Raw genomic sequence first — 57671 nt, 5'->3', positions numbered from 1 at the left:
ACTTTGCATATCCGGCATACCCTGACCCGTTACAGGCTTTTTAAATACCGGCAGAGAGGGAAAATCCCCTGTCGACGATGCAGGAGACGTCCGGAAACAAAAATTAAATTGATCGCCCGGTTGACTATCGAGAATGACATAAAACTGATTGTTCTCCAATTCAGAAACTGTTTTACCGTTCTCACCAACCGCTTTGCGATCATAAGTTAGAAGAAGAGGCGGATTGTTCCCTCTAAACGACAGTTTACTAATTTCTCCCGTTGTCTCACCCCATGTCTCAGTAACTTTGGAGGAACTCCCCCAACCTGCCCAGCTCAACAGGCTGGTATAAGCATTGCAGTGACCAGCGAGCGGCAAAGTAACAGACAAAATAAATAAAAAAAACAGGTGATCCATAGTCAGGAACCTCGTTGCTTTCATTTCTGAATTTATTTTTTAAGGTTTTATCGACAAAAAATAACAATAGACATTATATTTGAAAGTGCTTTATTTATTTCAGGTATTCGAAAACGGTTGCAGTGCCTTTCCCTCCTGACCCTGTGATAAGCAGAAATCAATCACTTGAATTTGCATCATCAAACAATAGTGTCCAGTGTTGCCTTCTGTGATTTGACAAGACTTGATGCTCTTCTGCTACGGCAGACTCCAATGTCACAGGCTGTAATCTGCTTGCTTCTGATAGGGGATGTGCGGCCGCGTGTTTGATGGCTTGCGTTGACGGAGCAGGTTCGGGATCTGATAGCTCATCATTACAGAGAGGCACATAGTCTCGTTGGAATGTTACTCAAGTACCATTATCAGAATGATTTTACTTGGTAAGCGTTCAGGCGGGACAGACTGCTATGACCTGCCGAGCTTAGATTTAAAAGGATTAAAACCTGCTTTTAAGAATTGGGGGATCAAATTTATGGATGCCCTGAAATCCATATGATGAAAAACCAGCGCAAAGCGCTGGCTTTTCCATCACAACACTGTTCCAACTGACAGATATGAAAGCTTTTAGAAATTTGCCTGCACTATGAACTGTGGCAGGTTTTGATCCTGCCCATCACGACCAAGCTTGTTTTTCCAGTAGTTGTATTCAATGCCGGCGTAATATTTGCCTTCTTTACCGAAGAAATCACCCACATCCAGTTTTAACTGAGGCTGTGCAATAATTTGCATTTCGACATCTTTACCCGAGTTATTTTCCGTAGCATTAGTAATATCCACAAAACCGTCAAATAACCATTTAGTTGAACCTAGAGAAAAAGGCACGGCCCAGGCTGTAGTAAATTGAAAATTGTCATCCAACTCAACGTCAAAAGAGTCTTTGCCATTAGCACGATAATAAACGGCAGTATCCAGGAAGATAAAGCCAGGTACATTCCAACCGATTGCACCACCCAATAAAATATTATCCAGATTTACCGTCGCAGCATGTTCCCACTGTGTCGCAAAATAAACGTCCTTGATCACAGAGTCTTTAAAGCCTTCACCTCCAGTAAGCGAAAAATCAATATGTACCTCACCGTAGGTATCATCATTATCAACGTCATCTTCTACAAAAGAACGATCAACAAAAGAAAAGCTCTTACCCCAGGTGTATGCAGCAGCATGCTCGAGAGTTACCACCTGGGATTTACCCTCTTCACCGGAAAAAGCATTCAAATAGCCGTCACCGGTCAAATAAGTTGCCGAGACATTACTCCACAGGATATCCGCTTGAGCGCCTGCAGAGGCAGCAGCAATGGTTGCAGCAATAGCGGCTTGTTTCATTAACTTCATGATTATTCCCTTCAGGATTTATTGTAATAATTCTGTTCTGAATAAATGCACGCAATTATTTTGAGCGTAACCCGTGCTTTTATAGCTATATATCCAATAGCCGCTGTATCAGCGTCTGGTATAGACAATGCAAATACCTGACCAACTCGTCAACTTTATATAAAAACTAACTATTTAGTCAATTTTCTTCAATTTCTCTACCGCAATGCGTTTCGCAACGACCCAGCATGGTGCATAGCGCACCATACTGGGACCCCGGAACAGTTATGTGAAATGATTGCCAGATTAAGTAATACTGTTGTACAGGCTAGGTACCGGCCTTGCGAATCAGGTAGATATACTGTTTTTCCAGCTGCTCACGAGACAGCAGCTCATGATTCAGAAAGTTACAGAACTTGGGAATATCACGCTCGGTCGAAGGATCAGTCGCTATAACCCTGACCGTTTCTCCCGTCTTCATGTCCCTCACTTTGTTATGCAACATCATGACCGGCTCCGGGCAGAGCAGACCTGAAGTATCCAGTTCATGATTGATTTCTATAGTCTCCGACACATTCACTCCTGTTATCTGACCCAAGACCCGGACCGACTCAGGGATCGATAAACAATAGCCAGCCCTGCACTGCGGGCCAGCATAAAGGCACTGTAGGCTAACCACAAGCCGTGATTTCCCATATCCCGGGTGACATACCAGACCGGCAGGAAAACAATTAACGTTGCCACCAGCATGGTGTTTTGCATCGTATCCGTTCGCACGGCACCAATAAACACACCATCTAGCCAATAGCACCAGACAGCAAATAATGGCATGGCGGCCAGCCAGGGCAGATAGATGTTGGCAGTTTCTGCGACAGCAGGAATATCCGTCAACAAGCCAATGATGCCCTGCCCCACCAGCGAGAAGGTGAGGAAAAACAGAACGGCACACATGAGCGAGCAATAGCCTGTTACCCTGACAATCTGCTTAAAGCGATCTTCTTTTCGCTGCCCCAGAGCTTCGCCGCTCAGTGCCTCGGCAGCGTGGGCAAAGCCATCCAATCCATTGGAAATCAGCAGCAACATATTCAGTAACAGAGCGTTGGCAGCCAGTATATGACTACCGCTCTGGGCCCCCTGTGCCATAAAGAAAGCCTGAGTTGCAAGCAGACAAAGCGTGCGAACAAACAGATGTCGATTTAATAACAACAGGCGGCGCATAGAGCCCGGATTCAGAATCCTTGCGCGAACAAAGCTTCCGGACATACCTCTCAAGGTTTGACTGACTATCCATACCCCCAGCAAAAGGCTGGTATAATCAGCGATCACTGTTGCCACTGCTGCGCCTCGGGTAGCCATTCCGAGACCCATAACAAACAGCAGATCCAGAATAATATTGACCACATTGGCCAGTACCAGAATAAACATGGGCCCCTTGGGACGATGCATTCCGATCAACCAGCCGACGATCGCGTAGTTAATCAAGACCGCAGGAGCTGAAAGTATTCGGGTGGTGAAATAGATTCTGGCCTGCTCGGTCACCTGAGGAGCCGCGTTAAATAAAGGCAGGGCAATATCCAGAAGCGGACGGTATAAAAGGATCAGGAAAACACCGATTACAACAGCCAGCAGGATCGACTGGGCCAGCCACTGCCGGGTTTCCTGATGATCATCCTGACCCAGGGCCTGAGCCACCAGTCCGGTAGTACCCATTCTAAGGAAGCCAAAAGCCCAGAACAGCAGTGTAAATAATGTACTGCCAATGGCGACACCTGCCAGGTAAATATCACTGGAGAGATGCCCCAGGACCCCAGAATCAACCAGACCCAGCAGGGGAACCGAAATATTGGAAAGAATAGCAGGCCAGGCAAACTTCCAGACCCGCCGATACAACGCTGCTGTTGAGGTCAACACCAATCCTCACTATTGCCCGACAGAATTGAGACTATTCTATGAGACTTTAGTTCAGACCAGTATACGTAAACTTTGTCTTTATGAAGTCAGAGATCTTTTGTGCGGCTTTAACCAAATGCTGCTGATGAGTAAAACCCGATTTTATCCGGGGTTTCAGATCATGATTACCGTCCGCCAGCCAGTGAAGCTCAATATTCTCTGACAGTTCATAGCCCTGAACGGTTGCATAATCACCCATGGCATCCCGACTGCCCTGCACCACCAGCATGGGTAATGGGAAATCGGCAAGATGCTCTGTTCTGGGCCTGTCCTGTTTACCCGGTGCATGGAACGGGTAACCCAGACATACGACGCCACTCAACGAAAGATCAGTCATCTCAGACACCAGCAAGCTGGCCATTCGTCCACCCATTGACTTACCGCCAACATGCAGAGAGCCGCTGTATTCATTTTTGATTTGCCCGATCACATCCTGCCAGCATTGTAATAATTTTGGCTGCCTGTCCGGTGGTCTTTTTTTTCCGGTTTCTCTTCGCTCTCGCATATAAGGGAATTCAAAGCGCACGACACTGATACCTTCTGTCACCAATAAGTCAGCCATTTGATTCATGAAATCACTGTCCATGGCCGCGCCGGCACCATGGGCCAGTATCAGTAATGGGGACCCGGTTTCAGCCCGGTTCCAGATAAGATCCATAGAAAAACAGTCCGCAATTGCTAAAGCGTTTTATTGTAACGCCATTTAACCGACCCGTCGCCGGGATCTGAACTAAGCTGGTCGAAACACAATATCCTGTTCACTGAGCAAAATACGGCTCTTTACTATCCAGAATTCTAACGACTTTTGTCGTTTTATGCCCAACTCACCTAAACAGTGTCGAAAGGTTAGCCTACGATGACCCATGCCCGCTTTACCCAGGGCTCAACAATGAAGCACGTCATTGTTATGAGTCTCAGCAATGCAGCGAGCATCACTACGCTCTTTTTTGTCGACCTGCTCGACCTGTTCTTTCTCAGTTTGCTCGGTGAAAAATATCTGGCTGCAGCTATTGGTTATGCGGGCACTATCCTGTTTATCACTTCCGCTTTGGGTATTGGTTTATCCATTGCCGCAGGGGCTCTGGTCTCCAAATCCATTGGCAGCCACAACCGGAAAAAAGCCTGCCAATATCAGGTAAACATCTGTTTCCTGGTGCTATTAGTCAGTGTCACGCTGGCCATCCTCTTCTGGCTTCTTATTCCGCAAATGGTTGCTCTGTTGGGAGCCACCGGACGAGTTCATGAACTGGCCGACAGTTACCTGCATATTGTGATTCCCTCGATGCCTCTGGTCAGCCTGTCCATGACCCTTGGAGCCGGACTCAGAGCTGTTGGAGATGCCAGGCTCTCAATGACATCGTCACTCTCAGCCGGTGCTGTGAATGCCATCCTGGACCCCATTCTGATCTTTCTTCTGGAACTCAGTATAGAGGGGGCAGCCATTGCCTCAGTGATGGCCCGTGTCACAATGTTTGGTATTTCCTTTTACGGTATTTTTTATAAACATAAACTCTACTCCCCCTTTGATTGGTCGCTTTTTTGCAAGGATCTCAAAAACATTCTTGCCATCACCCTCCCTGCCATTGCCACCAATCTGGCCATGCCTTTCAGTGGTGCCTGGATGGTTCGCTATATGTCACATTACGGCAACAGTTACGTAGCAGGCTATTCCATCATTAACCGGCTGATACCTGTTGCATTTGGTGTCATTTTTGCCCTGTCTGGCGCGGTTGGACCCATAATAGGCCAGAATTTTGGGGCAAGACGCATGAGCCGGGTCAGGGAGTCGCTTCGAAATGCTATCCTCTTTAACGTGTATTATGTCCTTGTGATTTCAGTCATACTGTTTTTACTGCAGGACATTCTCATTCAGGTGTTCAGAGCCCGGGGTGAAACTGCCAGTCTGGTGTCGTTTTTCTGCAACTGGATTGCCATCAGCTTTTTGTTTACAGGAACTATGTACGTTGCCAATGCGGCCTTTAACAATCTGGGCAAGCCCGGATACTCAACCCTGTTAAACTGGGGCCGGGCGACACTGGGTACAGTCCCTTTCATCTGGGTCGCCTCTGAATATATGGGGGCTTATGGGGTAATGGTGGGTCAGGCAGCCGGAGGCGTCCTGTTTTCATTGATAGCAGTCTGGCTGAGCTTTCGAACCATTGACTCCATTGAGAGCAAGATTATCAGGCAAGACACTATTGCCAGCCTCATGACCCGTCGGGAAGAGACCACAGCCTGTCCTTTCCAGCCGATGTCATCGGAATGTTCGCAACTGGCACAAATGGCTGAAGAGGGTGAGTGCGAAGAGGCCCGCAATCTATCCGATAAAGCCAGATAAGCGTATTGATCCAAACTATAAACCCCTTCATGCTATGCAAGGTAACCTGACAGAAAACAGACAGGTTCCCATTGTTACGAAAACTGACGTTAGATTTGGAAATGAGCACACCACAATCAGGAATTACTCCAGAAGCCAATACCGATGCCTGCTTTCTGGTTTTAACTATCAGACAAGATGCAGACAGCCTTGAACAGATTAGAAAGACCTGTGCACTGATTCCCCGACTGACTGAGGAGCTCAGCCAACAGTATCCCGATGCAAGGCTGTCCTCCACGATCAGTATTGGCAGCGAGGCCTGGGATGTTCTGTACAAAGACGGTAAGCCGGCCCTTCTTGCTCCTTTCAAAGCACTGACAGAAGGTGACCGGACTGCACCTGCCACTCAGGGTGACCTGCTGCTTCATATCCGTTCCAACCGCCGGGATATCAACTTTATCCTGTTGCACAGAGCCATGGATCATTTTGGACAGGCGGTTGACATTCAGGAAGACGAGACAGGTTTTCGTTACCTGGACAGCCGTGACCTGAGCGGGTTTGTAGACGGCACCGAAAACCCACAGGGCGATGACAGAGCCAGCGTCACTCTGGTGGGTGACGAAGATCAGTCGTTTGCCGGTGGCTGCTATATCCACACCCAGAAGTGGGTTCACTTGTTCAAAAAGTGGGACAAACTGGCAGTACCCGAGCAGGAAAAAGTGATCGGGCGCACCAAGGAAGACAACATTGAATTCAGTGGCGAAGAAAAAGCACCAACCGCTCACGTAAAACGTTCCAACGTCAAGAACAGCGAAGGCAAAAGTATGGAAATACTCCGTCACAGTATGCCCTATGGTAATGCCAGTGAGGGAGGACTCTACTTTGTCTCCTACTGTCGCACTCCAGTCCATTTTGACAAGATGATGGAGTCCATGATCAAGGCCGATAACCATGGTCACTACGATCACTTGATGGATTATTCACAGGCCGTCACCGGATGCGCATTCTTTGCACCCTCGGTTGAGTTCCTGACATCAGCTGGGTGATCGACCTTAAACGTCTATTTGAGTACCGATCTTCCCCGATTCCTGAGTGATTCGGTACTCACTGCTTTCCTTCTCACAGACTTCGGGTTCATCACGTATTAGACATTGGCGAGACAGTTATAAGACGTCTCTTCGTTTTGTGTCTACATTTGTTGGATGTTAATCGTCACGAAACACACCTTCACTCTATGAACCGATTGCTAAAAAGTCATCTTGCGTTAACTACAGCTGCCGCTCTGACACTCCTGCTTTCCGGCTGCTTCTCTTCCGATCACCATCAGGCGCTAGGGACACTTGAACGAGACAGAGTCACTCTGACAGCCACCGCTTCGGAGCTGATTACAGACATTCTTATCCCTGAGGGAAACCCTGTTAAAACCGGTCAATTGATCCTGAAGCTGGATGATCGCAAACAACAGGCCGCTGTTGCTGCCACCCTGGCCGAAACGGAGCGGGCACGAGCCTACCTCAATGAAATGGTCAACGGAGCAAGAATGGAAGATATAGCAGCAGCGAGAGCCAGTGTCGGGCAAATAGAAGCCCGGCTGGTGGATGCCAACAAAACGTTTCAGAGAAACGAAGTACTGCTAAAGCGCAAACTGATCAGTCAATCGAGACTGGATCGGGCGAGAGCAGAACGTGATGTGCTTATTGCAGAAAAAGTGAATGCCAACGAAAAACTCCTGAGTCTGCTCAATGGCAACCGCCCTGAAGCCATAGAACAGGCAGAGGCTTCTGTGAAAAAGGCATTAGCCAATCAGTTTCTGGAACAGAGAAAGCTGGAGGATCTATCCATTTATGCGACAAGAGACAGCTGGCTGGATAGTCTGCCCAGAGGCCAGGGCGAGAGAGTTTCAGCAGGCAGCACACTGGCCATCCTGCTGTTGAATGAAGCCCCCTATGCCCGCATTTACGTTCCAGAACCCCATAAGGCGGCTGTACACGTAGGCGACCATTTAACGGTACATGTTGATGGCGTAAAGACAGCCTTTACTGGTCAGGTACGCTGGGTATCTCTGGACCCGGCTTTCACTCCCCACTATGCCCTCAATGAAAGGGAACGCTCCCGACTGGTTTACATGGCCGAAGTACAACTTCCAGAAACCGCTGCCGATCTGCCATCAGGCCTGCCTGTACAAGTGGACCTTCCCCTGTGAGTCGCCAAGCTATCTCAGCCACAGGGCTGACCCGCTGTTTTGGTGATTTCATGGCCGTGGATCATCTGGATTTGAACATTGAAGAAAAAACAATTTTTGGCTTTTTGGGGCCTAATGGCAGTGGCAAGTCGACTACGCTCAGAATGTTAACCGGTTTACTGACGCCCAGTCAGGGTGACATCCGTGTTCTGGGGCTGGACATACCTGAACAATCAGAAGCCCTTCGACGACGTCTGGGGTATATGACCCAGAAATTCTCTCTGTATGGCGATCTTTCCATAGAAGAAAACCTGAAGTTCATGGCACAAGTTTTCAACCTGCCGGGCAGAGAGATCAATAAACGCATTGATAGCCAACTCACGACCTACGGTCTGGATCGGCGCCGCAAGCGTATGACGGGCAGTCTCAGTGGTGGTCAGCGGCAGAGGCTTGCGCTTGCAGCAGCGACATTGCACAAGCCCGAATTATTGTTATTGGACGAACCAACCTCAGCGGTAGACCCTGAGAACCGCCGCGATTTCTGGGAAACACTTTTTGATCTCTGTGATCAGGGAGTCACTATTCTGGTGTCCACTCATTACATGGATGAAGCTGAGCGCTGCCATAACCTGGCCATTCTGGAGGGTGGCATCAAACAGGCCGAAGGTTCACCCAAACAACTCATGGCCGATATACAGGCCACGGTTTTGGAGGTGAACGGCAATCATCTTCGTCAGATCAGGGAGATTCTGGCAGCCCGATCAGAAATTTTATCCTCAGCCCAGCAGGGAACTCGCCTCAGGGTTCTGATCAGCAACAGGATCACTGAGCCTGAAGCCTGGTTACGAAGCCAATGGCCGCAAGAAATGAAAGACAGAACCATTGAGAGGGTGCGTCCCAGTCTTGAGGACGTATTTGTTCATTGCACTCGACAGCGGCGACAGTAGTGGAAAAAGCTTCAACCCTGTCAGGCGTGAGCAACAGCCTGCAAAGAACCTTCTCAGTCCTGATGAAGGAATTTCGACAACTGTCACGCGATCACGCCACCTTTGCCATGATCGTTATTATTCCTCTGGTTGAATTGCTGCTGTTTGGCTTCGCTATCAATACCGATGTCAGAGAAATACCGGTCAGTATTGTGGATACTAGCCAAACTTACTTCAGCCGGGCTCTTGTAGAGGCGCTGAAGGCGACTCAGGTGATCAGAGTTGTTCGACAGGATAGGCTCCCACAGGAAGCGGAAGAGGCACTCCTGAACGGAAAAGTCAGGGCTACCCTGATCATTCCAACTGACTTCAACCAGCGCCTGGACGATGGCAGAATCCCCGCGCAATGGCTGGTTGACGGCTCAGACCCCATGATCAGCTCAGCTATTATAAAGCTCCGGGAGATGCCATTGTCTGCCATTGCAGGCATTGCGCCAGAGCCTTCGAGAGAGCTTTTCAGAGTTGCTCTTTATTACAACCCGGAGCAAAGATCCGTCGTTAACACTGTTCCTGGTCTGGTGGGCGTTATTCTGACCATGACGATGATTATGTTCACTTCTGCCGCACTGGTTCGTGAACGGGAAAGGGGTAACCTGGAACTGTTGATAGCAACACCCGTTCACCCGATAGAGCTGATGATTGGCAAAATCATTCCCTATATTTTTGCAGGTTTTATTCAGACCGGCATTATTATGTTACTGGGTAATCTGATTTTTAATGTGCCCTTTGTCGGCAGTATTTTCCAGATGTTACTGGCTACCCTGCTGTTTATTTCTGCCAGTCTGACACTGGGGCTGATTATCTCCACCTGCGCGGAAACGCAATTGCAGGCTTCACAAATGACCATTTTCATTCTGCTGCCTTCTATTTTGTTGTCAGGGTTTATGTTTCCTTTTGAAGGCATGCCAATCGCTGCGCAATGGTTTTCCGAACTCTTGCCTGCAACCCACTATATGCGGTTGATGAGGGGTATTATTTTAAGAGGCGCAGAATTAGAGGGCATGACAACAGATGTTGCTTACCTGGGCGTTTTTACGATCGTTGGATTAGTGGCTGCAGCAAAACGATTTAAGAAGAGTTTGGATTAAAAGCACTTATCAACATGCACAGGGCTGATCAACTTTGAAGATGCCAAGATGGCAAGAAACAAAAAAACTGCAAGGAAGAGCCTGTCAAAGTGGCCTGATATGTCGTAAATATAACTCGAATTAATCAGACCTTATTCTACGGTTCCCTTGTCGTCTGGTTATTGTCTGCTTACAAAATCAAATAACCATTTCAGATCTTCTGGCAACACAGGTAATATCTCTTCCAAATCAAGATTATTTTCCATAAAAACAACAAAAGAGTTAATTATCAGGAAAGGTAAAGACCCTATAATGACATTGAGTTCAGAAAGGCTATTGGGGGCTGTAAAATTACCGTACTTTAACGTTTTCCACCAATAATAATAAATAATTAAATGCAGCCACCTTTTATCAACTAATGCATGGTTACACTCCCATAGAGAGTCAGCAAAAGGGTCTGCACCAAAACTGAGCAATGCAACAATTTCAGATATCGTTGAGGCATCATTTAAAATATGTGCGACCCTCAAACTATTATAGGTATGTGTATAGGTAAATGAATTCGGGTTTGCACCATGCTTAAGCACAAAAAGCAGCATTTCCAATGAACCGGAATTAAGTGCGTCGGACACGGCGTCATTCTCTCTTTCGAGCATATAACCTTTCTTGATGAGCTCTTCTATTGCTGTAAAATTGTTACCTAAAATAGCATCAGAAAATCTCCCTGCCACAGAAAATTGCGTAAAAAAAAAGATAAGAATGAAAAAAAATGCTTTCACTGCGTCACTTCCTCTTGGATCACTGTTTGTGAACTCTAGTAGTACTATGACTCTTGACAAATGAAACTAATCAAAACCCTTCATCGGTTATGCTCACACACAATTCCAACAGCTGCACTCTGTGGTAGATGGCCTCTGATCCGGAGAATCCCCTCAGACAGCCATCGACCTTATTGTTTATCAAATTTTTTTGAACATTCAGGAAAAATATGGACCAATAGTGAAGTTGTATGACAATACCCGATATTTCAGTGACAATAACTGCCTCAAGAGCAAAAACGGGCATTATAATGCTCTGAACTACTTATTCAGAAAGAGACTGTGGAACAACGACTTTACTCCAGTCAATTTCAAGCCACCCTCCGGGTAAATCCTGTGAAGTTGTATTTCCTTGATTAGCTTGAGTTCTGGCCACTTGATCAGCAGGCACTATCAACAACCAATGATTAGAAGCATGAAGCAACATCATACAATGACGATTTTCATGTAACGCTTCAACAATTTCGTTTTGATTCTGAAAGTTAATATCAACACCATCTGGTGTTATCAAGCTAACCTGAAAAGGACATCCTGAAGTGGGAGCATTAGAAGCTATATCAAACATTAAAATATTTTGGTTGATAAACGGGGCAATCAGGTAACGAATATGATTATCTTCAAGCCACATTCTATCCGAATGAGACCCATTCATTTCATTGGCCATTGATACGAAAAAGTCAGGTTCATCACCTTCATCAACCCGTTCTTGCGCTCTGGCAGAAAAATATTCAAATACGTCACTTGCCGTTAATTCATCTGGATTTTCAGTCATTTCAGATAAAAGCTCATATCTATTGTTTCTGATCCAACTGAGGATAGCATGCCAGCCACAGTAGCCATCAGTTGGCATATTATGAACCTCAAAGCCGAGCTCATTTAAATATTTACTCGTATTTTCCAGACTGTTAGAACCGTCTGACTTTACTCTTTTGAAACTATTGACAATTCCCGTCAGAGCAACGAATAAGGCTTTAGTGATGCTAAAGACATCTGCCGAGGTTTTAGTGTACTCTCTGCAGGCTTCATAGATATTTTTAGCTTTAGCAGTAACATTAGTGCCAGTGCTGGGGCTTTCTTCAACAAAGGTTTCCAGTTGGTTGTAGCTTCTGGGAAATGTCCATACACAAGCATTGTTTGAACCAATCATTCCGAAAGCGCAATAGTCTTCCTGATTCTGTACGCTGCTGAGGGCCAGCGTTTCGCAGGATTTCTTCTGACATACTAATGATGGAAAAAAAATCATAGAACCTTTATTTCTCTCTCCTTTCCTTCTTACACCGGACTTTTCAATATCCAAACGAACATTGGAATCTAGCTGAAAAGTCTGGGAATTATTATGGTTTTCATTTCCAAGAGGAATAATAATTCTAATGTATATAAAACCATCTTTTCTTCTGTCTTTAGTTTCAATATTCCACCCAAACCACTCAAGGCTCTCTAATAAATAGTCTTTACAGTCATTTCTCGACTCTTCATCACCAAAGCACTTAAATAAAAGCACTACTTCCAAATCAGAGATTTTACTAACAAATGATTCAGCAAACTTTGACTCTCTATTTTTTTGCTCGATAAATGACGTATAAAAAAGATGATACCAAAAAGACTTGGTAATAAAATATTGAGTAAAACCTGGCTCGTCATCTCCAAAATCAAAATAATGCAAATAAAATTTATAATCATCAGAACCCTCAGCAAAAACCCCAAACTCACGAGAAGGAACCAAAAAACAAGAGAATGGGTTTTTTAAATGTTTCATAAAGACGACTACTGCTTTACGACTCCCTTTATTTTCATCTTTAACATCTTCTATAGAGTAACTGAACTCTGTATTAAACTGATAACACCCATCCATCAAGAATTTCAAATTAGATGGTTCGACAACGAAAAAAACTCTTAAATCTTCAACTGCTCTTGCATCTTGTAGATAAATTACTAATAGCCAAAAAAAGAAGTGTCTATACATTCCAAGACTCCTGTATTGTTATAGCCGTCAGAAATTAGGGCGAAGCCTACATGGTAGACTACAGGATGCCATTTCAATCAAGTTTTCCATACTTGCGCCCCTACTGCCTGTAAATCTGTAGCAGATGACCCTGGAATGAAAGATCATACACAAAGCGCGTTTTCGTCAGACTGGCAAAAGCGTCGTGGCATTGCCGACTTGCACCCACTCACTTACTGGGCTGATCTCTCGTCGTTTATAGTACTTTCGTACATTTTTTACTCAGATTAATTTGCTACCAAAGGCTGGGATCTTTCAGTACCAGCAGGCGTGCTTCTGCAATGGTGTCTGAACAGCTGCAATCACCGGCCACTCCCGAAGACTCATAAGTACTCAACCGGCTTTGGCAAGCTTTTCAATTTTTTTTAAAACCTTTTGAACTTTTTCGGCAAAATATCATCGTATAGAGTAATGAGTTGGAATTATAAAGGACTATATCCATGCATTTACCACCAATCTCCTCACAGCCAAAGCACATCTCGGCAGATACGACTTGCCAGGCGGGCCCGTGCCCGAAAATTACCAAGCGGTTGCCTGTAGATGACACTCTTTCAGATGAGCAACAGAGCCTTCATCCCATAAAAACAAGAAAAATAACAACCCTGGAAAAACCAGCAGGCTATTTCACCGTTGGCGAAAAATACAAAATATCATTAATGGAAGATTACCTGCACGGAAACACTCAGCACTTCAGTGACGATGACTGGCTCTATCTGATAATAAAAATGGGTAAGAGGATTATCAACAGAAAAAAACAGGAAGCATTTCAAAAAGAATCCAGTAGAACAAAAAAAGAGTGTTTTTTAATAAAAATGACCAAATTACAAATATTGAGATACAAAATTGAAGATGTAGTTCATCATTCGCACTTAAAAGAGAATAAAGAGAATAAGACACCCATAAAGAATAAAGAGAATAAGACACCCATAAAAAATAAGACATTCAAAAACTGTAACCCCAAAAAGGATCAGAAAATCTATCTTCGAATAGCTTATCACCGAGCCACACAACAGGATTCGACGAACAGAGGCTGCTCAAGCCATGATTCAGACAATACAAACCTATTTCGACTTAAAGTCGAGGAAGGATAAAGAGAAAGTGTTTAGTTCCTTAACTGACTTCTACGCTAACCTGTCAGGTACAAACAACTGCAGGCGTTTAAACCTCGAAGCCACTTCTGTCCGGCTTCAAGTGCAAAGGCCTTCATCGCTTCCAGACGGCCAACTGCCCGATAAAAACGATTATTCCATTGCATGGTTTTCAGCCACTCATCCGGATCAATGTCCAATCTTTGAAGAATAGGAGGGGTACACGACGGGATCGAACCTTTCTTATCTGTCCTGACAATGCGGCCACTCCAGTCAACCAGTTCCAGATAGTCGTGAAGAAGGTAGGGAAGGGCAACGTCCGTATTCTGGCCCTGCGAACAAAAAGGTTTCAGGGTCAGCGGCTGTTTTTTAGTCTCAGAATGTGTAACCTGCTCCACGCGTTCCTGAATCGACGTGTAGTCGGACTCTTCGGGTGTTTCTACCTTTCCAGCCCGAATCGGATTCAAGTCAACATAGGTCATGCAGGTCAGTAACGCTGCTTCGTCCAGCAATGCCTGGCTTTTAAAGCGACCTTCCCAGAAGCGTCCTTTACACTCGTCTTCTTTGTTGGCCTCACGAGCAAGATGTTCATTCAGGCAGCGCATAAACCAGCTGATATCCGTTAAACGACGCCGGTATTCCTCAGCATATTCATCAATACGGGCCAATTCAGCGCTGCCCAGTTTGTCAGCGGCCAGATGCCTTTGCACCAGAAGTGGGCCTGTAAACAAGGTCGTCCAACGGTGAAGCACTTCATTCCGTGACCAGCCTCTGGCAGATGACTGATTGATGTGCAAAACCACGTGATAATGATTCGACATGACAGCGTAAGCGCAGACTTCGATAGCAAAGACTGAAACCAGTTCCCGGAGTTTATCCACCACCCACTGGCGGCGATGCTCGTAGTTCTTGCCAGTCAGGTGGTTCTCTCCACAGAGGTAAGCCTGACGAACACATCTTGCCATGCAGTGGTAATAAGGCGTTGAACTGGGGTCAATCAGAGTATTGCGGGCCTGAGCCATGGACTCACCTGTCCTGGTAAAAAATCAGTGATGGATGAAAAAGTAGACCAGGTGGATGATAAAGCAAATTTATGGATGTCCTTTTTATTTCTATGGGTTAGCGTAACTCTTGAAATACTTCAGGACACTGCTCTGCTATTCTGAGCAAGGCTTTTGCCGGACCTTGTGGCGTTCTACGGCCTTGCTCCCAGTCTTGAATGGTTCTGATACTCACTCCCATGAAACCAGCAAATGCTGATTGTGAAAGTTGTAATTTTTGTCGAATTTCTTTGGCTGGAGATGGCTCTGAAAGAGTAGAAGTTTTCAACTTTCCCTTACCTGATTTAAAAGCCTTAATTTCTTCTATACCATCAAGAATTTCTTGGCCGATATCACGATCATTCATTTACGATAGCCTCCGCAATCTTTCTAAGTATGTGGCCGGGTATAGAGGCTTGTTCAGACTTACTGTACATTGTGAGCATCCATATTTCATGGTCACTCTTTTTCCAGTAATAAATTACTCTAACGCCACCACTTTTACCTTTACCTTCTGGTGCCCAACGTACTTTACGGACACCTCCGCTACCACGAACAATGTCACCAGAATCAGGTTTCTCCTGAAGGTGCCATTGCAACATTCTGTATTCATCATCTGACAAATAATAAGAGAGTATCTTGGTAAATTTACTTGTTTCGATGAAAATCATAGATTAGAAGTATACGGCATTGCCGTATTTTGTCAAATTCACCTATTTTAATGGCTCTATTCCTGAAGAAAACAAATTTATGGGTGTCATTTTTTTTTCCCCGTTGCGCTGGCTGTTGTTGCCAGCAATCTAAAGCGATTAGGTAAAATTTTTCTGAGTAGAGATCGTCAATAGCTTTCCAGCCTGTTACCGGTCAGTTTTTGTTTTATCGTGCTATGCATGAGGGTTTTGCACGATTTGGAAAGGGTGTTTTTGTTTATATTTCACACAAATGAGTATAAGAAATAGCCTTTGCTTGCCGTAGCAGTAAAGTTCAGTCGCTATGAATGGATGTCAGTCAGAATTGTGCTGGGTTTTCTGACAGGCACTAATTATGCGTGCCAATTAGATCCAACAAATTCCAAAAACCCTCATTACAGGTCCGAAGAAGGGTTAAAAAAATCTGCTATTGATATAGGGAAGTATGCAAGATACGGACTGTCATTCGATGGCCTTATTAAATCGCAGCATAGTAAAGACTTATGTGTTGACTGGTCAGGTCTGTCAAAGTGGATGACTTTAGGGCAACTGATTTCTTATGGATATGGCAAAAATGAAGCTTTTCCCGGATCAATTTGTAACTGGGTAGAAGACACTGAACGCTCAGATTTATCCTGGTCCGGTCTGAGAGATCTTGGTGACAGCCAAATATTTGTTCCTGATAGGGGTGGTGAAAGGCGGTTGCACTGCCTGTCCTCTGAAAATGCTTTGAATGTTAATTTCTTTCCAAAAGTCGGAAACCTGTTAGCATTTTTTAATGCTCTTATGGATAATATCGTTGCCATTGTTATTGTTTATGCCCGTGGAAAACGTTTATCCCATGAGTTTCATTACCAAAACCCTACAGCTGTTGAAGATGTAAAAAGATTTATCGGAGATATTCTTGAGCATTTTGTCCAGGGATATTATGCAACCGATACAATAAGCTTACAGCAAGCTCTTGGGTTGGATAATACAGAGTTCGAAAAATGGCTACATAGAACCTCATTAGAAATAGTCTATTGGTCCGCTATGCAGCCGTATGAAATGACGGAGGATTTTTTTATTTCAAGACATGATCATAAGTACCAGAACTATTTCTCACATATCAAGCAGAATAAAAGACCTGATCCAGAGATAATGAAAACTTCAAAGGAAATCCATAATGATTCACTTTCTCATAAAGCGGACGATGATAGAAATCATGATTTTGGACTTGCACATATGTTTGGCTTTCCCTTACAGGCCTTTATAAAAGGGCTGTGCAAATTATCTATAAACATTCTGGAACAGCAATCACCTACTCACTCTGATGAATACGAACAGTTCAGTTCAATAGCCATCTGGGTTGTTATGCGGCTACTGGCGTTTCTTCCAGCAATAGTCAGATCTCATGCAGAGCAGACTTTTGTGCTTCTGGCTTCTGCTGACACTGACACAAAACTGAACATCCTCTGACAATGGCAGAAATTGACAGCAATGACCCATCTTACTCGTCTGATACAGCCCTGACCCCATGGCGATCCTGACAGACTCTATACAAAACAGGCCATCACAAAAGATTTCAATACATGGCAGCCATTCATACCCAAAAAGCATTAGCAGGCCAAGTAATATTTCTGTATGATTGCGACGGGTTTGGCGGTATCACAAAACTCTGCCAACCGATAAGGACCGGATAATAACCAGAAGTGTGCAAGATCAGGACTATCGGATCAGGATCAAAACACTCGGAGTCTGAAGGTAATAGGTCAGTCCCAAGTCATTCAGCCAGAGCCTGAGGATCTCTGTCAGGTAATGAATTTGACAACTGTCTTATATCAAACACTCGCGAGCGCAGCTTTTTGGCCGCCCTCATGAGCGCAACGTTCCGACTCAACTCGTTAACTGCATTTTTACTAACAAAAAATTTGCAGGAAGCACGGCCTTACGTAAACCCGGGGGAGCTGGCCAGTAGCAAAGAATATCTGGCCTGAAATCCAGTAAAACAGTTTCACCTTTACTTTTCAGAAGACTTTGGCGACCAGATAGCCTTGGCCTGACTCTGAAAACACTGCGCCCAGTGTCAAAGTGAATACCAAAATTGGAATGTGTTACTGGATTTTCGGTCAAAGTTGCAAAGCCTCAGGTTATCTCCAAGTCGTAATAATTGTTAGCAGAACCCGAAGGTAACACGGAGCATGAGCACTGCAACGATACAGCCAACCTATAACTATAAGGTTGTCAGGCAGTTTGCCATCATGGCGGTGGTTTGGGCCGTCGTCGGGATGGGGATGGGACTGTTCATCGCTACCCAGATGGTATTCCCTGAACTGAATCTCGATCTACCCTGGACCAGTTTTGGCAGACTGAGACCCTTACACACAAACGCCGTTATTTTTGCATTTGGAGGCTGCGTCCTTTTCGCCACCTCTTACTATGTCGTTCAGAGAACCTGTCAGGCTCCACTGGCCATGCCCGGACTGGCGTCTTTTACTTTCTGGGGTTGGCAGCTGGTGATTGTTCTGGCCGCTATTACCCTGCCTATGGGCATGACTTCTTCAAAGGAATATGCCGAACTGGAATGGCCCATCGATATCCTGATTGCCATTGTCTGGGTAAGCTACGCGATTGTCTTCTTTGCCACAATCATGAAACGTAAAGCCAGGCACATCTATGTTGCCAACTGGTTCTTCGGTGCCTTTATCATTACTGTTGCGATCCTGCATATTGTCAACAGCGCCTCTGTACCCGTCACCCTGACCAAGTCTTACTCTGCTTACGCTGGCGCTATGGATGCCATGATTCAGTGGTGGTACGGACACAATGCAGTAGGCTTCTTCCTGACCGCTGGCTTCCTGGGAATGATGTACTACTTCGTACCCAAACAAGCTGAGCGTCCGGTATACTCTTACCGCCTGTCTATCGTGCACTTCTGGGCACTGATCGCCATCTACATCTGGGCAGGCCCACACCACCTGCATTACACCGCACTGCCCGACTGGGCCCAGAGCCTGGGTATGGTAATGTCCCTGATTCTGCTGGCTCCATCCTGGGGAGGCATGATCAACGGCATCATGACCCTGTCCGGCGCCTGGCACAAACTGCGCACCGATCCAATTCTGCGTTTCCTGGTGGTATCCCTGTCCTTCTATGGTATGTCGACCTTTGAAGGCCCTATGATGGCCATCAAGACAGTCAACGCTCTGTCTCACTACACCGACTGGACGATCGGTCATGTCCACTCCGGCGCACTGGGCTGGGTAGCCATGGTCTCCTTCGGCTCCCTGTACCACCTGATTCCCAAGGTGTATGGTCGTGAACAGATGTACAGTGTTGGCCTGATCAACGCTCACTTCTGGCTGGCTACTATCGGAACCGTTCTATACGTTGTGGCTATGTGGGTCAACGGCATTACCCAGGGCCTGATGTGGAGAGCTGTAAACAACGACGGCACCCTGACCTACAGCTTCCTCGAGTCTGTAACCGCCAGCCACTTTGGCTACGTTGTCCGTGCAATCGGTGGCGCCTTCTTCGTAGCAGGTGTTCTGATCATGGCTTACAACTTATACCGCACTGTCAGACAGGGCAGTGAAAACCAGCAGGAAGGTGAAGTTCAGGCGTCACCTGTACAGACGGCCTGACCGGGGGAGTTCACCATGAAAAAACATGATTTAGTTGAAAAAAATCTTGGTTTAATGGTGGCACTGATCGTAGTAGCCATCAGCTTTGGCGGCCTCGTTGAGATCGTGCCTCTGTTCTTCCAGAAAACCACCACTGAGCCGGTGGCAGGCCTGAAGCCTTACAACGCCCTTCAACTGGAAGGTCGTGACATCTACATTCGTGAAGGCTGTGTAGGCTGTCACTCACAAATGGTTCGCCCCTTGCGTGCTGAAGTAGAGCGTTACGGTCACTACTCTGTAGCCGGCGAATCTGTCTACGACCATCCCTTCCTGTGGGGCTCTAAACGAACAGGCCCGGACCTGGCCCGAGTTGGTGGTCGTTACTCTGACGAGTGGCACCGTGCCCACTTGAACAACCCCAGAGATGTCGTGCCCGAGTCCATCATGCCATCTTACCCATGGCTGAATGAAAACGTTCTGGACGGCAAACTGACCGGCAAGAAAATGGAAGTTCTGAGAAGCCTGGGCGTACCCTACACCGATGATGACATTGAAGGTGCAGCTGCCGCTGTCAAGGGTCACTCTGAAATGGACGCCGTAGTGGCTTATCTGCAGTCACTGGGCACCGCACTCCAGAACAAACGGTGACACTCATGGATATTAATGATCTGAGAGGACTGTCCACTGTGTTAGCCATGCTCGCCTTTGTGGGGGTTTGTTTCTGGGCGTACAGTGGCCATAAAAAGCGCGACTTTAATGAAGCGGCATCATTGCCGTTTGCAGATGACGAAGCTCATATAAATACGCAACACGCCAGTGGCATAGCAAATACTGAGCACGCAGACAAGGACAAAGGGGCCATATAATGATGAGTAGTTTCTGGAGTGGATGGGTCGTCATCCTTACTCTGGCCTGCCTGGCATTTGTAATCTATGTGCTGTTTACTACCTGGAAGCAGCAGCGCGAAGAGACAACGACTGAAACCACCGGGCACGCCTACGACGGTATCGAAGAGCTGGATAATCCCATGCCTAAATGGTGGCTGGCTTTGTTTGTCGCCACCTTCATCTTTTCTGCTGTTTACCTGGCTCTCTACCCGGGTCTGGGAAACTGGAAGGGCTTTCTGGGCTGGACTTCTACGGGTGAACTGGAACGTCACCAGCTAAAACATGATCGCCGTTATCAGCCACTGTTTGCCCAGTACGCTGATACTCCGATCGAAGAGCTGGTTAAGAACCCTAAAGCCGTCAAGATGGGTGAGCGTATCTTCCTGAACAACTGTGCCTTGTGTCACGGAAGTGATGCCGCCGGTGCTTTTGGCTTCCCGAACCTGACCGACAATGCCTGGCTCTATGGTGGCACGGCTGACGCCATCACCACCACGATCATGGAAGGCCGCAACGGGCAGATGCCTGCCTGGGGTGCGGTGATTGGAGAGAAAGGTGTTCGTGATGTTGCCACTTTCATCCGTGCTAATGCAGGTCTGATCGACAAGGTAGACACGGCCACAATGACTGCAGGCAAGAAGATTTATGACACGACTTGTGCAGTGTGTCATGGTGCCGACGGCAAAGGTAACCAGACGCTGGGGGCACCCGACCTGACCGATGAGATCTGGCTGTATGGCTCAAGCCAGGCTCAGGTGGAATACACCATTCGCAAAGGTCGTAACGGTGTAATGCCAGCCTGGAAAGACATTCTGGGCAGTGAAAAAGTCCATCTGGTCGCTACCTACGTATTCAGTCTGGACGCAGACAACAAAGACAACGAAGAAGCGCAGGACTAATACCAATCGTGCTTTCTAACTCCCGTGATGAGCATGGAGATTTGAGCCTTAAGACAAGGCGGCGTGAGGAGTCATAGCCTTAGCTATGGCGACGATCGGCAACGCAGGATTAAGGCTCAAATCTTCAGCGCAATAGGGAGTTAGAAAGTTCGATTGGTATAATTACCTTCTGGCACCTTGTCATGAAAACCGCAGTCATCTGGCTGCGGTTTTTTTTATCATGTAAAATAATGCCGAGTTTCCGATAGCATCTTTTATAAGCAATGAAAAACAAATGCCGTTCGAAGGACCGCTTCTCAAATTCATAGGGGAGAATTCGGTTCGCTGGACAGCCTGTATCGACCATCAGGGCAGTGAAGTGAAATGCCAGAGTCAGACCAAAAAATCCAATCCAATGGACCGGAATTGATTGACCTGTATCAAAAACCGGACAAAATCTACACTCGCAGTTTCCAGGGGTACTTTCGCAATCTCAGGCTCGTCGGGGGAGCGCTGTTATTCCTTCTGTATTTCGGCACGGCCTGGCTAAATCTGGATGGCCGACAGGCTGTGCTGTTCGACTTGCCAGAGCGTAAATTTCATATTTTTTCCGCTACTTTCTGGCCGCAGGACTTTATTCTGCTGTCATGGCTCTTGATTATCTGCGCCTTTGGCCTGTTTGCCATAACGGTGTTTGCCGGTCGGATCTGGTGTGGCTACACCTGCCCCCAAAGTGTGTTCACCTGGGTATTTATGTGGGCGGAGAAGATCACAGAAGGTGAACGCAACCAGCGAATACGCAGGGATAAAGGTCCAGTGTCGGCAGAAAAAGTTCTGCGCAAACTGGCAAAGCATGGTATCTGGCTGAGTGTTTCTGTTGCCACCGCTATCACATTTGTTGGGTACTTTACTCCGATTCGGGAACTGGTTCCGAATATATTGTCCCTGGAGGTAAGTCCCTGGGCGCTTTTCTGGCTGGGCTTCTTTACCCTGGCAACCTACGGCAATGCAGGTTATCTGAGAGAGATGGTCTGCCTGCACATGTGCCCTTATGCACGCTTCCAGAGTGTTATGTTTGACCGGGACACTCTGGTGGTCGCCTACGATCATAACCGTGGTGAAAACCGGGGCTCTCGCAAAAAAGGTGTGGACCCCAAAAGCCAGGGACTGGGTGACTGTATTGACTGCAGCGTCTGTGTACAGGTCTGTCCGACCGGTATTGATATCAGGAACGGGCTGCAGATCGGCTGCATAGGCTGTGCGGCCTGCATCGATGCCTGCGACAGCATTATGGACAAGATGGGCTACGAAAAAGGCCTGATCCGCTACACCACAGATAATGAGCTTTCAGGTAAGAAAACCCGTTTCGTACGTCCCAGGCTGATCGCTTACACCACTGCCCTGCTAGCAATGATCGGATTGTTCATAGGAAGCCTGAACAATCGCTCGGCACTGGAACTGGACATTCTCAGAGACCGCAATCAGCTTTATCGCACCACTTCTGATGGCAGCATTGAAAATACCTATATCCTCAAACTGGCTAACAAGGATCAGCGCCCGCTGACCATGACCGTCAGTGTCAGGGACATAGGGGATCTGAGTACCAAAGGCGATATGAGCTTTACGGTCAATGCTGGCGAAGTTGCGCAACACGTAGTTCGACTGGTGTTGCCTGCGGGTTCTATCGATTCCGGCAGCCGCGATATTGAATTTATAATCAGCAGCGATCAGCCGGATATTGAGCCTGTGAGTGCCGAAAGCCGATTCCTTGCTCCGCAAATCTGAAGACAGGTAATAACGATTATGAGCCTTGTGAAGAATGAACCCGTCACCCGCTGGTACCAGGAACCCTGGGTATGGGGAATTCTGGGAGTACTGGCCGTCACCTTTGTCTGGGGCAGCTACCGGACCTACTATGCGTTCAAGATTCAGGACAGTGTGGTGGTCGATGACTACTACAAAACAGGTAAACAGATCAATGAAGACCTCACCCGTGATCACAACGCCAGGGACTATGGCATTCGTGCCAACCTGCTGATTGATGACTTGACAGGAGAGGTCCGAATCACCCTGAAGGGCGACATCAGTGAGTGGCCCAAACAATTAAAACTGAGCCTGCTTTCTCCGGTATTCGCCGATCAGGACAAGGTCATCATGGTCAACCGTTCCATCTCTGGTGATCAGTCCACCCAGATCTATGTGGGCCAGGTTGATGAAGCGGTTGAGGGGAAAACCTATGTCCAGCTGGAAACACTGGATGAACTGATTCCTGAAGTCGGTTACGAAACAGGCTGGCGCCTGAATCAGCCTCTGATGCTGAAAGCCGGTGTTGTCAGCGCGCTGCTGCCACGTGGTAGCTCAAAAGCCAGCTCTGAACCCTGAAGCATTTTGGATTGAGTGGATGAGTAAACATTCTGAAAGTTGCCACTGTTTCCATTGTCACCTGCCTATCGAAGGGACTCCGCCTTACACGGCGATGGTTGAAGATGTAGAACAGCCTATGTGCTGCCCTGGCTGCAAGATGGTGACTGAAGCCATCATTGCCGGCGGTCTGGACAGCTATTACCAGCACCGCACCGATCCCGGTCTGCAAGCCAATGCACTCAGTCAGCGACTGGAAGAAGAACTCCAGCTCTACGACCGGGATGACATTCAGCAGGACTTTGTGATCCGCAATGGCGATTCTGAAAGACAGGCCAGCCTATTGATAGAAGGCATCACCTGTGCTGCCTGTATCTGGCTGCTGGAGAGTCATATTGGCCTGATCGAGGGTGTGGAAAACGTCACTGTTAACCTGAGTACTCATGAAGCCCAGATCAGCTGGAATAATGAACAGGTTCCACTCAGCGATATTCTGATCGCCATTCACCAGATTGGTTACAAGGCCTACCCCTGGCGAGCGGATCGTCAGGAAGCCATGCTCAAGAAAGAGAACCGCGTATTTATACGACGCCTCGCCATTGCCGGTATTGGCACCATGCAGGTCATGATGTATGCCATCGCGCTATACTCCGGAGCGATCAGTAATGACATGACGGCCCCCTATCGGGATCTGATCCGATACATCAGTGCCCTGGTGGCCACTCCGGTGATACTCTACTCTGCTGCACCTTTCTTTAAAGCAGCTCTGCGAGATGTCCGTACCCGTCATCTCAGCATGGATGTACCGGTCTCCATTGCCATCGGTGGCGCCTATGTTGCCAGCCTCTGGGCAACGGTAAACGGCAGTGGCGAAGTGTATTTCGACTCGGTTTCAATGTTTACTTTCTTCCTGCTGACCGGTCGCTATCTGGAACTCCGTGCAAGACACTCAACCTCACGGGCAGCCCGGGCCCTCAGCAACCTGCTGCCCTCCAGCTGCCTGAAAAAAGACGGTGATGAGTATGTTCGAGTCCCTCTTCAAGATCTGAAACCCAAAGACTATGTTCGGGTATTGCCCGGTGATTCCATCCCGGCTGATGCCGTTATAGTGCAGGGAAGCAGCAGTGTCGATGAGTCCATGCTGACCGGCGAATATCTGCCAATAGCCCGCAGCAAAGGTGAATCAGTAATGGGAGGCAGCCTTAATATCGACAACGCCCTTGAAATTGAAATCACTCATGTGGGCGAAGAAACCCGGATGTCTGCGATTCTCCGACTGCTAAAACATGCCCAGCAGGACAAACCTGCCATTGCCCGACTGGCAGATCGTGTTGCCGGTTACTTTGTAGCTTCGGTACTGGTGACCGCAACGGTCGTTTACTTTTACTGGTCCGGTGTTGCAGCGGAAGAAGCGTTCTGGATCACCCTGTCGGTACTGGTCGTCACTTGCCCCTGTGCACTCTCTCTGGCAACGCCAACGGCTCTGACGGCAGCAACAGGCTATTTGCATAAATTAGGATTCCTGGTTACCCGGGGTCATGTACTCGAAGGTCTGGGCAAAATCACCCACATTGTTTTTGATAAAACCGGCACCTTGACCCAGGGCCGTTTAAGAATGGAAGGCATTTATCCCGTTGCCGGCTGCCAGTATTCTGAAGATAATTTGCTCGCCATTGCTTCAGCCATTGAAGCGCATTCGGAACACCCGATTGCCAGAGCTTTTGCCGTCGCCACTGACCTCAGGGCTGAAGAGGTCGTCAGTCATACCGGACAGGGCATTGAAGCGAGAGTGGCTGCAAATTACTACAAAATTGGTCGTCCCGATTTTTGTTGTCAAACAAATAGACCGGCACCTCCGGAGCAGCAAGGACAATGGTTACTGATGTCCGAGAATGACTTGCCACTGTGCTGGTTTAAAGTGGCAGACAGTCTCAGACCCGAAGCGGCCCGTGTCATTGCTCAGTTAAAAGAATCCGGTTTCAGGGTTACACTGCTCAGTGGTGATCAGGAGCCGGTGGTAGCAGCTGTCTCCCGACAATTAGCCATAGAACAATGGCACTCTCAGGCCAGTCCGGATGACAAACTGCAATTTATTCGTCAGCGACAAGCTGATGGCGAACATGTTCTGATGGTGGGCGATGGTATTAATGACGTACCGGTTCTTGCCGGCGCAGACATCTCTCTGGCCATGGGCAATGCTTCAGATCTGGCCAAGACCAGTGCCGATGCCGTTCTTCTATCCGATGACCTGAGTCGTCTGATTGACGCCTTTGACCTGGTCAGGCGAACCCGCAAGATCATTCGCCAGAATCTGGCCTGGGCATTTGGCTACAACATGACGGCCCTGCCCCTGGCAGCGGCCGCTATGGTGGCTCCCTGGATGGCTGCGATTGGCATGGCACTGAGTTCTCTTTTGGTAGTAGGCAACGCACTGCGTTTGAGCAAAGACAAAAAGCCTGCTCCCCGGGGAGAACAACTTGCCAGCCGGGATAGTGATCGTGAAAATGCGAATAATCTGCAAGTTGCTGTGAAGGTATAGAGCCCTATGGAAAGCCTGATCATTCTTATCCCTATAGCCGTAGTGTTGATTGCCGTTGCTGTCAGGATATTCCTGTGGGCAGTCGATAATGACCAGTTTGATGATCTGGAAGGGCCCGCCCATAGTATTCTTTTTGACGATGGCCCGCCAAAAGCCAGTCGTCCGTCCAAAAAAGAGTGATCAGAAACAGCCCTGAGCCTATAAAAAGCCCTGAGCATATAAACAACCCTGAGCAGATAGATAGCCATGACCGAAGTACCCACTCTACTAGCCGCAAGCACCCTTGGCTTGCTGGGAAGTACTCACTGCATTGGCATGTGTGGGGGTATCACCTCGGCCCTTAGCCTTTCCCTCAGAGGGCGCTCAAAAGCTGAAACCAGCTGGTTAATGCTGACATATCATGCAGGCCGAATCAGCAGTTATGCTCTGGCGGGCCTTCTACTTGGATTAGTAGGCTGGTTCCTGGGGGATGCCAGCGAAACCCTGCAATCTTCACTTCGAATCATTGCCAGCGCTATGCTGATCGCCATGGGTCTTTATATCACCGGTTGGTGGAAAGGCCTGATGAAAACGGAAAAGCTGGGGCAACACCTCTGGAAACACATTCAACCGCTTGCCAGCGAACTACTGCCTATTCGCAGCACACCTAATGCTCTGGCCCTGGGTGCCCTTTGGGGTTGGCTTCCCTGTGGATTGGTTTACAGCACACTGATCTGGTCTGCCAGTCAGAATAACCCGACTCAGTCTGCCTTATTGATGGCCGCTTTTGGGCTGGGCACCCTGCCCTCTGTATTTCTGACCGGACTATTTGCAAGACAACTGGCGTCTGTCATACAAGCCAGCATGACCCGCAATATTGCCGGCATTATGATGATTCTCTTTGGTCTCTACAGTATTCCGGGCCCGCAACAGGGTTGGGTCATGTCCGTACTCTCTGTTGGACACGGCGGGCATTACTGAACGACCAGAGATCCCGCCCTTATTGACCAGACTGCAAGATCTGCTCGACCTGATCAGCAATCTCCTTTGAGTTCACACTCCTGAGGAAGATATGAGCATGAGCCAGACCCGCCACCGTTCGTTTATGAGGTGGATTCACATGGATATACCATTCCAGAGAGTACTTTGACAGTAACTCGCCAAGATTTTTCTTTAACAGCCGGTTTGACTCTTCCTGCAAAAACTCTTCCTGCCAGTCCTTGCCGGATATAAACAGCAACAGATGTACTACGTCGTCTTCCAGCCAATAAGGAAAACTATTCAACGCCAGTCGGCTTTCCAACATACAATGACCATCACTGCATTCCAGCGCCCTTTGCTTTGATAGCTTGAAAATATTCTCCAGAACAGCAGTTTCAGGCGATTTCCCAGTCAGCTTCAATTGCGTCAGATAGCCAAGGTAAGCCGCCAGCTGGCCAGGACTTCTTCGGGTATCAATATGGCCTGACTGAATCTCTTGCCAGGTAATCACTCCGGAGAAGGTGACAATACCAAAAAGAACCTTGAACAATGCAAGACTGCAAAGGCCAATAACTCCCAAAATATTCTCTCCCGGTTGAGTCCAATGTTATTTGTTGTCCAGCATAGACTGATTATGTGCTTTCGGCGCAGAAGTGGATGCTCTAAAGTTGTAATAATTGATGAGGTTAACTCGTTCCCTTGCTTTTAGGCTCTGTGGGTCCCGGTGTGGGAACGAGTAATGAATCGCTCGAGGAAGCAGTGCGATCAATAAACCCCTGTCGCTTTTTGTGCACTTACCTTTCTACAGCAACGTTTTTTACTAATGTGGCTGGGCCGGTCCTGGCTCTCTATAATCGGTCAGATTTTTACTATCATCGTTCAGCCGACGTTTATAAAAGTCCTGCTCCGTTTCAATAAACATTTCACCATAAAAGCCCTGGTTCGTTTCAATAAACATTCCATTAATTGTAGGAAAGATTGTGGGCTCTCCTCCAATTCCAAGAGTTCGGCCCATCATGTTTCCTCTTGAAAAACTATTAGGTGAACTCGAAGATTCACTTGGATAACTATAAGTTAGTGCAGAATAGCCATTGGCTCCCGATTCACAATTCTGCGGTGGTTGAGATTTCGCTCTGGTTGCGGCGCTGCCTGAACCCTGACTTACATCGGCTGCATTTCGGCCTGTAAAATTTGGGATTACTTCCAGACTCTCACAGGTACGTTGAGCACATGAAACAGATTGGAGCGGATCTTGCCTTGTTGGATTTACATTAGATACAGGTTTAACCCAAACCAGACTTCGACCATTTGACGTTGTTGTCGAACAGTTATTGGACCCCGCTGCAGTGTATTGCGGCGGTTGAAATTCAGCTCTGGTTGCAGCGCTGCTAGTTGTTGTTCCGTAAGTCATAATCTATCCTCCGTGATAATCTATGGTTTTGGGCAGGCAACGGACATTAAAAGTTCCCGATTACCTGGAGCCCCTTTGACTATTCAACGCAGCAAATCCTTGCTTCGTCGTAAATGGACTATACCCTTCTCGCAAAAGCTTTTTGATGACATACTGGTTAGCCGTTCTAATCAATAGGGCACGCAACAGCCCTTTTGAGCAGGTGGCTCAATGATTGATCATCTTGAACACCCGCTGACAGAACATATTCAATAAGTCGGGACTTAAAACAATTTTCAATTTATCACGTACATCATTAAGGCTGCATGATGGGGTGATTTTTAGCCAATCGTCGAGCAATTTAGAATTGCATTTATTCATATTTTCTAGAAGATATTTCAGATCATAATCATGTAAATTATCAATCATACTGTTCCAGTCAGGTGCAATAGTAATACATGGATCGCATGCATTACCCAGGTTACTGTTATCAACATCTAGTTGGAATTTGAATGGATGACCACTTTCCAGGATTCCAAATCCATAGAAGCTTTCTATTCTGTTCACTGTCTCCTCCATAAATGAGTAAACTGTTTTTACCTTTGGCTCAATGTCTGGCTTCAGTGTATACTCCTTTAAAGATTCTGGATCCGGAACGCCCTCAACCTCAAAACCCTCTGAATTTATGAATATACTGTAACTCTTGCCGTGCTCGTCTTCTACATCATTGGGTATCAATAATTTTGGCAGGGCATTTTGATCTTCTTTTAATTGGGATAATTCTTCAGGCTTAAATCTTTCTTTCTCTAACACTAAGTTGGCCATTTCTTTAATAAACTCAACAGGAATTTTTCCGTTTTTTTCAAAAACTTTGCCAGTGTTTGCAGGCGATGCATGGGCCACCTTCAGGTGGCTGACGTCCTCATCAGATGAAACAGCATCTCTTCTTACAAATGAACCTATACCAACATATGTTGGTGCCGAATAGCCAGTGCCCTCCGATTCACAATACTGCGATGGTTCTGATTCCGCTGTGGTTGCGACGCTGCTTGCAGCCCGATTTACATCGGGTACATTCAGGCCTGTAAAGCTTTGGACTTCTTCCAACCACTGAGAGGTACGTTGATCCAATGAAGCACGTTGGCGCGGATCGAATCCTGTTGGGCTTGTACTACTTGTATTAGATGCAGGCTCAACCTCAACCAGACGTCGACCGTTCGATGTTTTCGCCGGATAGCTACCGGACCCCGCTGAGCTGTTCTGCGGCGGTTGAAATTCAGCCCCGGTTGCGGAGCTGTCTGTTGTTGGTGTTAATCCATAAGCCATAATCTATCCTCCGTGATAATTTATAGTTTTAGACAGGCAACGGACATTAAAAGTTCCCGATTGCCTGTATGAACTCTCAGGTTTGCAGTGAAGCAAATTCCTTACTTTGCTATCAATTGATTTTAGCCTTCACGCAAAGACCTCTTAATGACATTCCGGTTAGCATTTCTAACGGCCTTTCTCCTGAACCCACAGCCCTAAAGAAAACTTTTTCCATGTCAGCCCCACAGGCGCGAAAGCATGGGAACCGGTATGAATTGCGTCACCTACTTATTGACACACGTCAAATACATTTGGCTTTTTAGTCTTTAAACTGTTAATAAATGAACCGGTCAATCGGCTGTTTACCTGTATAGTCATCAACAGAGCCCAGCCAGATGAGCTGTAACCAATTCGAGAGTTAATATGAGTACAGCCCCCGTATGGGATACAGGTCTGATCAAAAAGTATGACCTCAGTGGCCCAAGATACACATCCTACCCCACTGCCGTTCAGTTTCAGGAGGGGTTTAAACCCGAGCACTATGAATCCAGCGCCCGGGAAAGCAGTGCGACTAATAAACCCCTGTCGCTTTATGTACACATACCTTTCTGCAGCCACGTCTGCTACTACTGTGGCTGCAACAAGATAGTCACCAAACACCGTTCCAAGGCAAAAGACTACCTTGACTACCTGTTTCGCGAGATTGACATGCAAGCCAGTCTGTTTGGCCGGGAGCAGAGAGTCGAACAGCTTCATTTTGGTGGCGGCACTCCGACGTTTCTGAGCCCGGACCAGATTTCTGCGGTGATGGACAAGCTGAGATCCGTCTTCAACTTCAACTGTCAAAGTCATTCGGACTTTTCCATCGAGCTGGACCCTCGCGAGGTGGATTGGGTCATGATGTCTCGCCTGCGTGACGAGGGCTTTAACCGTATCAGTATCGGTGTACAGGATCTGGACGAGAAGGTTCAGAAAGCCATCAACCGGGTGCAACCCGAAGAACAGGTTCAGTCTGTTCTGGATGCCGCCAGAACCATGGCTTTCAAGTCAGTTCATATGGACCTGATTTATGGCCTGCCTCATCAGACCGTCGAAGGTTTTATGAATACCGTGAACCGGGTGATCAAGATGGCACCAGACCGACTGTCATTATTTAACTACGCTCACCTGCCGCACCGTTTCAAACCACAGAGAAGGATCAACGAGGCAGATCTGCCTTCTCCTGAGGAAAAGCTCGACATTCTCCATAAGGCTACCGAGAGGCTGGTGGAGCGGGGCTATGTCTTCATCGGCATGGATCACTTTGCCCTGCCTGATGACGAGCTGGCTGTTGCTCAGGAAACAGACACCCTGCACAGGAACTTCCAGGGTTACACCACACACAGTCACTGTGATCTGATTGCCATGGGCGTCTCTTCTATCAGCAAGGTGGGTGGTGTTTATGCGCAAAACCATATCAGCATGGAAGCGTATGAAAACTCGATCAACGAAGCCCGCCTGCCAATCTACCGTGGTTTGACTATGAATCGTGATGATGAGATTCGCCAAAGTGTTATCAACGAACTGATCTGCCATTTCAAACTGAACTTTGCTGAGGTGGAAGAGCATTATGGCCTCAAGTTCAGTGACTATTTCTCTGATGCACTGGCAGCACTGAAACCTATGGCTGACGATGGTTTGCTTTCTTTGACTGAGCAGGGAATTAAGGTGGAACCCAGAGGCAAAATGCTGATCAGAAACATCTGCATGCAGTTTGATGGTTATTTTAAGCAGCAGATACAACAGCAGCAGAACCTCTATTCAAAGGTTATTTGACACTTTTCGTGTAGAAATGCGGGCAATGCACGATTTCTACTGTTTGGTTATCCTTTTAAAGGCCAGAATAGCCAGACAGCCCGGTTTTTGTGGTAACAATCAGAAAGATCGTGTGTAGCTCAGCTGAAGGCCATCACTGGTACTGCGACTGGATCGAATCGCCGTATAATTCATGCTCAGACTGGATTGCCCGGACATTGTGGTGTTGTAGCCCATACTCAGATACAACCCATTGTCGTTAATCTCCTGAGCCCGATATTCTGACGATGCATGCTGGCCGGTATTATTAACTGTGTATCTGGACTTTCCACTCAACACCGTCTGCTGCTGGTAGCCCGCAGAAAACTTCAGGGCCGAGGGGGTATCCCCGGTTTCATTCAGTAAGACAAAGTCACTGCCCAATCGTAAAATCGATTGCTCAAAAGACTGCCCGCGCACAGCCAGCGCTCCGTCAGACAAGCCTTTCTCTCTAAAGCTGTCCGACTCTGAATGATGATAAAGGAACTCAACCATAGGTGTGACGGTAAGACCATCGAGCCAGTTATCCATATCGATGTCATAACCCAGGGCACCGAAGGCATTCCAGTCGGTGCCTGAGCGATAGGCTCGAAGTCGATGACCATCGCTACCCGTGCGTTTGCTGCTGTATTGTTTGGTACCAAGAGTCAGGGCACCATCAAACTGCCATTGATCCCTCTGCCAGGACAGGAACGGACCAAAGTGAACAGACTCTATGGAGCCCGAACCCAATTTCTGCTGAAAACTGGCTGATGTTTTCCGGCTACCCAGCATCAGGCCGACAAGGGTATTTTCAGTGGCCTGAGTGAATACTCCGACATTCAGCCCGTGACTGTCGGCATTCATTCCCTCTAAACCAGGCAGTGATGAGTAATGGGATTTCGAACCATAAGTTTGTACAAAGCTGTGCCACTGACTGCTCTCACCGCTCTGCAACTTCCCGGTAGATGTTTGGTTACCGCCTTTCACAGTACGTTGATCCAGACTGGCATTATCAAGAAGAAAAGCCTGACCATTGCGGTAGAAATCCAGAATCTGACGCAGATCACTCAACTGACTGAACAGCGCCCGGGTAGTAGCCATTTCCAAGTGGCGTGAGCCATTTAACGTCGCCTGAGCACTGGGAGACGGATGAAAGAGCACTTCTCCGGCTTCAGGCAGAGACTGATCAATCAGTGACTGCAACTCACGACTGGCAGCCCCTTTCTCAACTCTGACAACCACCCATTTTTCCTGAGCACCTTTTACCCCATCGACAGGTTTTCCAGGCTTTTTCGGACTTGCAGGATCTGTCGGGATGAGACTCGAATCCGAGTCAGGTTTATGATTAACGTGCGCTTCTCCGCCTTCACCACCGCCTCCGTCACCGCCATTTTCAAGGAGCCTAAGAGTAATTTCATAAGGCTTGTCTTCACCGGGATTAAAAAAAGAGACCGGTTCAACCAATACCGGAGCAGGTTTATCATCACTGCCGTTGTCCGGGCCGTATAGCCATTGACCAAATTTGTAGGAGAGTCCGCCAAGCCCAGTCCCCAGCAGGGCCGTTCCCCCGGTCACAATTATGGCCGGATCAATGGCCAGCACTGGCAATGGCAACACAGCGGTTGCCAACAGCATGACCAAGACCAAAGATAATTTGAGCGATTTTCTGGCCATAATTCCCTCCCCCGGAGTACTGATTTAATTCCTTCGGGGGACTATGACCGATTATTTTCAGGATTTGACTAACAAGGTTGTTATATTAACGGTTGTGTATTGCCCGCTTGCTAACGAAACTTTTGCATTATATTGACAGCATCTTCCTGCCGGAGCCAGTCGATAAGCTCTTTCCTCCTCTGTTCCAGCCTGACTCGCGGACTCTCTGGCCCGGTTTCTTCATCGGAAGATTCAGACCAATCCAGCTCTTCAAGCTCCCGGTCAATTTTCTCCAGCTCATCCACTGCAGACCTCACTTGCTGGTAAAGGTAAAACTCTTCCTGATAGTCCAAATCTTCAGGCAACTGCTGCCAGAGCGTCTCATTCTCAACAGAATCCTCAAGGCTGTCGACTTCAGACTGGGTCGAATCGTATTCTGATGGCGGATTGTCTTCATCGTCAGAGGCACAAGAAGTTAAATCGTTAAAGCCCCCTGAATAGTGATCTAAAAAATCACTATAATCCCATTTCAATCCCACAGGGTCATCGAGCTGCAGACTGCCCGGGTCATTTGCCGTCGACTGCAATGACGAAAGCACGGTTATCGCTGTGGGTGAAATCGTCTGGGAGGAGTCTTTAAGCCTTCCATCCCTTCGCAGTTGATCAACAATAATGTCTTGTAGCTCGCCCATGCCCCATTCCAGCGCTTTTGTTGTTAATCCACGATATTCCAGTTCAGCGATCAGGTATGTCCGAAGGGCCATCAATTCTTTGAAGTATGCCCTTGAGCGAAGCTGTTCTTCATTCAGGGCCTGCTGCCAGCTCTCAAGAGCTTCTTCGCCAGCCAGCTCAATCTCCCAGTCTCTGGCGTCATCGTCATAATCGTCAATGCGGTGAATATAATCCAGAGGTTCGGTCAGCATGGCTTCCAGACCTGCCCCGAGACGGGTTTCATGTTCATCAACGGCAATGTACTTTTTAACCACTTCCAGAATTACCCTGGGGTAGTCTTCATCAGGAATCTCCGACAGTGGCATTTCAGAATGCTGTAGAACAAACTGCATCTTCAGCGTATTGATCTGACTGAGATAATCTGCTGACTTTTTTTGCTCCAGCAAGAGATCATCGCGCACCCGTTCCAGCGCCAGGGCTTCGGGATCTGCTTCAGCCTGAATAACAGGATGATTCTTCACTGTCATGAGAGTCCGTGACAGCTCTTTCGCTTCCTGTCTTGATGCCTGCAGCGAGGTTTCAGCGGCAACCAATTCTTCAGCAAACTTGTCTGCCTGTTCAGGGTCGCTGCCCTTTTGCAACCCATTGAGCGTTCTCAGAGCTTCAACCAGCTTAACCTGGGTTTCCAGAGTCTTGGTCTGACCCTCTATTTCCTGAACTTTCAACAGATAGTTCATATCATGGAGCTGTTCGACCTGACGTTTGAGAGCGGTCATTTCCTGTCCCGTCAGAACAACGATCTCCTGACATTCAGACTTCAGCCGGGACAAGGTCCTGGTAAACTCATCAGCATTACTTTGAAACGACTCATGAGGCGTTTGCAAATACCCCCCGAGGAGCGACAGCTGTTCCTCAATGTCCCTGAGCTTACCTTTGAGCTCTGGCAACGTCTGAACATCAGCCAGAGATTCGCTTACAAGATTGTCACTGGCACTCAGTTCTCCCTGTAATTTTTTGACATTGCCTTGTGCTTTTTCCAGCTCGTCCACGACTCGTTGATGAGCTTCTTTATCAATGCCTTCGGGTTTTGACCTGAGCAGCTCAAGCTCGTTGGTCAGGGAATCCAGTCTGAATTGCAGTTTAGCCCCGGAGTCTTCCAATTCTTTGAGCTTTAGCCTTCGCTCTTCGGACTCTATCCTGGTTGACTCCAGCTCAACGGATACAGCATTCGCTTGCTGCTTTGTGGCATTTAACTGCTCCGAGACCTGAGCGAACGCCTCTTCAACTTGCTTAAGTCTCTCACTCATTTCATGAACTGAGTCGTTTTTGCTGATCAGGTCCTGCTGTAATTTTCTGGCAAGAAGCTGACTCTGCTCAGCTTGAGATTTGGCCTGCCTGATTTGCTGTTGCCAGACTCTTCTTTTTTTCTGACCTCGTTTATTATTAAACTGAGTGACTTCTTCGAGCAGCTGCTTATTCATACTGCTCAGCGCCTGAAACTGGAGCTCCAGGTTATGCTTTTGCTCCTCAACCTTTCTTGAGTGGTTTTTGCTATTCAGCGAATCACTGGTCAGTTGATCCACGTGATCCATAGCGCTGACCACAGTCCCCTCTATGGCCTGGCTGCGCACAGACTCATACTCTGCATTCAGGTCAAATACCTTCTGCTCAGAGCTTTCCAGAACACTTTCTGTTTTCTGTAAAAGGTCGCGAACTTCCCTGATCTCTCTATCTCTATCCAGCACCTCTAGTCTCACCCGGTCCAGTTCAGCTCTGAGCTGTTGATTCGAAAGCTCACCCTGACTGATATTCTCCTGAAGGCAGGTATAACTTTCCTGCAACAATTTAAGCTCATTCTTTTTCTCTTCAAGCTGACGCTCTGTCAAGACGAGCGCATCCCGATCGGTCTTTTCCTGTTCCCTGAGATGCTGGATCTGCACCTCCAGCAAACCTTTTTCTTTAGCAACGGCTGCTTCCCGTTGCTTAAAACCATTGAGCTCTGCTGTCAGCACTTTTCTGGAAGAAGCCTCATGTTGCAACTGAACTCTGGTTTCCTGGAGCAGTTCCCCCTGAGCCTGCAGTTCTTTTTCAACATCCTTGAGACGCTGAGTCGACTTATGGGCTTCTACCCAACGGGCTCTGACCATCTGCTCTTCCCGGGTGAGCAGATCAATCTGCTCCCGATAAAACTGATTCTCGGAAGCGACCTTTGCTGAGTTATTGATCAACCCGGCCTTCTCTTTTTGCAATTGTTCCAGATCTGACCTCAGTTGCCTTTCCTGAATGCGTTGAGCCGCCTTATCCTCCTCCAGCTGATTCTCCAGCTCATGCTGTAACATCTGACTGCTTTCAAGCTGCATACGAACAGCATTAAGTTCATCAATGACAATCAGGTAGTCCTTATAGGTTTTGTCTTTATGCTGAATGGCAGAACTCAGCTGAGACTCCAGGAACAGTACCTTCTCAGTAGCCCTCTCCAAATCAAGCTTTTGGGTAACTGCCTCATCAGAAACCGTCTTTACCTCCGTTTCCAGAGATCGAACTGTCTGCTGGGTTTGAAACAGCTGGTTTTGAATAGCCTGCTGATCGGCTCCTGCCTCCATCAGCATCCGCTCGGCTGCCCTGAGTCTTCTTTGCAATGGTTTAATGGTGTCTCGCTCAACGGCTTTCTTTTGCAAAATCAGTGCCTGAATGTCAGTAGTCTGATGGTTTTTCTGCCGATTCAGCCTTTCAAACTCAATATCTTTTTCTTTAATGGTTTCAGTCAGAATCCGTGCTTCATCTTCAAGCGCCTCGACCTTTTCCTGAAAAAGCTGAAGTGTCTCTTGTAACCTCAAATCCTGTTGTTTTAACTGCTGGCGATCTCTTCCCTTATCACTGCCTTGCCTGTTCCTGAGCGCCTCACTCAGTTGTTCAACTTCATCAAGCACTTCCACCATCTCACGATCAACTTTCCTGTGCTGCTCAGTCAGTGTTTTCAACTCACCAGCCAACTCTTTTTGCTGTTTCTCCGCAGCCCTGAGTTTTTCGATTCTATGTTGCATTTGTTTAAAGTGTTCTTGCCCTGATGCCAGATCCGCTTTTCCCGGGAGCTGGTCGGCCAACTCTGCTTTTCGCTGTTTCTCCAACTTCAGCGCGTCTTCTGCCTCACGGAGCCTTCTATCCAGAGCCTCTGCACGCTCAGACTCTCTTAGCTCCAGCTGTTCCCGAATGATTCTCTGGGGTTGTGCATGGGTAATGACAAAATCAGTCAGTTGCTTTGAACGTGTTTCCAGCTCGCCTGAATGGGTCCGCAGATAAAACAGGTAGCCCACCCCTGAACATACAGCCAGTCCGGCAGCAACAGGCACCGATACAGAAGCGGCCCCGGCGGCAAAAGCACCGACGACTAGAACCCCGGTTCCCTTGGCTATCGTGACAGCAATTCTGCGGCCATCCCAGATCGCACTTTTTTGAAGCCGGATACGATGCGCCTCTTCAAGCTCAGCACACTCGGCCTCTTCGAGCTTTAATGCTCTGAGTTCCTCAATTGTCAGCTCACCCTTTCTGGCCATCAGGATTTGCTTTTCCTGTGGTGAAAGATCATTGAACGTCAAATCCTCAGCGGCAACGAGTTCCTCAAAGGTTCGAGGTTCAGCCACTTGCACGGTTGGAGTAAACAGAATCCCTGTCACTGAGCTGAGCAGACTCATGGCGTAAATCTCCCTGATTTACGAAATTGTATTCAGTACAGTTATCGACACATTGGCGCTGAAGAACATCTTTCTTGCATCATAGGTATTGATAGCGTTCACAGCCTTCTCATCAAGCTCAATGACTTAACTGCCAGGCAACTGATCAAGTACAACATTTTTTTAGTGCGGACTTATCGCAACCCAGTAAGTATTTTCCGAAAAAGCCTTAAGTATGAAGGAATTACGCTTTAGTCTCGGAAAGCACAGACTTACACTTTGGTAGCATTTTCAATAGAATCGTCAGCGATTTCGCCAATACGACTTTGAGGCCACTCAATGACGTCAAAGCCCAATGTACGACAACCTGGCCATGTGGCCTGCAGAGACTGCAGTCTTAGCTCCCTCTGCCTACCTCTGGCATTGAATCTACAAGACATTGACCAGCTTGATCGCATCATCAAGCGAAGCCGCCCTCTCAAGAAGGGGGAACACCTGTTCCTGGAAGGAGACCGGTTTACCAGCGTCTTCGCTGTCCGTTCCGGGGCCTTAAAAACTTATACCGCCACCAATGAAGGTGAGGAACAGATTACGTCTTTCTATCTTCCCAGTGAGATATTGGGCCTGAGTGGTCTCGATACTGACGTCTACCCGGTCTCTGCTCAGGCCATGGAAACCACCATGATCTGTGAAATCCCCTTTGACCAGCTGGAAACGCTATCCGACCGATTCCCGGAGTTGCGTCGTCATATGATGCGTCTGATGAGTAAGAAGATTCGTGAAGATCAGCAGATGATGATGCTATTGTCCAAGAAAAACGCTGATGAAAGAATTGCGACCTTCCTGATCAACCTGGCCAGTCGTTTTCGTCGCAGAGGCTTCTCATCCCAGTCATTCCGCCTGTCCATGTCCCGCAATGAAATGGGCAATTACCTGGGACTGGCTGTAGAAACCGTTAGCCGGGTATTTACCCGGTTCCAGAAAAACGATCTGATCTTCGCAGTGGGCAAAGAAATTGAAATCCGTGACCCGATTCAATTATGCTCCCTGGCGGGTGGAAAGTCTGTCGGTTTGGAACAGATTATCTCCTCCGCATAAGCGCACCAGGAACGGACATTAAGGGAAAGATATGATCGTTGACGAAGCTTATCTGAAAGCACAGATTAGAACCGTTTCTGACTGGCCAAAGCCCGGCATTCAGTTTCGGGATGTGACCACTCTTTTCGAGAACCCCAAAGCCTGGCGGTCGGTCATGGACAGCCTCATTCATCGCTATTTGGATGTTGAGTTTGACCGGATCGGCGCTCTTGATGCGCGGGGCTTCCTGATAGGCTCTGCATTGTCATATGCCCTGAACAAACCACTGATCCTGTTTAGAAAAAAGGGAAAGCTGCCCTACAATACTGTCGCTCAGGATTATGAACTTGAGTACGGGAAGGCAACGCTTGAAGTTCATGCAGACACTATTAAGAAAGGCGATAAAGTCATTCTGGTTGACGACCTGATTGCTACAGGTGGCACTTTGCTTGCGGCCGGTCAACTGGTCAGACAACTGGGCGGACAAATTCTGGAAGCAGCTGCCATTATGGATCTTCCAGACCTTGGTGGTTCAAAGATACTAAATGAAGCAGGAATTCCTGTCTTCTCACTGTGTGAATTTGAAGGGGAATAGTCCCCTTCTTTTCTTTCATGCCCCTCATATAAGTACTCAACCATACGAAATCATATTTTCTGACTTATTGTTCAGGCACTCGCGGCAACTGCTCCTGCGTTGCTCTAGCTCCTGCATCCATGCAGTCGTGATGCGTTGCAACTCTGGTCACATAGCCTACTATGTTCCCGTCGTTGCGCCTTGCAGAGTACCTGCCCTATAAGCCAGAAATATTCGATTCCGTATGGCTGAGTACTTAGTGCTTTTGCAATCTCCTGATATTCAGTTTTATCGGAAAATGACCATTAAGAGCTTTTGTGGTTTCCACACCCGAAGTATTCGTTGGTTAAATTTTACTGTACTTAAGAATTTTCTGAGTGCTACGATAATCTCAATAATGAAAATAATGCTCTAAGACAAAGGAAATCCCAATGGGTATTTGTGCAAAGGAGCTGCGCCACTATGTTGTTCGCCCTACCCTGAAGCATTTGAGAATGTGGAGTCCTACTGCAGAAAACCTGCTGCTGGGAACTGCGGCCAGAGAATCCGGCCTGGGTTTTCATCTTAAACAGGAGCATCATCAAGCTCTGGGAATTTATCAAATCTCACCCAGAATGCACCGTAATATCTGGGATCACTACCTGGCGAAGAAATCCGACCTTTCCAGTTTGATACGGGGACTGGCCAGCCAGAGAGAATTTCTGGCTCATCCACATCTGGAATTAGCGACCAACCTCTCTTACGCTACCGCCATTTCCTGGATGATTTATTATCGAACCGAAAAGCCTATCCACAAGGTACCCCATGATGATATCCATGCCCTGGGTAAGCTCTGGCATAATTACTATCATCGCCACCACCCAGGCCCCGTCGAGAGCTTTGTGGACAGTTACAGGGCTTTGATAACGAATTCTACTGAGACAGAAAAGACAGTGTCAGAGAGCCTGAAGACTCCCTGACGCTGTCAGCTGGCGCGATCCCGCTTTTCTGCACATTTGATGCAAAGATCGGCGTAAGGCATAGCTGCCAGACGGGCTTCAACTATCTTGTCACCGCAGCCGGTACAGAAGCCGTAATCATCATGATTCATACGATCCAATGCTTTGTTTATCAGATTAAGTTCAGCCCGGGCATCATTACCCAGCTGATCAATAACCTCATCATTTTCCCTCTCCTGCGCCTGCTCCGACCAATCGGCATTGGCTCTGCGAGTCATATCTTTATTGATGTTTCCGAGCCGGATATTCAACTCGTCTCTGCGAGATAATAACCAGACTCTCAGTTTCTCGTAATCAGCCATGGAAGTCCCCTGAATAAATGTCCACGATTATTCTGTGTATAAACGACTGGAACCTGTGTCCCTGCGCATTTTGTCCATTAGATAAGCATAGCTTCACTTAACCATATTTCGACAGCTCATTCACAATAGCAGCCGTCAGCCCTGTGAGTTCGGGAGGTAACTAATTGGTTAGGTACTTTAGCTGCTGCTGTCATTATCCCTGATGCCTATCGTGAAACCTTTGATTATAATGTTGTGAATTTTCGGGATCTTGCCCGTTTCACCATTATCCAGAGCAGTAAGTCACCCGGTTTAACCGCCCCCTCTAAGGGCCTTAAATGAAGTTGGGTACTTTCAGAGACAAGACAGAACCAAAATGCAGAGCCAAACAAAAAGCGCAAAAACCCACTTCAACAAACTACAGAAACGCCTGAGACGAGAGGTAGGTCGGGCCATCGCCGAATACAACATGATTGAGGACGGCGACCGCATCATGGTCTGTCTGTCCGGGGGTAAGGACAGCTATACCCTGCTGGATATTCTGCTGAACCTGAAGACTTATGCGCCGGTCAATTTTGACCTTATTGCAGTCAACCTTGATCAGAAACAGCCTGGCTTTCCTGAACATGTACTGCCTGATTATCTGGAAACCCTGGGTATTGAGTACCGCGTTGTTGAGGAAGATACCTACTCCATCGTCAAAGAGAAGGTGCCTGAAGGCAAAACCACATGCGCACTCTGCTCTCGGCTGCGCCGAGGCATCCTCTACCGCACGGCCAGCGAACTGAAAGTCACCAAGATTGCCCTGGGCCATCATCGGGATGATATTCTGGAAACCCTGTTCCTGAACATGTTCTACGGCGGCAAGATGAAAGCCATGCCGCCCAAACTGGTCAGTGACGACGGTCAGCACACGGTGATCCGTCCTCTTGCCTTCTGTCGTGAAAAGGATATTGTCCGTTTTTCCGAGTTTAAGGCATTCCCGATTATTCCCTGCAATCTCTGCGGCTCTCAGGAAAACCTTCAGAGGCAGGCAATCAAGGCTATGTTCACCGAGTGGGACAAACGCTTCCCCGGTAGAATGGAGAGCATGTTCAGAGCTCTGAGGAACGTAGCGCCCTCCCATCTGGCAGACAGCTCACTGTTTGATTTCAACAATCTGTCGGCGGATGGTCAGCCTGTTAAAGATGGAGACACTGCGTTTGACCCGGTGGATGTACCTCTGGCCTTCAGGGATGAAAACGATGAAGAGGAAAAGCCTGAACAAGCTTCCATTGTGAATATTGTTAACCTCTGACACGCACACTCTTGGCTTTGCTTTGGCCAGGTTCTTGAATCACTCCAGGAACCTTGCTGATGCAACACGCCTTCCCTGACTCGTTACTTTTATCCAACCCCTCCGGTATTCACCGGAGGGTGCTGCCTGCTGCTGAGGCATCAGCAATATAAGTGCAATCAATGGCTACACTATTGCTCTGGGCAGACTAGTGGCCCGTTAGAGGCTTTTCCAGGTCGTACTTCAACAAATCATTACTCTCAATCATGGATACCAACTCTTCTATATAATCAATACCTCTGGAGGAATAGGCATAAAGTCCCTGTGCCAGTACCGGCCCGGTAACCGGGTGTCCCATGGATTTTCTTTTTGAACGCAGCTCCCTCAAACCCTCATAATGATGGCTGGTATTGAGGTTATGCATATACGACCGAACCGATGCCTCCAATGAAGAAAACTTCCTGACTTCGTAGGTCGCACCTTCCGGACGCTCACCAGGAACAACACCACAGCCCGGAGTAAAACACCACTGGCCAAAGTAGTTGTTGGCTTCAACGGCAAACCTTGAAGTCCCCCAGGCCGACTCGTTAGCCGCCTGCACCAGAGCAAGCGATACCGGGATCTCGTCCGCCCTGTGCAGCAGGTCGTCATAAAGCGCATCACTGACTTTAAGCTCTTCATCCACTCTGAACTTTCGGGCCATATCCAACAGCCACTTTTCTTCGCTTTCATGCAGAGCCGATTTTTCCCTAAGCATCTTAACTTCCTGACGAATACCCGCCAGACGCTCATTCTCTTCATCAACCATTTGCTTCACGTGGGCAAAGAACTGACTTTTCTTCTTATTGACGTCCTCAATGGCAGCAAAGTCGGGAATATTCTTTTGAACCTTTTTTTCAACCTTGACTTCCTCCCTGGTGACCTTTTGCACCTGTTCTATTGCGGGCTCTTTAACAGGCTGAAAATCTCTGTTGTACCCGCTTCCCAGAGCAACGAGCCCTGCCAGCAGTAAAAGAAACAAACGATCAATTCTAGTCATCATGGTCTATGTCATTCTCCTGAGCCCGTCCGGCAAAAACGAAACTATTTAGACACTACTTTTTAACAAAAACGGCTTCGCCTGAAGTCATGTAATCATTCCGGAGTTCTATGATACTAACCGTTTAGTCTCACAATCCACCAAACCAGCGAACTGAACCAGACAGTCATGCCGAAGCCTTTATGAGACTGATAAACGAGGAAATAATTGCCCTATTATTCAATAAAAGAACCTGTATTGGGACGATATTACTTTACTTCGTATAAGAAATATGTAAACACTGAAGTCAAGGCTATCGAACGATCCTGTTGAACAGGAAGAGCCGATGCCTGTCACAGTGAATAATAACAACATATTAGCCGCTGTTTTGTAGCTGATAACTTAGCAAAACGTAAGGATTACCAGCTACTGGTACAGCCATAACGGAGGTTGCACCATGATATTAAGTCACTTTTGGGGGCTTCTCTTTCGTCCGAAAGAAGAGTGGACCGATATTCGGGAGCACCCTCCCGGCATTATTCGCCTTTACCTGGGTCAGGTCATATGGCTGGCTGCCCTGCCAGCGGTCTGTACTTATCTGGGGACGACTCGAACCGGCTGGACAGTCCCGGGCAGTGATCAGGTCGTCAAGTTAACGGAAACCAGTGCTGCTTTCATGGCATTTTTTGCCTGGCTGGCCATACTGGCGGGCGTTGCCGTTATGGGTGCATTCATCCAATGGATGGCAGAAACCTTTGGCAGCAAACCCAACATGACACAGAGTGTTGCATTTAGCTGTTATACCGCTTTACCACTCTTTCTGGCGGGCCTGTGCGGGCTTTATCCCTCTATCTGGCTGACTATTGTTGCTGGCACTATCGCCATGTCCTGCTCAGCCCTGATGCTGTATTCCGGTTTGCCAACCTTTATGCAGATACCTAAGGAGCAGGGGTTTGTCTATGCCAGTTCTGTGCTTTGCATCGGGCTGGTTGTTCTGGTCTCGATTATGATCACTACCGTGATCTTCTGGGGTATGGGTGTAAGCCCCGAATACATTCAAGTTTACTGAAGTTCAGCGCCAAGCCAGATGAATTAAGCTGTATCATCTGGAAGTGATGCCTTGATGAAACCTGCCTGATTATTCCAATAAACCCACTGTACAGATACAATCCCTCTGCTATCCTCCCATGAGTTTTCCAAGTCAGCCTGTTTATGTCGAATATACAATGCCCCTATTTGCCTACCGTTGAGTTACGGGTCAGTGAGCTTTACTGCCTGGCCGAGCGGCATTTTCTTAAACGATTTCCACGCCCCCGGATCAGTCTGAGTTTAAGAGGCGAAACGGCCGGACAAGCCTGGACCGAAAAAAACCTGCTTCGTCTGAACAAACAACTGCTCAAAGAAAACCAGGAACATTTTCTGAAGCATACCGTGGGTCATGAAGTCGCACACCTCATTGCCCACCAACTGTTTGGCAGAAAAATCCGCCCCCATGGCAGAGAGTGGCAATTGATTATGCAAGAGGTGTTCAGACTCCCGGCCCGGAGAACCCACAGCTACAACACCAGCAATGCCAGCAAAAGACCATTCCTATACAGTTGCAGCTGTGCAGGAAAGACCATCCCGCTCAGTTCCATTCGCCACAACAGGGCCGTAAGAGGTGCAGTCTATTTGTGCGCCCAGTGTCGAGAACCTTTGAAATTCGTTGAGAAAATCAACGTTTGATGATCAGTGCTTCAGGGGGAATTGCGGATCAATTATCGTTAAATTTTTTAAAATACAATAAGTACTCAGCCATACGGAATCGAATATTTCTGGCTTATTGGGCAGGTGCTCTGCAAGGCGCAACAACGGGAACATAGCAAGCTATGTGACCAGAGTTGCAACGCATCACGACTGCATGGATGCAGGAGCTAGAGCAACGCAGGAGCAGTTGCCGCGAGTGCCTGAACAATAAGTCAGAAAATATGATTTCGTATGGTTGAGTACTTAATTGTTGTATCTATCCATTGTACAAGTTAGAGTTCATCCGTTAGCTAATGTTAGCAACCAAAGAATGTACGAAAAAATAATAATATGAAAAATCGTAGAGCCCCCCTGGCACAAATGCAGCTAAACGTTGCAAGGCATCCCGATAAGGTCTGGCTTAATCAGCCTGACAACAGGCAATGGACTTCTTACACTTGGGGGGAAGCTGACGAGCAAGCCCGCAAGATCGCTCGAGGTCTTTTATCCAATGGAATATCAAAGGGCGATAAAGTCGCCATCATCGCCAAAAATTCAGCCGAATGGTATATTGCTGATTTAGCCATCATGATGGCAGGCCTGATCAGTGTGCCGATATACCCAACAGCTGGGGCAGACAACATAAAATATGTGCTTGAGCACAGTAATGCAAAGGCTATTTTTGTTGGCAAACTGGACAGCACTGAAGCCCTTTCAGAAGCAATGCCAGATGACTTTCTCAGCATCTCATTTCCATACCCTACACTTGATTGCAAAGAGCAGTGGCTTGACTGGTTGAATAATTATGAGCCACTAAAAACACTCCATAATCCGGATATCGACGATCTATTTTCTATTATCTATACCTCAGGCAGTACAGGCCTTGCCAAAGGCGTCATGATCAGCCAGAGAAATGTAGCTTCTTCGGCCATGGCTGGAGGTGAGAAGTTTTTAACAGGTCAAGAAAGACGGGTAATGTCATATTTACCTCTTGCCCACATTACTGAGCGATGCGTTGTTGAACTCCCATCAATTTATTACTCCGCCGAGATTTTCTTTGTTGAGTCCTTAGATACTTTTGTCGATGATGTTCGTTATGCTCGTCCCACTGCTTTTTTATCAGTGCCCAGATTATGGACTAAGTTTCAGTCACAAATTCTGGCCAAAATGCCCAACAAAAAGCTACAAACTCTTTTGAAAATCCCCATTATCGGTAAATTAGTAGCAAAGAAAATTCGCACTGCTCTTGGCCTGCAGGAAGCTAAAATTTTCGGCTCTGGTAGCGCACCTATCTCTCCAGAGGTTTTGAAGTGGTTCCAAAAGTTGGGTATTCGTATTAGCGAAGGCTGGGGTATGACCGAAACCTCAGGCTTATCGTGCTGCAACATCCCCTTCAAACCCACTGATATTGGCACCATAGGCAGCCCTCAGTCTTGTGTCGAAATGTCACTTTCCGAGCAAGGAGAAGTGTTGATTCGAGGAGAAGCGGTATTTAAGTCTTACTACAACAATCCTGAAGCAACAGACGCTGCCTTTGAGAACGGCTGGTTTAAAACAGGTGATAAAGCTGAAATAACCTCTGAGGGTTCATGGAAAATCATTGGTCGGGTTAAAGAACAATTTAAAACCAGCAAAGGCAAATATGTTTCTCCGGTACCTATCGAGTCGAGCCTCGGTCGTAACCCGGATATCGAGCAGGTCTGTGTTATGGGGATTGGGCGCAAACAACCTATAGCAATGATTGTACTGGGAGAAGGCGCTTCAAAAGATCGTGACCAGCAAAAAGAACAATTGGTCAGCACGATGACATCGGTTAATAATGAGTTGGAGGCTCATGAAAAGCTGGATCATATCATAGTCGCCAAAACGACCTGGAGTATTGAGAATGAAATGCTCACTCCAACACTGAAGCTAAAGCGGGATCAGCTTGAAAAGGAATATGGTCATTTTTTAACTCTGAAACATGACTCAGAAGTTATTTTTGAAGAGGAAATAGGCAGTTAAAAAGTGAAAGGTACAGTCTATTTATGTACCCAGTTTCGACAGCCTTTAAAGTTCGTTGAGATAATCTGCGTTTGAAGACCATTGCTTCCAGGGCAATTAAAGAGAGGTAAACCTCTGTTTTTTGGGAGTGAGCCTCTCTTACATCGAAGCAATGATCGCGCGGCCCGTTAGCCCTGCTGCCAATAAAACCCTGACCTTTTGAACAGGCCCCTCAGTGAGCTTCTCGCCGCTCCAGTAATCGTACCAATAAAGAGGGTGATCGGAGGTCAATGTCACCTCCCTGGCATTCTCGTTGTAGTTAAATAAACAGTGGAGTTTTTTACCCTCTGTTAATGCCAGAGAAGCGTGATGTAAAGACAGTGAAGTAAATTGAGCGGCGTCTTGACTATAACGATGGCGCAGTATCAATTTGCTTAACGTCGTTTTAGCAAACGGAGTAAGATCAGGCAGCGGATCGCCCGAAAGCAGAAGCCCGCCACTGGCGAGTAATACATTGCGATGAAAGTCATAATTACAGGGATCCGTTGATTGATTAGCAAGCGAAACAAAGGTGCCGCAATCAGGATCAATCTGCCACAATTTACGATGCTGCCAACTACGATGGAAGGTTTCTTTCGCAATTTGCTCAAACCGCTGAGCGCTCCGCTCCACATCGTCCGAGACTCTCATGGCATCAACAAGTCCTAAAGACGGCCACATGGGTGCGTTACACCCAAGTAAAAGAGCATCCTGAGCGCCTTTCGCTATTGCCTCCATACCCATTCGGTACGCCTGCACTCCGGTGACGCCTTTCTGATAACGTTTTCCTTTGAGCGTTCCCCAGTAATTGGCATCAAGTTTAAACAGCTCAACACCCCACTCTTCTCGCATGGTTTTGACTATGTGAGTTAGATGAGCCTGTACCTCGGGGTTGGATGTATCCAATACGTACCAGGGGGTACAACGCCAACCTCCGTAGGTCACATCTTCGGCCTTGAGGAGATCACCGCTATGATGGCGAACAAACCACGATGAATTCTGTTTAAACACTTCTGACTCAGGCTGAGCAATAAAAGGAGCAAGCCAAATCGCCGACTTTTTTCCTTTGCGCTTGATCTCCGCTATTAATTCTTTCACTCCTCCAGAAAATTTATCCGACGGAGTCAACCAGTCGCCCATAAATGCCTGATAACCATCATCCAACAGTACCCACTCCAGATCGCTGAGATCTCCCGTCATTACATTCAGATTCTGGCGGATATTGTCTTCGGTGACATCAGCATAATAGGCATACCAGGAACACCAGCCGATGGGGGCTGGTTGCACGACGCCTGCCCTTGGGGGGTGATGCTGAGCAATCAACCCCGCGTATTGTTGATAAAGTTGAGGTAAAGAGCCTCCAGTTAGCACGACGACAGATTCCAACTCTCTGCTGTCCCAGTCCTGAGGAGAAGTTCCTTCCCCATCGATAGAGGCTGAGACCAAAACACCTCTCTCACCACTGACTATTTCGAAGTAGCCCGCATAGCGATGACAACAGGTAAAACCAAACAGGGTGTACTCCGCTGAATCGTCTACAACCAGGTAGTTGTAGTAACGCTTTCCCTGCTGCTCTCCATAAATCCGGTAACTACTGCTGCTATCCGGACATCGACCAATATCAACCGGTTTGTCGTACGTCCCGGTGGTTTGCGCCAACATCTGAAATCCATCACCCAGCAAAGTCGCACTATGACCAAAATCAAACTCACTGGTGAATAGCTGATAGTTGTCCGGTATTGGATCGTTATGTAAACCGATATAGTGAAAGGTCACCTGGTTTTCACGAGCTTCATCCAGTAGGTCTGGATTTGCCAATGTGATTTCTCTGTGACACGGTAGATGAATGGTATGAGACATAAGAACCTGCTAAAGCCGATAAAAAGAAAACCGATAGCGTGATTCGAAAAGCACCCATACTCCAGCATAGAAAAAAATACCCGGATCAAACAGTCGAAACAACAAACCCGGATATTAACTCTACAAAGGTCTGCCCATATTTTTCCAGCTTATACTCACCCACCCCTGAAATATGAGACAGAGCTTCCAAACTGGCGGGTTTAACCGCTAACATTTCATAGAGTGTTTTGTCATTAAAAATGACATAAGCAGGAACACCCTGCTCTTCCGCCAGCTCTTTACGACGCGCTCTCATGGCTTCCCATAATGGACGATCATGGTCGTCAATAATAACTCTGCCCTGATCCACTCTCCGGGTTTTGCGTGCTGCACTCTCAGAGGCGTATTCAAAGCGATCCTGACGGAGCAATAATCGCTCACTGCCTTTGAGCAGAGGACGGCATTTTTCATTCAATTTGAGAGCCCCATGCCCTTCTACATCAACATTTATATACCCTCTGGACACCAACTGCCGGAAAATTGAGCGCCACTCACTCTGTTTGAATTCACTACCTATACCAAAAGTGCTTATCCGTCGGTGACCAAATTGACTGACTTTGGCCGTTTCTTTGCCAAGCAGAACGTCGACCAGATGAGAGACTCCAAACATTTGCCCGGTCCGGTAAACACAGGAAAGGGCTTTTCTGGCGGCTTCCGTACCATCCCAGGTCGTCACCGGCTCCAGACAAAGGTCACAGTTGCCACACTTATCTTTCAAGGGTTCATCAAAATACTCCAGCAACACCTGACGGCGACAACCCGTTACTTCACAGAGAAACAACATGGCCTCCAGCTTTTGCTGCTCAATTCGCTGAATTTCAGGCGCTGCGGTAGAATTCGACTGAATCTGTCTCAGCAACATGACGTCCTGAAGACCATAAACCATCCAGGCAGTAGCCGGGAGTCCATCACGACCGGCCCGACCGGTTTCCTGATAATAAGCTTCGATACTTCTTGGCAGGTCCAGGTGAGCAACAAAACGAACGTCAGGCTTATCAATCCCCATTCCGAATGCCAGGGTAGCAACAATAATCATGCCGTCTTCGTTGAGAAAACGATGCTGATTATTCTTGCGATCGTGAGCTGTCATACCGCCATGATAAGGCAGTGCTTTTCGGCCCTGGGCATTCAGCCAGGCAGCAGTATCCTCCACCCGTTTTCTGGAAAGACAGTAGACTATGCCCGAATCATCAGGGTGCTCTTTTTCCAGAAATCTCAACAATTGCTGCTTACCCTGCTTCTTCTGACTGATGCGGTAAAAAATATTGGCCCGGTTAAAGCTGTCAACAAACACCCTGGCCTGCGCCAGACCCAGACGTTCGATAATTTCCTGTCGGGTTCGTTTGTCTGCTGTGGCGGTCAGGGCAATTCTGGGAACCGTTGGAAAACGTGTTTTCAGTACCGAGAGCTGCAGATATTCAGGCCTGAAATCGTGCCCCCATTGCGACACACAGTGAGCCTCGTCAATAGCAAACAGAGAAATCTGTATCCGATCCAGCTTCCTTAGCATCATTTCAGTCATCAGACGTTCGGGAGCAACATAGAGCAGGTCAATATGCCCGGTGAACAGCTCCTGCTCTATTCGGTACTGCTCTTCCATGGAAATGCCCGAATTCAGGCTTTCGGCCCGAATACCTATCTGCTTGAGATTACGGATCTGATCTTCCATCAGGGCAATCAGAGGGGACACAACAATAGCTGTACCCGCCATAACCAGAGCCGGTACCTGGTAGCAAAGTGACTTACCACCGCCAGTAGGCATAAGGACCAACGTGTCACGCCCTTCTGTGACCTCTCTGATGACCTCTCCCTGGAAGCCACGGAAAGATTCGAACCCGAAAGTATTTTGCAGAACATTCAGAGCAGGATCAGTCATTACAGTCCAATGCACATTTAAACGACGGTGATTAATTAGATAAGAAAAGACAAACCAGTATACCATCAAACTGAGGACCTGACCGAGAATAGACAGGAATCTTTCAGAAAACTACTGTAGACTCCCCGGTTTTCATTCATACCGGATTCTCTTTAAATGCAGGACATCTGTTCTACTCTGGAGCCGCTGCTGAACAGGTATGCGGATGAGGAAGGTTTTACTTTCCACGCCATCCATGGTTTCTATAGCGCCATGGCTATCGTCCCGTTCGAATTGAAGACCGATGTGCGTAATGAGATTCTGTTTGGCACTCGGGTAACACTCTCCGGGGAAGATTCAGCCCTTCTGGAACAGGCTCTTGATCAGTTGTCACGAGCGATAGATCGACAGTTCAATGAAGAAGAAGGCTTTGAGCTTTCCTGTGAAGAATTTGCCGACCCGAATGATGAAGACCTGCTGGACTGGTGCTGCGGTTTTCTTCAGGCTCATATGATGACGGAAGAAGAGTGGTTCCGAGAGAATGAACAGGAAGTCAGTGAACTGTTGCTCCCGGTCATGCTCGGCTCTGGTCTGTTTGACGACGAGCCTGAGTTCGAAGCTATTCTGGAAGACGAAAAGCTGACTGAAGATATGTGCAGCCAGATACCTGAGGTGTTGATGGAGCTTTATCTGATGTTTAACTCTCCAGAGGAGGCCAGCGGCAAGCCGCCAGCCAATAAGTTAAAATCAGCCCGCAAGGCCCCACCGCGCAGGCACCGGTAACATAGTCTGCACTGCTCAAGAAGGAAGTGAACAGTGCTTCATGCTATTGTACCGCCTTTATGAAATTTATCGGTGAATTCAAAAGGAGGCCGCCACTTGATTGGATTCACTGTCTGCTTTGACCCAGACTTCCACCCGGCGGTTTCTTATTTTACTGGCCAGACTCTCTGCTGAAGACAATGCCATATACTGACCGTAACCCCGGTACTGGATTTTCTTCCGTGGAACTCCAGCCTTGACCAGAGCTCTTCTGACCACATCAGCCCTGAGCTTAGCCAAAAGATCTGAATTTCTCGATTGCGCCCTCTGATCTGCGAAACCAATTAACAGAACCTCGCCTGGCTGTCGATCAATGAAACGCGCCAGCCTTTCAATATCATTGATAGCCTTGTTATCAAGCTGGGCACGCCCCTGAGCAAAGCGGAAATTAACAGACGCACGGTCAAACTGGTCAACAATCCGCTGATAATCCTCTGGTGCAGACTGCACATCAGGGCTCATCAGCTCAACCGCCTGATGAACATAACCAACAGAAGCTACGACAGGTTGTGCCTGATCGCTGGTTGCAAAACGGAGAAAGTCGAGAGCATCAGGATCAGCGTCCTTTTCTGGCAGATACATATAAAGACGGCGACTCAGAACATAATCTTCCGTCGAAACATGCAGCAGCTCAGGCTTCAATGCTCTGTCAGTGCCTTCAGAAACCATCAATGGTCTGGCTCGACCAATGGTATTCAGGCTGACAAAACCAATGCCCCCCGGGGTCGATGCCACCTTGTCAGAGACATCGGCATTGGACTCAAAACGCATGGCAGTTGGGTCGAGCTGGTATTTTTTGGCCAACACGAGGTTTTTGAAAGTATCCCAGGTTCCCGAACGATCATCGCGGGCAAACAGCGAAACCGGCAGATCGGCCCCTCCCAATACTTTCCAGTTCTTCACTTCACCAGAAAAAAGACGGGCAATATCTTTGATATCCAGCTTGTTAATACTGTTACCCGGATTCACAATAATCGCCAGACCGTCAATGCCAACAACATACTCTGCTTCCAGACCGCTGAAATCGCCCATGCCAGACAACATGGCCTGCTCTTTAGTCTTTATCGGTCGTGAAGCGGCGGCAATCTGTCCTTTCCCGCTGGCCAGTGCTTTAAAACCACTGGATGAACCATGTGCAGCAATAAAGATGCTGACCAATTGACCCTTAGCGGGTAAAAAGCCAGTCACTTTGACCTCATTATCCAGACCGGTCGGGAAAACACCTACGCCTTCTGCCCCCAGATACTTCAGATAGGACTCAGCTAATGATGGCCCTAATCTGGCACCCACAGTATTTGAGCCATGAATCGAGAACAATAATTCTTCTTGAGCCTGAGCGCCAAAAGAAACAAGAGATAAGAATGAATAAAACAGCAGAGATCGGAATGTTGTTATTGTCATGAGTAAATTTCAGAGCACACTTCTAATTTTTCGGTGAGTCTATCGGCGAATTATGACAGAAATATGACACCCATTAACGATAAACGCCTGTCAGCGCCGCTTGACCCTGACTCTGTGGAAAATGTTACATAGCCTTTTATACTGCAAGAATCAGGGAAAATTCTCAGGAGAGAGGTTGTGGGCAATACAATTAATAACGGCGGGACTTCTTCAATAGGCCATTCTCAAACAGCGGGCGCTGATCCACAGAATTCAATAACCAAGACAGTCAAGGTCAACGGTAAGCTCTACAATTGCAGTGCTTCGAAAGTCTGGGGTTTGAGAGTTGCACGGGAAGTTCTCGGTGTTCACGGCCTGGTTAAACCCGTCTATGACCACTTCCACGGCAAGTTGCAAGAACATCGCGCTGATAATACACCGAACCCACCAAAAGCGCCTTCAACACCGCTTTCAGAAAGAAGTACCCGCCCACTGCCCAAGCTTCCCAACCAGATGAATGAGCAACCCAAGACCCATTCTAAACCTGCTAATATACCGCTTGCAGTCAGAAACAGCAGTCCTGAAACCCAACCGGCTAAAGCCCTGACAGCTCCGGAAATCATTAAAAACTTAGAGCATGGCAAATTTGAGGATAAATCCGGCTTCTCACTCAACAAGTTCTCGGAAGCCGTCCAACAGCTCTCTACTGCGGATATCAAGGAATTGTTGTTTCAACTTAGCCAAAAGGAAGACCCTGGTTATGATACGATCATGCAAGAAGTACGAGAAATTTATGCTGAAAGAAAAGTCACCGAGGGGCTGAAAAAATTTGGTGAGAATGTGCAGGGCCTCAAAAACGAATTTGCCGGACGCTATGCCGATTCCCCCAAACTTGCAGCTGCGATGCTTGCAGAGATAGATCGTCAAGTTGGTCTTCAGGAAGCTCCCGACTCCCGATCCCTTGAACTTAAGGAACTGACTCCATCCTTGCAGGGTATCTATGGGTCAAACCATGGATCCCAACTTGAATTTGGCACTCACCAGGGAGCCTCGCTTAACTTGGGTCAGGAGTTCCCCTTTAGGCCTGACGACGCTGAAATTAATAGGCAATACAAAAATATCAAAAGCCCACAGATACAAGGAAGGATCGATAACCAACATTTCTTCATTAATGAGGCACATCCAAAATTTTCTGACATCCATCTTGGTAATAATAGAAGCAAAGGATTTGCACCAGGAGCTCCCTATCATGCTGCAAAAGTCGACCTGCCTGGTGGTAGTTTTATCGCCAGTCAGGGGCCACTTGAAAACACAGAAAACAACTTCATAAAAATGCTTGCTCATCATCGTCCTGCCGTTTCAGTTTCTCTTGTTAACTCCAAAGAACTCGAAGATCCGAAAACTTCCCATAAACCAGATAAGAAACGTTCTATTGAAGTTGGCCCTAAGGAAGTCGGCGAAGAAAAAAACTGTGGCGGCGTTAAGGTTAGACTGGATGGACAGTACTCTTTTGATGAGGGTAGAGTTACCGTCAAACAACTCTCCATTAATGGCGAAACACAATTCAGGGTTTATGATAAAGGCTGGGCAGACCATAGCGCCGGCACCCCGGAAAGACTGGCAAAACTGTCGGTACTGGTTGAAAAGTTACGTCAGCACCCCTCTGTTGCAGCCAGGTCAAACAACCCCACCGTCGTCAACTGCAATGCGGGAGTCGGCAGAACCGGAACCTTCATCACGATTGATAACAGCCTGCGGCAGTACCAAAAAACGGGTGAGGCTCCCCGGGATTTCACTCAAACCATTACTACCGCCCGCCAGGTCAGGAACAAATTCGTGCAAACAGCAGGACAATTCAATACCCTCACAGCAGTTCACGGACGGTTCACACCCTTGTTTAATCCCTTATTGAAAGAAGCGGGTCTGACCGTTGCGACACCTGCTACCCCTCAAAAAGCCCCGGAGCCCAAAGATAACGGACTGGGGTACGGCTCAGAAGATTATGCCGTCGTCAATAAGCAAGCGCGAGATGCTGACAGACTCAGAAGAGCCAATAGGGATGACACTTACGTCAATGTCAACTTTGCAGATAAAACAAAAACTTCTGTTGAAAAGGCTCCAGACTTACCGCCGGTAGCAGCGAAGAGAACAAGAAACAATGGCCCTAAAGATGCCGATGAATTGCTGGATAAAATTACTGGCGGCGGGTATGGAATGACAATACAAACATTCGATAGACAGACGCTGACCACTGAACTTACCCGTGTCTTGCGTCAGGCAAATAAGATTCAGGATCAGGAACAGTTCGTTGAGATTTCTAAATACACCAAGACCTTGAAAGCAGATAAAAACTGGAGTGAGATAGGTCAGCTTATTGATAAAATCGTCAATAACCACACGCAAAACGGCCCCCCGCCCACTCCTTCCCGAAGGTAAATCATACCGGCATCCGCCGGTATTTTTTTATCTGCATATTCTTACTTGGAAGGAATCCCATCCAGCGCATCGACAACATCTTCCAGTTCAGCAATAGTTTGCCGGATCAGTTGTTTGTACTGGGAAGCGTCCAGCTTCTGCACTTCGCCTTTGAGATGATTACGGGCGCCGTCAATGGTAAAACGCTTGTCGTAGAGCAAACTGCGAATTTGCCGGATAAGCAGCACATCCTGTCGCCGGTAATAACGACGGTTCCCGCGCCTGACCGGTTTTAACTGCGAAAACTCCTGTTCCCAGTATCGCAGGACATGGGATTTGACCTGACACAAGTCGCTGACCTCACCGATGGTGAAGTAACGCTTGCCGGGAATAACAGGGAGATCACTCTTCCTGAGCTCTGTTTCCTGCATAAGCCTCGACTCGTGACCTGAGTTTCTGACCAGGCTTGAAAGTCACCACCCTGCGAGGAGAGATAGGAACCTCTTCGCCGGTTTTGGGGTTTCGGCCGGGCCGCTGACTTTTGTCTCGCAGTTCAAAATTACCGAAGCCGGATAACTTGACCTGTTCATTATTCTCTAATGCCTGACGGATCTGTTCGAAAAACTGCTCGACCATATCCTTGGCTTCGCGCTTGTTCAAACCGAGTTCTTCGTGCAGACGCTCGGCTATATCAGCTTTCGTCAGAGCTCCCATGGATAACTTCCGCTCTCTTATAACCAGGGCAGCGAACTGTCGAGCCTGCTCAGAAAACAGGCTCAATACAGAGCGCTCGCATTGGCTGATTAGCTTCGGAGACTGGCACCAAATTCCGATCCCAGCCGACTTACGATGCTGTCAATCACTTGATTAACTTCTTCGTCTTTTAGAGTGCGGGAAGCGTGCTGCAAGGTCAAGCCCAAAGCAAGACTCTTATGACCTTCCGCAATGCCTTTTCCGGCATAAACGTCGAAAATACGAACATCTTTCAACAGCTCAGAGGCTTCTTCCCGAATGACCTGGTTCAGACTGTCAGCCGCCACTTCCTGCTTGACAAGCAAGGCCAGGTCACGACGAACTTCAGGGAATTTTGACAGCGGTGTGAACTCTGTTACTTTGCCCAAGCTCATCGCTTCCAGACTTGCCTCAAACACGATCACCGCATCGTTCACCCCCAACTTTTTCGCCAGGCTTGGATGCAGGGCGCCTATGTGACCAATCACCTTGTCATCACGGATCAGTGCTGCACACTGACCTGGGTGCATGGCATCGTGGCTGCTGTTTTCAAAACGGAACTCCCCTGCAGCACCACCCAGTTCCAGCAGAGCGTCCACATCCCCTTTCAGGTCGTAGAAGTCTGCGGGCTCCGCTTTAATCGCCCAGTTTTCAGGGTAGCGACTGCCTGTAATCACGACAGCAATCTGGTTTTCCTGCCTCAGTGTGTCGCCTTCACGAACAAACGTCTGACCGGTTTCGAACAGACGAACACGGCTCTGCTGACGATTCAGGTTGTAGCTGACTGTTTTAACCAGGCCCGGCAGCAGGGATGTTCGCATGACGGAAAGATCGCTGGCGATGGGGTTCGCCAGAACTACAGGCTCACGACCGGGATCAAACAGCTGATGCAACTGCGGGTCAATAAAGCTGAAGGAGACCGCTTCCTGATAACCACGAGCGACCAGAATACGGCGAATATCCGCTTCTTTAACTCTGTTTTCATTCACTTGCTTAAGCTTCAACAGAGCCGTTGGAATGGTTTCTGGCAGACGCTCATAACCGTAGATACGACCCAGTTCTTCCACCAGGTCTTCTTCTATAGAGATATCAAAGCGCCAGCTTGGAACTGAAACGGACCACTCACCTTCGGCAATAGAACTCATCTCCAGACCCAGTCGTGTCAGCAGAGCTTCGATCAGGTCATTCTCGATGGTAATGCCCAGCAGAGAAGCCACTTTTTCAGCTCTCAGCTTGACTGTGCTCAGTTCAGGCAGGTTGTCTTCGCTCACTGCCTCGGCAACAGGACCTGGCTGACCACCGCAGATTTCCAGAATCAGGGCGGTTGCTCTCTCAATGGCCTTACGCTGCAGCTGGAAGTCCACACCACGCTCAAAGCGATGAGAAGCATCGGTGTGCAGTCCGAAGGAACGGGCTTTACCGGCAATGGTAATGGGATCAAAGAAAGCCGCTTCCAGCAGCACGTTACGGGTGGTTTGTGAGACACCAGAGCCTTCTCCGCCCATCACACCGGCAACACCCAGAGCCTGCTGCTCATCGGCAATGACCAGAGTCCCGGTATTCATAATCACTTCCTGCCCGTCCAGCAGAACCAGCTTCTCCTGCTCGTGGGCCATGCGAACAACCAGGGAACCCTTCAGGGTATCCAGATCATAACCGTGCATAGGCTGACCCAGCTCCAGCATGACATAAGCGGTCACATCGACAACGGGATCAATGGAGCGAATACCGGAACGACGCAGGCGCTCAACCATCCACAAAGGGGTAGGTTGAGTAACATCAACATCTTTCAGGATACGGGTCAGAAATCGTGGCGCCCCTTCCCTGGATTCAACAACCACCTTAAAAGTATCATCAATGGTCGGAGCTACCGGCTCAACCTGAACCTCGCTGACGTCAGCCAGGAAGTTCGCACTGACTTCCCGGGCCAGACCCGCAATGCTCAAACAGTCACCCCGGTTTGGCGTCAGGTCAAC

Annotated in this window: 49 protein-coding genes (2 of these 49 cut by a window edge); 26 read left to right on the top strand and 23 right to left on the bottom strand. The window is 47.8% G+C overall.

Annotation, left to right across the window (positions count from 1 at the left end; genetic code table 11):
• The 5 genes from ACOMG9_RS08485 to ACOMG9_RS08465 all read right to left on the bottom strand — a co-directional run.
• Nucleotides 1–396: the 5' portion of a death domain-containing protein gene (locus ACOMG9_RS08485; RefSeq protein WP_448216604.1), read on the bottom strand. Its footprint begins 2652 nt before the window's first position; 396 of the gene's 3048 nt are visible here — the first part of the coding sequence; the start codon lies at nucleotides 394–396; its stop codon lies beyond the left edge, outside the window.
• 603 nt (nucleotides 397–999) lie between these two features.
• Nucleotides 1000–1767, bottom strand: a complete 768-nt coding sequence (locus tag ACOMG9_RS08480; RefSeq protein ID WP_422133243.1) for a DUF5020 family protein — start codon at nucleotides 1765–1767, stop codon at nucleotides 1000–1002.
• A 307-nt stretch (nucleotides 1768–2074) separates the two neighbouring features.
• Nucleotides 2075–2320: a sulfurtransferase TusA gene (gene tusA, locus ACOMG9_RS08475; protein WP_448216603.1), complete on the bottom strand. Its 246-nt coding sequence runs from the start codon at nucleotides 2318–2320 to the stop codon at nucleotides 2075–2077.
• A gap of 11 nt (nucleotides 2321–2331) precedes the next feature.
• Complete coding sequence (locus ACOMG9_RS08470) at nucleotides 2332–3657, bottom strand: MATE family efflux transporter (RefSeq protein WP_494530074.1); 1326 nt, start codon at nucleotides 3655–3657, stop codon at nucleotides 2332–2334.
• A 46-nt stretch (nucleotides 3658–3703) separates the two neighbouring features.
• Entirely contained in the window at nucleotides 3704–4354 is a 651-nt protein-coding gene (locus tag ACOMG9_RS08465; protein WP_448216601.1) for an alpha/beta family hydrolase, read from the bottom strand.
• 198 nt (nucleotides 4355–4552) lie between these two features.
• Between ACOMG9_RS08465 and ACOMG9_RS08460 the strand changes: the two genes are divergently transcribed.
• The 5 genes from ACOMG9_RS08460 (at nucleotide 4553) to ACOMG9_RS08440 (ending at nucleotide 10269) form a co-directional block, all read left to right on the top strand.
• The gene (locus ACOMG9_RS08460; RefSeq protein ID WP_448216600.1) at nucleotides 4553–6034 is read left to right on the top strand and encodes an MATE family efflux transporter; all 1482 of its coding nucleotides are present in this window, start codon (nucleotides 4553–4555) and stop codon (nucleotides 6032–6034) included.
• 101 nt (nucleotides 6035–6135) lie between these two features.
• Nucleotides 6136–7059 carry a Dyp-type peroxidase gene (locus ACOMG9_RS08455; protein WP_448216599.1) on the top strand — a complete coding sequence of 308 codons (924 nt, stop codon included), beginning with the start codon at nucleotides 6136–6138 and terminating at the stop codon, nucleotides 7057–7059.
• Nucleotides 7060–7247: 188 nt separating this feature from the next.
• Complete coding sequence (locus ACOMG9_RS08450) at nucleotides 7248–8216, top strand: HlyD family secretion protein (RefSeq protein ID WP_494530073.1); 969 nt, start codon at nucleotides 7248–7250, stop codon at nucleotides 8214–8216.
• A gap of 50 nt (nucleotides 8217–8266) precedes the next feature.
• Nucleotides 8267–9142, top strand: a complete 876-nt coding sequence (locus tag ACOMG9_RS08445; protein ID WP_448218629.1) for an ABC transporter ATP-binding protein — start codon at nucleotides 8267–8269, stop codon at nucleotides 9140–9142.
• The gene (locus tag ACOMG9_RS08440) at nucleotides 9142–10269 is read left to right on the top strand and encodes an ABC transporter permease (RefSeq protein WP_448216597.1); all 1128 of its coding nucleotides are present in this window, start codon (nucleotides 9142–9144) and stop codon (nucleotides 10267–10269) included. The genes ACOMG9_RS08445 and ACOMG9_RS08440 overlap by 1 nt, the downstream gene beginning before the upstream one ends.
• Before the next feature lie 158 nt (nucleotides 10270–10427).
• Here the strand turns inward: ACOMG9_RS08440 and ACOMG9_RS08435 are convergent, their stop codons facing one another.
• Both ACOMG9_RS08435 and ACOMG9_RS08430 read right to left on the bottom strand, forming a co-directional pair.
• Nucleotides 10428–11027 carry a hypothetical protein gene (locus ACOMG9_RS08435; protein ID WP_448216596.1) on the bottom strand — a complete coding sequence of 200 codons (600 nt, stop codon included), beginning with the start codon at nucleotides 11025–11027 and terminating at the stop codon, nucleotides 10428–10430.
• A 304-nt stretch (nucleotides 11028–11331) separates the two neighbouring features.
• On the bottom strand, nucleotides 11332–13029 hold the full coding sequence (locus ACOMG9_RS08430; RefSeq protein WP_448216595.1) for a hypothetical protein: 1698 nt from the start codon (nucleotides 13027–13029) through the stop codon (nucleotides 11332–11334).
• A 479-nt stretch (nucleotides 13030–13508) separates the two neighbouring features.
• Here ACOMG9_RS08430 and ACOMG9_RS08425 point away from each other — a divergent pair, with 479 nt between their 5' ends.
• On the top strand, nucleotides 13509–14159 hold the full coding sequence (locus ACOMG9_RS08425) for a hypothetical protein (protein WP_448216594.1): 651 nt from the start codon (nucleotides 13509–13511) through the stop codon (nucleotides 14157–14159).
• A gap of 35 nt (nucleotides 14160–14194) precedes the next feature.
• Here ACOMG9_RS08425 and ACOMG9_RS08420 read toward each other — a convergent pair whose 3' ends face one another.
• The 3 genes from ACOMG9_RS08420 to ACOMG9_RS08410 all read right to left on the bottom strand — a co-directional run bounded on the left by ACOMG9_RS08420 (nucleotide 14195) and on the right by ACOMG9_RS08410 (nucleotide 15867).
• Nucleotides 14195–15178 carry a transposase gene (locus ACOMG9_RS08420; RefSeq protein WP_448216593.1) on the bottom strand — a complete coding sequence of 328 codons (984 nt, stop codon included), beginning with the start codon at nucleotides 15176–15178 and terminating at the stop codon, nucleotides 14195–14197.
• 97 nt (nucleotides 15179–15275) lie between these two features.
• Nucleotides 15276–15563 (bottom strand): helix-turn-helix domain-containing protein, encoded by a 288-nt coding sequence (locus ACOMG9_RS08415; RefSeq protein WP_422133231.1) that lies wholly within the window; start codon nucleotides 15561–15563, stop codon nucleotides 15276–15278.
• Nucleotides 15556–15867, bottom strand: a complete 312-nt coding sequence (locus ACOMG9_RS08410; RefSeq protein ID WP_448216592.1) for a transcriptional regulator — start codon at nucleotides 15865–15867, stop codon at nucleotides 15556–15558. Before ACOMG9_RS08410 ends, ACOMG9_RS08415 begins: the two co-directional genes overlap by 8 nt.
• 291 nt (nucleotides 15868–16158) lie before the next feature.
• Here ACOMG9_RS08410 and ACOMG9_RS08405 point away from each other — a divergent pair, with 291 nt between their 5' ends.
• The 10 genes from ACOMG9_RS08405 to ACOMG9_RS08360 all read left to right on the top strand — a co-directional run bounded on the left by ACOMG9_RS08405 (nucleotide 16159) and on the right by ACOMG9_RS08360 (nucleotide 27112).
• A complete protein-coding gene (locus tag ACOMG9_RS08405; protein ID WP_494530072.1) occupies nucleotides 16159–17343 on the top strand; it encodes a hypothetical protein in 1185 nt (394 codons plus the stop codon).
• A 722-nt stretch (nucleotides 17344–18065) separates the two neighbouring features.
• Nucleotides 18066–19508 carry a cytochrome-c oxidase, cbb3-type subunit I gene (gene ccoN / locus ACOMG9_RS08400; RefSeq protein WP_448216590.1) on the top strand — a complete coding sequence of 481 codons (1443 nt, stop codon included), beginning with the start codon at nucleotides 18066–18068 and terminating at the stop codon, nucleotides 19506–19508.
• Between the two features lie 15 nt (nucleotides 19509–19523).
• The gene (ccoO, locus tag ACOMG9_RS08395; RefSeq protein WP_422133227.1) at nucleotides 19524–20135 is read left to right on the top strand and encodes a cytochrome-c oxidase, cbb3-type subunit II; all 612 of its coding nucleotides are present in this window, start codon (nucleotides 19524–19526) and stop codon (nucleotides 20133–20135) included.
• 5 nt (nucleotides 20136–20140) lie between these two features.
• Entirely contained in the window at nucleotides 20141–20353 is a 213-nt protein-coding gene (locus ACOMG9_RS08390) for a cbb3-type cytochrome oxidase subunit 3 (RefSeq protein WP_422133226.1), read from the top strand.
• On the top strand, nucleotides 20353–21273 hold the full coding sequence (gene ccoP / locus ACOMG9_RS08385) for a cytochrome-c oxidase, cbb3-type subunit III (RefSeq protein ID WP_422133225.1): 921 nt from the start codon (nucleotides 20353–20355) through the stop codon (nucleotides 21271–21273). Before ACOMG9_RS08390 ends, ccoP begins: the two co-directional genes overlap by 1 nt.
• Nucleotides 21274–21636: 363 nt before the next feature.
• On the top strand, nucleotides 21637–23037 hold the full coding sequence (gene ccoG, locus ACOMG9_RS08380; protein WP_448216589.1) for a cytochrome c oxidase accessory protein CcoG: 1401 nt from the start codon (nucleotides 21637–21639) through the stop codon (nucleotides 23035–23037).
• A gap of 18 nt (nucleotides 23038–23055) precedes the next feature.
• Nucleotides 23056–23634: a FixH family protein gene (locus tag ACOMG9_RS08375; RefSeq protein ID WP_422133223.1), complete on the top strand. Its 579-nt coding sequence runs from the start codon at nucleotides 23056–23058 to the stop codon at nucleotides 23632–23634.
• Nucleotides 23635–23653: 19 nt separating this feature from the next.
• Nucleotides 23654–26152 (top strand): heavy metal translocating P-type ATPase, encoded by a 2499-nt coding sequence (locus tag ACOMG9_RS08370; RefSeq protein ID WP_448216588.1) that lies wholly within the window; start codon nucleotides 23654–23656, stop codon nucleotides 26150–26152.
• A 6-nt stretch (nucleotides 26153–26158) separates the two neighbouring features.
• Nucleotides 26159–26332 (top strand): cbb3-type cytochrome oxidase assembly protein CcoS, encoded by a 174-nt coding sequence (gene ccoS, locus ACOMG9_RS08365; RefSeq protein ID WP_422133221.1) that lies wholly within the window; start codon nucleotides 26159–26161, stop codon nucleotides 26330–26332.
• Nucleotides 26333–26398: 66 nt separating this feature from the next.
• Nucleotides 26399–27112 carry a sulfite exporter TauE/SafE family protein gene (locus ACOMG9_RS08360; RefSeq protein ID WP_448216587.1) on the top strand — a complete coding sequence of 238 codons (714 nt, stop codon included), beginning with the start codon at nucleotides 26399–26401 and terminating at the stop codon, nucleotides 27110–27112.
• 19 nt (nucleotides 27113–27131) lie between these two features.
• Here ACOMG9_RS08360 and ACOMG9_RS08355 read toward each other — a convergent pair whose 3' ends face one another.
• The 3 genes from ACOMG9_RS08355 to ACOMG9_RS08345 form a co-directional block, all read right to left on the bottom strand.
• Nucleotides 27132–27692 (bottom strand): DUF3605 domain-containing protein, encoded by a 561-nt coding sequence (locus ACOMG9_RS08355; protein WP_494530071.1) that lies wholly within the window; start codon nucleotides 27690–27692, stop codon nucleotides 27132–27134.
• A 240-nt stretch (nucleotides 27693–27932) separates the two neighbouring features.
• Entirely contained in the window at nucleotides 27933–28523 is a 591-nt protein-coding gene (locus ACOMG9_RS08350) for a hypothetical protein (protein ID WP_448216585.1), read from the bottom strand.
• Nucleotides 28524–28730: 207 nt separating this feature from the next.
• Nucleotides 28731–29828, bottom strand: coding sequence for a hypothetical protein (locus tag ACOMG9_RS08345; RefSeq protein ID WP_494530070.1), 1098 nt, complete (start codon nucleotides 29826–29828; stop codon nucleotides 28731–28733).
• A 405-nt stretch (nucleotides 29829–30233) separates the two neighbouring features.
• Between ACOMG9_RS08345 and hemN the strand changes: the two genes are divergently transcribed.
• Complete coding sequence (gene hemN, locus ACOMG9_RS08340; RefSeq protein WP_448216583.1) at nucleotides 30234–31625, top strand: oxygen-independent coproporphyrinogen III oxidase; 1392 nt, start codon at nucleotides 30234–30236, stop codon at nucleotides 31623–31625.
• Nucleotides 31626–31724: 99 nt separating this feature from the next.
• On the opposite strand, the gene ACOMG9_RS08335 is transcribed toward hemN, so the two are convergent.
• Nucleotides 31725–33299, bottom strand: a complete 1575-nt coding sequence (locus ACOMG9_RS08335; protein ID WP_448216582.1) for an autotransporter outer membrane beta-barrel domain-containing protein — start codon at nucleotides 33297–33299, stop codon at nucleotides 31725–31727.
• A gap of 110 nt (nucleotides 33300–33409) precedes the next feature.
• Nucleotides 33410–37642: a coiled-coil domain-containing protein gene (locus tag ACOMG9_RS08330; protein WP_494530069.1), complete on the bottom strand. Its 4233-nt coding sequence runs from the start codon at nucleotides 37640–37642 to the stop codon at nucleotides 33410–33412.
• A 318-nt stretch (nucleotides 37643–37960) separates the two neighbouring features.
• On the opposite strand from ACOMG9_RS08330, the gene fnr reads away from it, so the two are divergent.
• The 3 genes from fnr to ACOMG9_RS08315 all read left to right on the top strand — a co-directional run bounded on the left by fnr (nucleotide 37961) and on the right by ACOMG9_RS08315 (nucleotide 40231).
• Nucleotides 37961–38719 (top strand): fumarate/nitrate reduction transcriptional regulator Fnr, encoded by a 759-nt coding sequence (fnr, locus tag ACOMG9_RS08325; RefSeq protein ID WP_422133212.1) that lies wholly within the window; start codon nucleotides 37961–37963, stop codon nucleotides 38717–38719.
• A gap of 31 nt (nucleotides 38720–38750) precedes the next feature.
• Nucleotides 38751–39293, top strand: coding sequence for an adenine phosphoribosyltransferase (locus tag ACOMG9_RS08320; protein WP_448216580.1), 543 nt, complete (start codon nucleotides 38751–38753; stop codon nucleotides 39291–39293).
• A gap of 410 nt (nucleotides 39294–39703) precedes the next feature.
• Entirely contained in the window at nucleotides 39704–40231 is a 528-nt protein-coding gene (locus ACOMG9_RS08315; RefSeq protein ID WP_448216579.1) for a hypothetical protein, read from the top strand.
• Nucleotides 40232–40236: 5 nt separating this feature from the next.
• Here the strand turns inward: ACOMG9_RS08315 and ACOMG9_RS08310 are convergent, their stop codons facing one another.
• Nucleotides 40237–40572, bottom strand: a complete 336-nt coding sequence (locus tag ACOMG9_RS08310) for a TraR/DksA family transcriptional regulator (protein WP_317145896.1) — start codon at nucleotides 40570–40572, stop codon at nucleotides 40237–40239.
• A gap of 355 nt (nucleotides 40573–40927) precedes the next feature.
• Between ACOMG9_RS08310 and ttcA the strand changes: the two genes are divergently transcribed.
• Nucleotides 40928–41848 (top strand): tRNA 2-thiocytidine(32) synthetase TtcA, encoded by a 921-nt coding sequence (gene ttcA, locus ACOMG9_RS08305; protein ID WP_448216578.1) that lies wholly within the window; start codon nucleotides 40928–40930, stop codon nucleotides 41846–41848.
• A gap of 187 nt (nucleotides 41849–42035) precedes the next feature.
• On the opposite strand, the gene ACOMG9_RS08300 is transcribed toward ttcA, so the two are convergent.
• Nucleotides 42036–42869, bottom strand: a complete 834-nt coding sequence (locus ACOMG9_RS08300; RefSeq protein WP_422409105.1) for a glucosaminidase domain-containing protein — start codon at nucleotides 42867–42869, stop codon at nucleotides 42036–42038.
• Between the two features lie 433 nt (nucleotides 42870–43302).
• Here ACOMG9_RS08300 and ACOMG9_RS08295 point away from each other — a divergent pair, with 433 nt between their 5' ends.
• The 3 genes from ACOMG9_RS08295 (at nucleotide 43303) to ACOMG9_RS08285 (ending at nucleotide 46574) form a co-directional block, all read left to right on the top strand.
• Nucleotides 43303–43914, top strand: coding sequence for a Yip1 family protein (locus ACOMG9_RS08295; protein WP_448216577.1), 612 nt, complete (start codon nucleotides 43303–43305; stop codon nucleotides 43912–43914).
• A 143-nt stretch (nucleotides 43915–44057) separates the two neighbouring features.
• Nucleotides 44058–44570, top strand: coding sequence for a SprT family zinc-dependent metalloprotease (locus ACOMG9_RS08290; RefSeq protein ID WP_448216576.1), 513 nt, complete (start codon nucleotides 44058–44060; stop codon nucleotides 44568–44570).
• 351 nt (nucleotides 44571–44921) lie between these two features.
• On the top strand, nucleotides 44922–46574 hold the full coding sequence (locus ACOMG9_RS08285; protein WP_448216575.1) for an AMP-binding protein: 1653 nt from the start codon (nucleotides 44922–44924) through the stop codon (nucleotides 46572–46574).
• Between the two features lie 138 nt (nucleotides 46575–46712).
• Here ACOMG9_RS08285 and ACOMG9_RS08280 read toward each other — a convergent pair whose 3' ends face one another.
• Together ACOMG9_RS08280 and recQ are read right to left on the bottom strand one after the other, a co-directional pair.
• Nucleotides 46713–48410 (bottom strand): glycoside hydrolase family 36 protein, encoded by a 1698-nt coding sequence (locus ACOMG9_RS08280; protein ID WP_494530068.1) that lies wholly within the window; start codon nucleotides 48408–48410, stop codon nucleotides 46713–46715.
• A gap of 127 nt (nucleotides 48411–48537) precedes the next feature.
• Nucleotides 48538–50367: a DNA helicase RecQ gene (gene recQ / locus ACOMG9_RS08275; RefSeq protein ID WP_448216573.1), complete on the bottom strand. Its 1830-nt coding sequence runs from the start codon at nucleotides 50365–50367 to the stop codon at nucleotides 48538–48540.
• A gap of 156 nt (nucleotides 50368–50523) precedes the next feature.
• Between recQ and ACOMG9_RS08270 the strand changes: the two genes are divergently transcribed.
• Nucleotides 50524–51129: a YecA/YgfB family protein gene (locus tag ACOMG9_RS08270; RefSeq protein WP_422133203.1), complete on the top strand. Its 606-nt coding sequence runs from the start codon at nucleotides 50524–50526 to the stop codon at nucleotides 51127–51129.
• A gap of 78 nt (nucleotides 51130–51207) precedes the next feature.
• On the opposite strand, the gene ACOMG9_RS08265 is transcribed toward ACOMG9_RS08270, so the two are convergent.
• The gene (locus ACOMG9_RS08265) at nucleotides 51208–52569 is read right to left on the bottom strand and encodes a substrate-binding domain-containing protein (RefSeq protein ID WP_448216572.1); all 1362 of its coding nucleotides are present in this window, start codon (nucleotides 52567–52569) and stop codon (nucleotides 51208–51210) included.
• Between the two features lie 177 nt (nucleotides 52570–52746).
• Here ACOMG9_RS08265 and ACOMG9_RS08260 point away from each other — a divergent pair, with 177 nt between their 5' ends.
• Nucleotides 52747–54984: a tyrosine-protein phosphatase gene (locus ACOMG9_RS08260; protein ID WP_448216571.1), complete on the top strand. Its 2238-nt coding sequence runs from the start codon at nucleotides 52747–52749 to the stop codon at nucleotides 54982–54984.
• Nucleotides 54985–55025: 41 nt separating this feature from the next.
• Here ACOMG9_RS08260 and ACOMG9_RS08255 read toward each other — a convergent pair whose 3' ends face one another.
• The 3 genes from ACOMG9_RS08255 to pheT form a co-directional block, all read right to left on the bottom strand.
• The gene (locus ACOMG9_RS08255; protein ID WP_317145885.1) at nucleotides 55026–55394 is read right to left on the bottom strand and encodes a MerR family transcriptional regulator; all 369 of its coding nucleotides are present in this window, start codon (nucleotides 55392–55394) and stop codon (nucleotides 55026–55028) included.
• Nucleotides 55366–55677, bottom strand: a complete 312-nt coding sequence (ihfA, locus tag ACOMG9_RS08250; protein ID WP_317145884.1) for an integration host factor subunit alpha — start codon at nucleotides 55675–55677, stop codon at nucleotides 55366–55368. The genes ACOMG9_RS08255 and ihfA overlap by 29 nt, the downstream gene beginning before the upstream one ends.
• An 89-nt stretch (nucleotides 55678–55766) precedes the next feature.
• Nucleotides 55767–57671: the 3' portion of a phenylalanine--tRNA ligase subunit beta gene (pheT, locus tag ACOMG9_RS08245; RefSeq protein WP_448216570.1), read on the bottom strand. 474 nt of this gene lie beyond the right edge of the window; only the last 1905 of its 2379 coding nucleotides appear in the window; the start codon falls outside the window, past its right edge; it ends in the stop codon at nucleotides 55767–55769.

This window comes from Endozoicomonas sp. PH6C (assembly GCF_059322965.1).
The sequence above is the reverse complement of the archived record's forward strand: the minus strand, read 5'-3'. Positions and strand labels throughout refer to the sequence as shown.

Bases quoted from the DNA above. Each gene is read 5' to 3' on its own strand.
- ACOMG9_RS08480 (WP_422133243.1), bottom strand. From the start codon at position 1,767: ATGAAGTTAATGAAACAAGCCGCTATTGCTGCAACCATTGCTGCTGCC.
- ACOMG9_RS08465 (WP_448216601.1), bottom strand. From the start codon at position 4,354: ATGGATCTTATCTGGAACCGGGCTGAAACCGGGTCCCCATTACTGATA.
- ACOMG9_RS08460 (WP_448216600.1), top strand. From the start codon at position 4,553: ATGACCCATGCCCGCTTTACCCAGGGCTCAACAATGAAGCACGTCATT.
- ACOMG9_RS08455 (WP_448216599.1), top strand. From the start codon at position 6,136: ATGAGCACACCACAATCAGGAATTACTCCAGAAGCCAATACCGATGCC.
- ACOMG9_RS08450 (WP_494530073.1), top strand. From the start codon at position 7,248: ATGAACCGATTGCTAAAAAGTCATCTTGCGTTAACTACAGCTGCCGCT.
- ACOMG9_RS08445 (WP_448218629.1), top strand. From the start codon at position 8,267: ATGGCCGTGGATCATCTGGATTTGAACATTGAAGAAAAAACAATTTTT.
- ACOMG9_RS08430 (WP_448216595.1), bottom strand. From the start codon at position 13,029: ATGTATAGACACTTCTTTTTTTGGCTATTAGTAATTTATCTACAAGAT.
- ACOMG9_RS08425 (WP_448216594.1), top strand. From the start codon at position 13,509: ATGCATTTACCACCAATCTCCTCACAGCCAAAGCACATCTCGGCAGAT.
- ACOMG9_RS08420 (WP_448216593.1), bottom strand. From the start codon at position 15,178: ATGGCTCAGGCCCGCAATACTCTGATTGACCCCAGTTCAACGCCTTAT.
- ACOMG9_RS08415 (WP_422133231.1), bottom strand. From the start codon at position 15,563: ATGAATGATCGTGATATCGGCCAAGAAATTCTTGATGGTATAGAAGAA.
- ACOMG9_RS08410 (WP_448216592.1), bottom strand. From the start codon at position 15,867: ATGATTTTCATCGAAACAAGTAAATTTACCAAGATACTCTCTTATTAT.
- ccoN (WP_448216590.1), top strand. From the start codon at position 18,066: ATGAGCACTGCAACGATACAGCCAACCTATAACTATAAGGTTGTCAGG.
- ccoO (WP_422133227.1), top strand. From the start codon at position 19,524: ATGAAAAAACATGATTTAGTTGAAAAAAATCTTGGTTTAATGGTGGCA.
- ACOMG9_RS08390 (WP_422133226.1), top strand. From the start codon at position 20,141: ATGGATATTAATGATCTGAGAGGACTGTCCACTGTGTTAGCCATGCTC.
- ccoP (WP_422133225.1), top strand. From the start codon at position 20,353: ATGATGAGTAGTTTCTGGAGTGGATGGGTCGTCATCCTTACTCTGGCC.
- ccoG (WP_448216589.1), top strand. From the start codon at position 21,637: ATGCCAGAGTCAGACCAAAAAATCCAATCCAATGGACCGGAATTGATT.
- ACOMG9_RS08375 (WP_422133223.1), top strand. From the start codon at position 23,056: ATGAGCCTTGTGAAGAATGAACCCGTCACCCGCTGGTACCAGGAACCC.
- ACOMG9_RS08370 (WP_448216588.1), top strand. From the start codon at position 23,654: ATGAGTAAACATTCTGAAAGTTGCCACTGTTTCCATTGTCACCTGCCT.
- ccoS (WP_422133221.1), top strand. From the start codon at position 26,159: ATGGAAAGCCTGATCATTCTTATCCCTATAGCCGTAGTGTTGATTGCC.
- ACOMG9_RS08360 (WP_448216587.1), top strand. From the start codon at position 26,399: ATGACCGAAGTACCCACTCTACTAGCCGCAAGCACCCTTGGCTTGCTG.
- ACOMG9_RS08350 (WP_448216585.1), bottom strand. From the start codon at position 28,523: ATGACTTACGGAACAACAACTAGCAGCGCTGCAACCAGAGCTGAATTT.
- ACOMG9_RS08345 (WP_494530070.1), bottom strand. From the start codon at position 29,828: ATGGCTTATGGATTAACACCAACAACAGACAGCTCCGCAACCGGGGCT.
- hemN (WP_448216583.1), top strand. From the start codon at position 30,234: ATGAGTACAGCCCCCGTATGGGATACAGGTCTGATCAAAAAGTATGAC.
- ACOMG9_RS08335 (WP_448216582.1), bottom strand. From the start codon at position 33,299: ATGGCCAGAAAATCGCTCAAATTATCTTTGGTCTTGGTCATGCTGTTG.
- ACOMG9_RS08330 (WP_494530069.1), bottom strand. From the start codon at position 37,642: ATGAGTCTGCTCAGCTCAGTGACAGGGATTCTGTTTACTCCAACCGTG.
- fnr (WP_422133212.1), top strand. From the start codon at position 37,961: ATGACGTCAAAGCCCAATGTACGACAACCTGGCCATGTGGCCTGCAGA.
- ACOMG9_RS08320 (WP_448216580.1), top strand. From the start codon at position 38,751: ATGATCGTTGACGAAGCTTATCTGAAAGCACAGATTAGAACCGTTTCT.
- ACOMG9_RS08315 (WP_448216579.1), top strand. From the start codon at position 39,704: ATGGGTATTTGTGCAAAGGAGCTGCGCCACTATGTTGTTCGCCCTACC.
- ACOMG9_RS08310 (WP_317145896.1), bottom strand. From the start codon at position 40,572: ATGGCTGATTACGAGAAACTGAGAGTCTGGTTATTATCTCGCAGAGAC.
- ttcA (WP_448216578.1), top strand. From the start codon at position 40,928: ATGCAGAGCCAAACAAAAAGCGCAAAAACCCACTTCAACAAACTACAG.
- ACOMG9_RS08300 (WP_422409105.1), bottom strand. From the start codon at position 42,869: ATGATGACTAGAATTGATCGTTTGTTTCTTTTACTGCTGGCAGGGCTC.
- ACOMG9_RS08295 (WP_448216577.1), top strand. From the start codon at position 43,303: ATGATATTAAGTCACTTTTGGGGGCTTCTCTTTCGTCCGAAAGAAGAG.
- ACOMG9_RS08290 (WP_448216576.1), top strand. From the start codon at position 44,058: ATGTCGAATATACAATGCCCCTATTTGCCTACCGTTGAGTTACGGGTC.
- ACOMG9_RS08285 (WP_448216575.1), top strand. From the start codon at position 44,922: ATGAAAAATCGTAGAGCCCCCCTGGCACAAATGCAGCTAAACGTTGCA.
- recQ (WP_448216573.1), bottom strand. From the start codon at position 50,367: ATGACTGATCCTGCTCTGAATGTTCTGCAAAATACTTTCGGGTTCGAA.
- ACOMG9_RS08270 (WP_422133203.1), top strand. From the start codon at position 50,524: ATGCAGGACATCTGTTCTACTCTGGAGCCGCTGCTGAACAGGTATGCG.
- ACOMG9_RS08265 (WP_448216572.1), bottom strand. From the start codon at position 52,569: ATGACAATAACAACATTCCGATCTCTGCTGTTTTATTCATTCTTATCT.
- ACOMG9_RS08255 (WP_317145885.1), bottom strand. From the start codon at position 55,394: ATGCAGGAAACAGAGCTCAGGAAGAGTGATCTCCCTGTTATTCCCGGC.
- ihfA (WP_317145884.1), bottom strand. From the start codon at position 55,677: ATGGGAGCTCTGACGAAAGCTGATATAGCCGAGCGTCTGCACGAAGAA.